63 protein-coding genes, 5 tRNA genes and 2 pseudogenes (1 of these 70 only partly in view) are annotated in these 54,669 nt (G+C 68.8%); 7 read left to right on the forward strand and 63 right to left on the reverse strand.

The window, feature by feature from the left end:
* Positions 1-914 (forward strand): hypothetical protein (locus EAD96_RS26550; RefSeq protein ID WP_233586183.1); only part of this gene is annotated, 914 nt, incomplete at its 5' end.
* A gap of 7 nt (positions 915-921) precedes the next feature.
* Here the strand turns inward: EAD96_RS26550 and truA are convergent.
* The 57 genes from truA to EAD96_RS31280 form a co-directional block, all read right to left on the reverse strand.
* A complete protein-coding gene (truA, locus tag EAD96_RS26555; RefSeq protein ID WP_120573093.1) occupies positions 922-1,755 on the reverse strand; it encodes a tRNA pseudouridine(38-40) synthase TruA in 834 nt (277 codons plus the stop codon).
* A 70-nt stretch (positions 1,756-1,825) separates the two neighbouring features.
* Positions 1,826-2,386 carry a 50S ribosomal protein L17 gene (rplQ, locus tag EAD96_RS26560; protein ID WP_013288611.1) on the reverse strand — a complete coding sequence of 187 codons (561 nt, stop codon included), beginning with the start codon at positions 2,384-2,386 and terminating at the stop codon, positions 1,826-1,828.
* Between the two features lie 34 nt (positions 2,387-2,420).
* Positions 2,421-3,443, reverse strand: coding sequence for a DNA-directed RNA polymerase subunit alpha (locus tag EAD96_RS26565; protein WP_007073009.1), 1,023 nt, complete (start codon positions 3,441-3,443; stop codon positions 2,421-2,423).
* A gap of 95 nt (positions 3,444-3,538) precedes the next feature.
* The gene (rpsD, locus tag EAD96_RS26570; protein ID WP_120573092.1) at positions 3,539-4,165 is read right to left on the reverse strand and encodes a 30S ribosomal protein S4; all 627 of its coding nucleotides are present in this window, start codon (positions 4,163-4,165) and stop codon (positions 3,539-3,541) included.
* A 14-nt stretch (positions 4,166-4,179) separates the two neighbouring features.
* Positions 4,180-4,587: a 30S ribosomal protein S11 gene (gene rpsK / locus EAD96_RS26575; RefSeq protein WP_013288613.1), complete on the reverse strand. Its 408-nt coding sequence runs from the start codon at positions 4,585-4,587 to the stop codon at positions 4,180-4,182.
* A gap of 18 nt (positions 4,588-4,605) precedes the next feature.
* On the reverse strand, positions 4,606-4,986 hold the full coding sequence (rpsM, locus tag EAD96_RS26580; protein ID WP_013288614.1) for a 30S ribosomal protein S13: 381 nt from the start codon (positions 4,984-4,986) through the stop codon (positions 4,606-4,608).
* A gap of 211 nt (positions 4,987-5,197) precedes the next feature.
* Entirely contained in the window at positions 5,198-5,311 is a 114-nt protein-coding gene (gene rpmJ, locus EAD96_RS26585) for a 50S ribosomal protein L36 (RefSeq protein ID WP_012184307.1), read from the reverse strand.
* A gap of 90 nt (positions 5,312-5,401) precedes the next feature.
* Positions 5,402-5,623: a translation initiation factor IF-1 gene (gene infA, locus EAD96_RS26590; protein ID WP_007073013.1), complete on the reverse strand. Its 222-nt coding sequence runs from the start codon at positions 5,621-5,623 to the stop codon at positions 5,402-5,404.
* Between the two features lie 232 nt (positions 5,624-5,855).
* Positions 5,856-6,380, reverse strand: a complete 525-nt coding sequence (locus EAD96_RS26595; RefSeq protein ID WP_121686185.1) for a DUF1707 domain-containing protein — start codon at positions 6,378-6,380, stop codon at positions 5,856-5,858.
* Positions 6,381-6,461: 81 nt separating this feature from the next.
* Entirely contained in the window at positions 6,462-7,316 is an 855-nt protein-coding gene (map, locus tag EAD96_RS26600) for a type I methionyl aminopeptidase (protein ID WP_121686186.1), read from the reverse strand.
* 96 nt (positions 7,317-7,412) lie between these two features.
* Positions 7,413-8,066, reverse strand: coding sequence for an adenylate kinase (locus tag EAD96_RS26605; protein ID WP_013288618.1), 654 nt, complete (start codon positions 8,064-8,066; stop codon positions 7,413-7,415).
* Positions 8,067-9,395: a preprotein translocase subunit SecY gene (gene secY / locus EAD96_RS26610; protein ID WP_120573088.1), complete on the reverse strand. Its 1,329-nt coding sequence runs from the start codon at positions 9,393-9,395 to the stop codon at positions 8,067-8,069.
* Positions 9,396-9,630: 235 nt separating this feature from the next.
* Positions 9,631-10,074, reverse strand: a complete 444-nt coding sequence (gene rplO, locus EAD96_RS26615; protein WP_091426377.1) for a 50S ribosomal protein L15 — start codon at positions 10,072-10,074, stop codon at positions 9,631-9,633.
* A complete protein-coding gene (rpmD, locus tag EAD96_RS26620; protein WP_013473693.1) occupies positions 10,074-10,256 on the reverse strand; it encodes a 50S ribosomal protein L30 in 183 nt (60 codons plus the stop codon). The genes rplO and rpmD overlap by 1 nt, the downstream gene beginning before the upstream one ends.
* Positions 10,256-10,870 (reverse strand): 30S ribosomal protein S5, encoded by a 615-nt coding sequence (gene rpsE / locus EAD96_RS26625; protein ID WP_013288621.1) that lies wholly within the window; start codon positions 10,868-10,870, stop codon positions 10,256-10,258. Before rpsE ends, rpmD begins: the two co-directional genes overlap by 1 nt.
* A 33-nt stretch (positions 10,871-10,903) precedes the next feature.
* The gene (gene rplR / locus EAD96_RS26630; RefSeq protein ID WP_030501605.1) at positions 10,904-11,293 is read right to left on the reverse strand and encodes a 50S ribosomal protein L18; all 390 of its coding nucleotides are present in this window, start codon (positions 11,291-11,293) and stop codon (positions 10,904-10,906) included.
* A complete protein-coding gene (gene rplF / locus EAD96_RS26635; RefSeq protein WP_073828942.1) occupies positions 11,290-11,832 on the reverse strand; it encodes a 50S ribosomal protein L6 in 543 nt (180 codons plus the stop codon). Before rplF ends, rplR begins: the two co-directional genes overlap by 4 nt.
* 16 nt (positions 11,833-11,848) lie before the next feature.
* Positions 11,849-12,256, reverse strand: coding sequence for a 30S ribosomal protein S8 (gene rpsH / locus EAD96_RS26640; protein ID WP_013288624.1), 408 nt, complete (start codon positions 12,254-12,256; stop codon positions 11,849-11,851).
* A gap of 98 nt (positions 12,257-12,354) precedes the next feature.
* A complete protein-coding gene (locus EAD96_RS26645) occupies positions 12,355-12,540 on the reverse strand; it encodes a type Z 30S ribosomal protein S14 (RefSeq protein WP_007073023.1) in 186 nt (61 codons plus the stop codon).
* A 1-nt stretch (position 12,541) separates the two neighbouring features.
* Positions 12,542-13,111, reverse strand: coding sequence for a 50S ribosomal protein L5 (rplE, locus tag EAD96_RS26650; RefSeq protein WP_018784556.1), 570 nt, complete (start codon positions 13,109-13,111; stop codon positions 12,542-12,544).
* A complete protein-coding gene (gene rplX, locus EAD96_RS26655) occupies positions 13,111-13,431 on the reverse strand; it encodes a 50S ribosomal protein L24 (RefSeq protein WP_013288626.1) in 321 nt (106 codons plus the stop codon). The genes rplE and rplX overlap by 1 nt, the downstream gene beginning before the upstream one ends.
* Positions 13,428-13,796, reverse strand: coding sequence for a 50S ribosomal protein L14 (gene rplN / locus EAD96_RS26660; protein ID WP_007073026.1), 369 nt, complete (start codon positions 13,794-13,796; stop codon positions 13,428-13,430). The genes rplX and rplN overlap by 4 nt, the downstream gene beginning before the upstream one ends.
* Before the next feature lie 98 nt (positions 13,797-13,894).
* Positions 13,895-14,170, reverse strand: coding sequence for a 30S ribosomal protein S17 (gene rpsQ / locus EAD96_RS26665; protein ID WP_013288627.1), 276 nt, complete (start codon positions 14,168-14,170; stop codon positions 13,895-13,897).
* Positions 14,167-14,403, reverse strand: coding sequence for a 50S ribosomal protein L29 (gene rpmC, locus EAD96_RS26670; RefSeq protein ID WP_013288628.1), 237 nt, complete (start codon positions 14,401-14,403; stop codon positions 14,167-14,169). The genes rpsQ and rpmC overlap by 4 nt, the downstream gene beginning before the upstream one ends.
* A complete protein-coding gene (rplP, locus tag EAD96_RS26675) occupies positions 14,403-14,828 on the reverse strand; it encodes a 50S ribosomal protein L16 (protein WP_007465292.1) in 426 nt (141 codons plus the stop codon). The genes rpmC and rplP overlap by 1 nt, the downstream gene beginning before the upstream one ends.
* 3 nt (positions 14,829-14,831) lie before the next feature.
* Positions 14,832-15,704 (reverse strand): 30S ribosomal protein S3, encoded by an 873-nt coding sequence (rpsC, locus tag EAD96_RS26680; protein ID WP_047891645.1) that lies wholly within the window; start codon positions 15,702-15,704, stop codon positions 14,832-14,834.
* Positions 15,704-16,153 (reverse strand): 50S ribosomal protein L22, encoded by a 450-nt coding sequence (rplV, locus tag EAD96_RS26685; protein WP_013288630.1) that lies wholly within the window; start codon positions 16,151-16,153, stop codon positions 15,704-15,706. Before rplV ends, rpsC begins: the two co-directional genes overlap by 1 nt.
* A gap of 40 nt (positions 16,154-16,193) precedes the next feature.
* Complete coding sequence (rpsS, locus tag EAD96_RS26690) at positions 16,194-16,475, reverse strand: 30S ribosomal protein S19 (RefSeq protein WP_007073032.1); 282 nt, start codon at positions 16,473-16,475, stop codon at positions 16,194-16,196.
* Positions 16,476-16,487: 12 nt separating this feature from the next.
* On the reverse strand, positions 16,488-17,327 hold the full coding sequence (gene rplB, locus EAD96_RS26695; RefSeq protein WP_013288631.1) for a 50S ribosomal protein L2: 840 nt from the start codon (positions 17,325-17,327) through the stop codon (positions 16,488-16,490).
* A 12-nt stretch (positions 17,328-17,339) separates the two neighbouring features.
* Positions 17,340-17,642: a 50S ribosomal protein L23 gene (gene rplW, locus EAD96_RS26700; RefSeq protein WP_013288632.1), complete on the reverse strand. Its 303-nt coding sequence runs from the start codon at positions 17,640-17,642 to the stop codon at positions 17,340-17,342.
* Positions 17,639-18,304 (reverse strand): 50S ribosomal protein L4, encoded by a 666-nt coding sequence (gene rplD / locus EAD96_RS26705; RefSeq protein ID WP_120573087.1) that lies wholly within the window; start codon positions 18,302-18,304, stop codon positions 17,639-17,641. Before rplD ends, rplW begins: the two co-directional genes overlap by 4 nt.
* Positions 18,301-18,966: a 50S ribosomal protein L3 gene (rplC, locus tag EAD96_RS26710; RefSeq protein ID WP_120573086.1), complete on the reverse strand. Its 666-nt coding sequence runs from the start codon at positions 18,964-18,966 to the stop codon at positions 18,301-18,303. Before rplC ends, rplD begins: the two co-directional genes overlap by 4 nt.
* Before the next feature lie 11 nt (positions 18,967-18,977).
* The gene (gene rpsJ, locus EAD96_RS26715; protein ID WP_007073037.1) at positions 18,978-19,286 is read right to left on the reverse strand and encodes a 30S ribosomal protein S10; all 309 of its coding nucleotides are present in this window, start codon (positions 19,284-19,286) and stop codon (positions 18,978-18,980) included.
* Between the two features lie 355 nt (positions 19,287-19,641).
* Positions 19,642-20,835 carry an elongation factor Tu gene (tuf, locus tag EAD96_RS26720; protein ID WP_013288635.1) on the reverse strand — a complete coding sequence of 398 codons (1,194 nt, stop codon included), beginning with the start codon at positions 20,833-20,835 and terminating at the stop codon, positions 19,642-19,644.
* A gap of 222 nt (positions 20,836-21,057) precedes the next feature.
* Entirely contained in the window at positions 21,058-23,154 is a 2,097-nt protein-coding gene (gene fusA, locus EAD96_RS26725; RefSeq protein WP_013288636.1) for an elongation factor G, read from the reverse strand.
* A 75-nt stretch (positions 23,155-23,229) separates the two neighbouring features.
* Positions 23,230-23,700, reverse strand: a complete 471-nt coding sequence (gene rpsG / locus EAD96_RS26730) for a 30S ribosomal protein S7 (RefSeq protein WP_013288637.1) — start codon at positions 23,698-23,700, stop codon at positions 23,230-23,232.
* A gap of 1 nt (position 23,701) precedes the next feature.
* Entirely contained in the window at positions 23,702-24,076 is a 375-nt protein-coding gene (gene rpsL, locus EAD96_RS26735) for a 30S ribosomal protein S12 (RefSeq protein WP_007465318.1), read from the reverse strand.
* Positions 24,077-24,575: 499 nt separating this feature from the next.
* A complete protein-coding gene (locus EAD96_RS31275) occupies positions 24,576-24,947 on the reverse strand; it encodes a hypothetical protein (protein ID WP_199733314.1) in 372 nt (123 codons plus the stop codon).
* A 350-nt stretch (positions 24,948-25,297) separates the two neighbouring features.
* Positions 25,298-25,666: a hypothetical protein gene (locus EAD96_RS26745; RefSeq protein WP_199733312.1), complete on the reverse strand. Its 369-nt coding sequence runs from the start codon at positions 25,664-25,666 to the stop codon at positions 25,298-25,300.
* 113 nt (positions 25,667-25,779) lie between these two features.
* On the reverse strand, positions 25,780-29,667 hold the full coding sequence (locus EAD96_RS26750) for a DNA-directed RNA polymerase subunit beta' (protein ID WP_120573084.1): 3,888 nt from the start codon (positions 29,665-29,667) through the stop codon (positions 25,780-25,782).
* 80 nt (positions 29,668-29,747) lie between these two features.
* On the reverse strand, positions 29,748-33,179 hold the full coding sequence (locus tag EAD96_RS26755) for a DNA-directed RNA polymerase subunit beta (RefSeq protein WP_120573083.1): 3,432 nt from the start codon (positions 33,177-33,179) through the stop codon (positions 29,748-29,750).
* A gap of 575 nt (positions 33,180-33,754) precedes the next feature.
* Positions 33,755-34,141 (reverse strand): 50S ribosomal protein L7/L12, encoded by a 387-nt coding sequence (rplL, locus tag EAD96_RS26760; protein WP_120573082.1) that lies wholly within the window; start codon positions 34,139-34,141, stop codon positions 33,755-33,757.
* A gap of 54 nt (positions 34,142-34,195) precedes the next feature.
* On the reverse strand, positions 34,196-34,744 hold the full coding sequence (rplJ, locus tag EAD96_RS26765; protein ID WP_120573081.1) for a 50S ribosomal protein L10: 549 nt from the start codon (positions 34,742-34,744) through the stop codon (positions 34,196-34,198).
* Positions 34,745-35,059: 315 nt separating this feature from the next.
* Positions 35,060-35,749 carry a hypothetical protein gene (locus EAD96_RS26770; protein WP_121686188.1) on the reverse strand — a complete coding sequence of 230 codons (690 nt, stop codon included), beginning with the start codon at positions 35,747-35,749 and terminating at the stop codon, positions 35,060-35,062.
* A complete protein-coding gene (locus tag EAD96_RS26775) occupies positions 35,746-36,633 on the reverse strand; it encodes an ATP-binding cassette domain-containing protein (protein WP_121686189.1) in 888 nt (295 codons plus the stop codon). Before EAD96_RS26775 ends, EAD96_RS26770 begins: the two co-directional genes overlap by 4 nt.
* Before the next feature lie 82 nt (positions 36,634-36,715).
* The gene (gene rplA, locus EAD96_RS26780) at positions 36,716-37,432 is read right to left on the reverse strand and encodes a 50S ribosomal protein L1 (RefSeq protein ID WP_013288646.1); all 717 of its coding nucleotides are present in this window, start codon (positions 37,430-37,432) and stop codon (positions 36,716-36,718) included.
* A gap of 83 nt (positions 37,433-37,515) precedes the next feature.
* The gene (gene rplK, locus EAD96_RS26785) at positions 37,516-37,947 is read right to left on the reverse strand and encodes a 50S ribosomal protein L11 (protein ID WP_018784542.1); all 432 of its coding nucleotides are present in this window, start codon (positions 37,945-37,947) and stop codon (positions 37,516-37,518) included.
* 187 nt (positions 37,948-38,134) lie between these two features.
* Positions 38,135-38,857: a transcription termination/antitermination protein NusG gene (gene nusG / locus EAD96_RS26790; protein ID WP_073828961.1), complete on the reverse strand. Its 723-nt coding sequence runs from the start codon at positions 38,855-38,857 to the stop codon at positions 38,135-38,137.
* A gap of 35 nt (positions 38,858-38,892) precedes the next feature.
* On the reverse strand, positions 38,893-39,285 hold the full coding sequence (gene secE, locus EAD96_RS26795; protein WP_120573078.1) for a preprotein translocase subunit SecE: 393 nt from the start codon (positions 39,283-39,285) through the stop codon (positions 38,893-38,895).
* 214 nt (positions 39,286-39,499) lie between these two features.
* A tRNA-Trp gene (locus EAD96_RS26800) sits at positions 39,500-39,572 on the reverse strand.
* Positions 39,573-39,699: 127 nt separating this feature from the next.
* Positions 39,700-40,092, reverse strand: a complete 393-nt coding sequence (locus EAD96_RS26805) for a MaoC family dehydratase (protein WP_030269317.1) — start codon at positions 40,090-40,092, stop codon at positions 39,700-39,702.
* Positions 40,093-40,096: 4 nt separating this feature from the next.
* Positions 40,097-40,543 carry a MaoC family dehydratase N-terminal domain-containing protein gene (locus tag EAD96_RS26810; RefSeq protein WP_120573077.1) on the reverse strand — a complete coding sequence of 149 codons (447 nt, stop codon included), beginning with the start codon at positions 40,541-40,543 and terminating at the stop codon, positions 40,097-40,099.
* A gap of 121 nt (positions 40,544-40,664) precedes the next feature.
* Positions 40,665-40,832 carry a 50S ribosomal protein L33 gene (gene rpmG, locus EAD96_RS26815; RefSeq protein WP_013288652.1) on the reverse strand — a complete coding sequence of 56 codons (168 nt, stop codon included), beginning with the start codon at positions 40,830-40,832 and terminating at the stop codon, positions 40,665-40,667.
* Positions 40,833-40,962: 130 nt separating this feature from the next.
* Positions 40,963-41,035 (reverse strand) — tRNA-Met (locus EAD96_RS26820).
* 25 nt (positions 41,036-41,060) lie between these two features.
* A tRNA-Thr gene (locus tag EAD96_RS26825) sits at positions 41,061-41,133 on the reverse strand.
* Between the two features lie 96 nt (positions 41,134-41,229).
* Positions 41,230-43,752, reverse strand: a complete 2,523-nt coding sequence (locus EAD96_RS26830; protein ID WP_121686190.1) for a bifunctional diguanylate cyclase/phosphodiesterase — start codon at positions 43,750-43,752, stop codon at positions 41,230-41,232.
* A 50-nt stretch (positions 43,753-43,802) separates the two neighbouring features.
* Entirely contained in the window at positions 43,803-43,940 is a 138-nt protein-coding gene (locus EAD96_RS31280; protein ID WP_175438858.1) for a hypothetical protein, read from the reverse strand.
* Positions 43,941-44,431: 491 nt separating this feature from the next.
* Here EAD96_RS31280 and EAD96_RS26835 point away from each other — a divergent pair, with 491 nt between their 5' ends.
* Positions 44,432-44,986 (forward strand): hypothetical protein, encoded by a 555-nt coding sequence (locus EAD96_RS26835; RefSeq protein WP_199733313.1) that lies wholly within the window; start codon positions 44,432-44,434, stop codon positions 44,984-44,986.
* Between the two features lie 326 nt (positions 44,987-45,312).
* On the opposite strand, the gene EAD96_RS30900 is transcribed toward EAD96_RS26835, so the two are convergent.
* Positions 45,313-47,073 carry a hypothetical protein gene (locus EAD96_RS30900; RefSeq protein ID WP_147457935.1) on the reverse strand — a complete coding sequence of 587 codons (1,761 nt, stop codon included), beginning with the start codon at positions 47,071-47,073 and terminating at the stop codon, positions 45,313-45,315.
* Between the two features lie 133 nt (positions 47,074-47,206).
* On the opposite strand from EAD96_RS30900, the pseudogene EAD96_RS26845 reads away from it, so the two are divergent.
* Positions 47,207-48,187, forward strand: a pseudogene (locus EAD96_RS26845) (tyrosine-type recombinase/integrase); the annotation flags it as partial.
* Here the strand turns inward: EAD96_RS26845 and EAD96_RS30905 are convergent.
* From EAD96_RS30905 to EAD96_RS26860, 5 genes and pseudogenes are all read right to left on the reverse strand, one after another.
* Positions 48,136-48,804: a hypothetical protein gene (locus EAD96_RS30905; protein WP_147457936.1), complete on the reverse strand. Its 669-nt coding sequence runs from the start codon at positions 48,802-48,804 to the stop codon at positions 48,136-48,138. The pseudogene EAD96_RS26845 and the gene EAD96_RS30905 sit on opposite strands and share 52 nt — an antisense overlap.
* Positions 48,805-48,959: 155 nt before the next feature.
* A tRNA-OTHER gene (locus EAD96_RS31070) sits at positions 48,960-49,088 on the reverse strand.
* A 29-nt stretch (positions 49,089-49,117) separates the two neighbouring features.
* Positions 49,118-50,467: a hypothetical protein gene (locus EAD96_RS26850; protein WP_233586184.1), complete on the reverse strand. Its 1,350-nt coding sequence runs from the start codon at positions 50,465-50,467 to the stop codon at positions 49,118-49,120.
* A 77-nt stretch (positions 50,468-50,544) separates the two neighbouring features.
* A pseudogene (locus tag EAD96_RS26855) lies at positions 50,545-50,760 on the reverse strand (site-specific integrase); the annotation flags it as partial.
* Positions 50,761-51,258: 498 nt separating this feature from the next.
* Positions 51,259-51,342: transfer RNA gene (locus EAD96_RS26860), tRNA-Tyr, on the reverse strand.
* Positions 51,343-51,489: 147 nt separating this feature from the next.
* Between EAD96_RS26860 and EAD96_RS26865 the strand changes: the two genes are divergently transcribed.
* The 4 genes from EAD96_RS26865 to EAD96_RS26880 form a co-directional block, all read left to right on the forward strand.
* Positions 51,490-51,984 carry a YajQ family cyclic di-GMP-binding protein gene (locus EAD96_RS26865; protein ID WP_121686212.1) on the forward strand — a complete coding sequence of 165 codons (495 nt, stop codon included), beginning with the start codon at positions 51,490-51,492 and terminating at the stop codon, positions 51,982-51,984.
* A gap of 233 nt (positions 51,985-52,217) precedes the next feature.
* Positions 52,218-52,661 carry a hypothetical protein gene (locus EAD96_RS26870; RefSeq protein ID WP_121686213.1) on the forward strand — a complete coding sequence of 148 codons (444 nt, stop codon included), beginning with the start codon at positions 52,218-52,220 and terminating at the stop codon, positions 52,659-52,661.
* A gap of 120 nt (positions 52,662-52,781) precedes the next feature.
* Entirely contained in the window at positions 52,782-54,143 is a 1,362-nt protein-coding gene (locus tag EAD96_RS26875) for an MFS transporter (RefSeq protein WP_121686193.1), read from the forward strand.
* A gap of 64 nt (positions 54,144-54,207) precedes the next feature.
* Positions 54,208-54,669, forward strand: partial view of a SigE family RNA polymerase sigma factor gene (locus EAD96_RS26880; protein WP_121686194.1) — the 5' portion only. The gene runs 45 nt beyond the window's last position; only the first 462 of its 507 coding nucleotides appear in the window; its start codon is at positions 54,208-54,210; its stop codon lies off the right edge, out of view.

Consider the following 54,669-nt stretch of genomic DNA (forward strand, 5'->3'; position numbering starts at 1 on the left):
CCCCCGTGCCGCAGCCCGCGCCGCCCGCGCCGGCACCCGTACCGGCGGTGGCGAACCGGCCGACGGTGCCGATCCCGGCCAGCCCGACCGCCCGCGCCGCCGACGTCTCCGAGCTGCCCCGGACCCGGCGCGCCGAGCGCCGCGGCGGCGGCCGGTTCTGGCAGACGCTCGTCGGCGGCGCCGCCGTACTGCTCCTGCTCTCGCTCACCGGCCTGGCCGTCGCGGCCCTGCTCGACGAACGCACCGCCACACCGCCGGCCGGCCAGGCGACGCCGCAGCCGACCGAGTCGAGCACCCCGTCCGTCGGCACCGACCTGGACTCCCGGGACACCGACCAGGCGGCGCTCACCGCCAAGGAGGTCTTCCCGGCCAAGGATCTCGTGATCACCGACGGGAAGCCGGCCTACCGGGTGCTCAAGACCCAGGCCAGCACGAAGTGCCAGGTCGCGGCCACCGGCGAGATCGCCGAGCTGCTGACCCGGCTCGGCTGCAACCAGGTCGTGCGGGGCACGCTCCGCTCCCCCGACGGCGACCACCTGATCACCGCCGGTCTGTTCAACCTCACCGACGTGGCCACCGCCCAGCGGGTACGCGACCGCATCCGGCCGCTGCTCGACGCGCGCCAGGGACGGTTCCGCGGCATGGCGGCGGGCGACGGCACCGAGTCGGTGGAGAAAGCCGCCGCCCGGGTCGCCTGGCAGGTACGCGGACACTACGTCGCCTTCTGCCTGGTCACCCGCGCCGACGGGGAACGCATCCCGAGCGACGACGCGACCGCCCGCGAGATCATGTACGACCTGGTCGAGCTGCACCTCAACCGGGGTGTGCTGGACCGTCGTGCGGCCGCCGGCACGGCCGGGCAGCCCGACGCGGACTCGGCCGGGGACAGCGCCGGTCAGCGGGGCACGGACTGAGCCGGGCTCAGCCCTCGGCCACCGGCACCCGCAACCGGCGGGTCTCCTCGGCGCGGCGGGCGTACTCGGCCGGGTCGGCCGGGTAGCCCACCTCGACCAGGGCGAGGCCGTGCGCGGGCGCCACTGTCACCTCGCTGGAGCGCTCGCGCCGGGTCAGCAGGCCGGCCGGCCACTGGACCGGACGCCGCCCGTCGCCCGCCACCAGCATCGCCCCGACCAGGCTGCGCACCATGTTCTGGCAGAACGCGTCGGCCTGCACGGTGGCGACCAGGATCCCGTCCGGGTCGCGCCGCCAGTCCAGCCGGGTCACCTCGCGCAGCGTGGTCGCGTTCTCCTTGCGCCGGCAGTACGCGGCGAAGTCGTGCTCGCCCACCAGTCCGGCGGCGGAGGCGTTGAGCGCCGCCAGATCCAGCGGCTTCGGCCAGGCCAGGGTGTCCCCGCGACGCAGCGGCTCGGCGCCCCACGGGGCGTCGGTGACCCGGTACTCGTAGCGCCGGAACGTGGCCGAGAAGCGGGCGTCGAAGTCGGCGGGCACCTCGGTCATCGCGCGGACCCGCACGTCCGGCGGCAGGAGCCGGGCCAGCCGCCGCAGCAACCGCCCCTCGTGCTCCCGCCACACCGCGGCGGGCAGGTCGAGGTGGCAGACCTGCCCGGTGGCGTGCACGCCGGCGTCGGTACGCCCGGCCACTGTCAGGCCGGTCGCCGTGCCCGCGCCGAGCACCAGGTCCAGCGTCTGCATGAGCACGCCGGCCACTGTGCGCCGGGTCGGCTGGGGCGCCCAGCCGGAGAAGTCGGTGCCGTCGTACGAGACGTCCAGCCGCAGCCGGGTCCGCTCGTCCACCTCGTACCTCCTGTCGACGGCGACGGGCCCGGCACCCCCGAGGGGATGCCGGGCCCGGTCGAGCCTGATCTCAGGCCTTGTCGTTCTCGGTGGCCTCGTCGCTGTCCTCACGGGCGGCGGCGGTGTCACCCGACGCGGAGACCGGCGCCTCGGCGTCCTGGTCACCGGCGCTGGAGCGCGGGGTCTCCTCGGCCGGGGCCAGGGCCTCGACCTTGTCCTGCTGGGCGGCCTTGCGGGCGGCGGTCTTCTTGTTCGCCTTCGGCTCGGCGACCTGAAGCTCCTCCACCAGCTCGATGATCGCCATCGGAGCGGCGTCACCCTTGCGCGGACCGGTCTTCACGATCCGGGTGTAGCCACCGTTGCGGTTGGCGTACCGGGGCGCGATCTGGTCGAACAGGGCGTAGACCACGTCCTTGTCCTTGACGACGCCCAGCACGCGGCGGCGCGAGGCGAGGTCGCCGCGCTTGGCCTTGGTGATGAGCTGCTCGGCCAGCGGACGCAGCCGCCGGGCCTTCGTCTCGGTGGTCTGGATCTTGCCGTGCTGGAACAGCGCAGTGGCCAGGTTGGCCAGCATCAGCCGCTCGTGCGCGGGGCTGCCGCCGAGGCGGGGGCCCTTGGTGGGCGTGGGCATGCTTGGTGCTCCTCAGGTGTGGCGGCAGCGCGGACTAGAGCTGCTCGGTCTCGCGGTAGTCGTCGGTGTCGTAGTCCGCCTCGCCGAAGGCGTCCACGACGTGCGCCGGGTCGAAGTTCGGAGCCGAGTCCTTCAGCCCCAGGCCCATCCCGGCGAGCTTCATCTTGACCTCGTCGATCGACTTCTGACCGAAGTTGCGGATGTCGAGGAGGTCGGCCTCGGTACGCCCGATGAGCTCACCAACGGAGTTGATGCCCTCGCGCTTGAGGCAGTTGTAGGAGCGGACGGTGAGGTCCAGCTCCTCGATCGGCAGGGCCAGGTCCGCCGCCAGCTGGGCGTCCTGCGGGGACGGCCCGATGTCGATGCCCTCGGCGGTCTCGTCCAGCTCCCGGGCGAGCCCGAACAGCTCCACCAGCGTCGAGCCGGCCGAGGCCAGCGCGGTACGCGGGCCCATCGACGGCTTGGTCTCGACGTCGATGATCAGCCGGTCGAAGTCGGTCCGCTGCTCGACGCGGGTCGCCTCGACCCGGTACGTCACCTTGAGCACCGGCGAGTAGATCGAGTCGACCGGGATCCGGCCGATCTCGGCGCCCGCCTGCTTGTTCTGCGCCGCCGTGACGTAGCCGCGACCCCGCTCGACGGTCAGCTCCATGTCGAGCCGGCCCTTGCCGTTGAGGGTGGCGAGCTTCAGGTCCGGGTTGTGCACCGAGACACCGGCCGGGGGCTGGATGTCACCGGCGGTCACGTCGCCCGGGCCCTGCTTGCGCAGGTACATGCTGACCGGCTCGTCGTGCTCGGAGCTGACGCACAGCTCCTTGATGTTCATGACGAGCTCGACCACGTCCTCCTTGACCCCGGGGATCGTGGTGAACTCGTGCAGCACACCGTCGATCTTGATCGAGGTGACCGCCGCACCCGGGATGGAGGACAGCAGCGTACGCCGGAGCGAGTTGCCCAGCGTGTAACCGAAGCCGGGCTCCAGCGGCTCGATGGTGAACCGGGAGCGGGTCTCGTTGATCGACTCTTCGGAGAGAGACGGTCGCTGGCTGATGAGCATCTTTTCTCTTCTCTTCCGGGGCGCCCGCTATTTGACGCCCACGACACAACTGTTCCGGTGGCCCGCCCGGAAGGACGGGCCACCGCAACGAGCCCTTACTTGGAGTAGAGCTCGACGATCAGCTGCTCCTGGACCTGGGTGTCGATCACCTGGCGGGCCGGGAGCGAGTGCACGAGGATCTTCATCTGGCTCGGGATGGCCTCCAGCCACGCCGGAACCGACCGCGAACCGGCCTGAGCCTGCGCCACCAGGAACGGGGTGAGCTCCTTGCTCTTGCCCCGGACCTCGATGATGTCGTGCTCCTTGACGCGGTACGACGGGATGTCGACCTTCTTGCCGTTCACCGTGAAGTGGCCGTGCTTGACCAGCTGGCGGGCCATGTCCCGGGAGCTGGCGTAGCCGGCCCGGTAGACCACGTTGTCCAGCCGCGACTCGAGGATCTGCAGCAGAACCTCGCCGGTCTTGGCCTCCTTGCTCACGGCCTCTTCGTAGTAGCCGCGGAACTGCTTCTCCAGCACGCCGTAGACACGACGGGCCTTCTGCTTCTCACGGAGCTGGAGCAGGTACTCCGTCTCCTTCGTGCGGCCGCGGCCGTGCTGCCCGGGCGGGAACGGCCGGGACTCGAACGGGCACTTCGGACCATCGCACTTGCTGCCCTTGAGGAACAGCTTCATCTTCTCCCGCCGGCAACGGCGGCAGTCAGCACCGGTGTAACGAGCCATCTCTCTCTAACCTCTCAGACCCGGCGACGCTTCGGCGGACGGCAGCCGTTGTGCGGCTGCGGCGTGACGTCGGAGATCTGCCCGACCTCGAGGCCCACTGCCTGCAGCGAACGGATGGCGGTCTCCCGGCCGGAGCCGGGGCCCTTGACGAACACGTCGACCTTGCGCATGCCGTGCTCCATCGCGCGGCGCGCGGCGGCCTCGGCGGCGAGCTGCGCGGCGAACGGAGTCGACTTGCGGGAGCCCTTGAAGCCGACCTGGCCGGAGGAGGCCCAGGAGATGACCGCACCGGTCGGGTCCGTGATGGACACGATGGTGTTGTTGAAGGTGCTCTTGATGTGCGCCTGCCCGTGGGCGACGTTCTTGCGTTCCTTGCGCCGGACCTTCTTGACGGCGGCTCCGGCACGAGCCTTCGGTGGCATAAGTCTGTGCGCTCCTAGTTACTTCTTGCCGGGCTTCTTCTTGCCGGCCACGGTCCGCTTCGGGCCCTTCCGGGTCCGCGCGTTGGTCTTGGTGCGCTGGCCACGCACGGGCAGACCGCGACGGTGCCGGATACCGGCGTAGCAGCCGATCTCGACCTTGCGGCGGATGTCAGCGGCGACCTCGCGGCGCAGGTCGCCTTCAACCTTGTAGTTGCCCTCGATGTGGTTCCGGAGCTCGACGAGCTCCTCGTCCGTGAGGTCCCGAACGCGCTTGTCCGGCGAGATGCCGGTCGCGGCGAGCGTCTCCAGGGCGCGGGTACGACCGACCCCGAAGATGTAGGTGAGCGCGATCTCCATCCGCTTCTCGCGGGGGAGATCCACGCCGACTAGACGTGCCATGTGCGGGCGTACTCCTCGTGATGTTGTGGCGGAGGTGTGGACCCGTCCCACCCCGCTACCGGCCGTCCCTGTCCTTCCGGCGTCAAGAACGCCGGCGACCGGGATCGGTCGCTGCCCGAGCGGGCCCCGGCCTCCGACCGGGGGTCAACCACGAGGGGGTACGCGCTGCGCACCCGACCGCGGCTGGGACGAGCTGGTGATGTGTGGGGCGTCAGCCCTGGCGCTGCTTGTGGCGCGGGTCGGTGCAGATGACCATGACCCGGCCGTGCCGGCGGATCACCCGGCACTTGTTGCAGATCCTCTTGACGCTCGGCTTGACCTTCACGGTTGCCTTACTTCCCATCTGGCCCGGAGCCGCGGCGGTGCGCGATCCGGACGTCGAAGACGGACACGGGTCTCCCGGCCGCCGTCAGGCTTACTTGTAGCGGTAGACGATGCGCCCGCGGGTCAGGTCGTACGGCGAGAGTTCGACGACGACCCGGTCCTCCGGCAGGATGCGGATGTAGTGCTGCCGCATCTTGCCGCTGATGTGAGCGAGCACCTTGTGGCCGTTCGCGAGCTCCACCCGGAACATGGCGTTCGGCAGGGGCTCGATGACCCGACCCTCGATCTCGATTGCTCCGTCTTTTTTCGGCATGTCCTCCGCTGTCCTGACGTCGGTTGCTCCGGACGGCTCACAACGTCTTACACGGGTGAACTGACCAAGATCAGGAAACCCGCGCCAGCCGCGGCTCCGACTCCCACCGAAGCGCTGGGTGGGCATGGCGGAGTGGACGCTGTGCGCCGATCCAAAAGTGTACGCCGACCCGTACGTGCTCGCCAAACCGACCGGCGCGACGGTCACCCGGACGGCCCGGATATGACGCAGGTCACGTCTCCGGCAGCTCCCGCTTCGCCCGCCGGCGGGCCTCCCGCTCGACCTGCTTGCGCCGCCGGCGCTCGGCGTCGTGCTCCGGCGCCCCGTGGGCCAGCCCCTGGATCGTCTGGTAGAGCACCACGGCGCCCCACGGGCCGAGCACCCAGATCGGCCAGTAGTCGTCGAACTCGAACTCACCCTCACCGAGCTGGGAGACGAACCAGATCGCGCTGAGGATCAGGGCCACCTTCAGCCAGGGGCCCCAGACCCCCAGCAGCCAGGCGTTACGCGCGCTGACGGCCGTCCGGCCCGGCTCGGCCACCCCGCTCTTCCCGGTCGCGCGCGGAGCCGGCAGGGAGTTCTCCGCCGGCCGGGGACCGGGCAGATCGGTCAACAACTCGTCCAGCTCGCCGTAGGTCTTGGCGCCGTACGCCTGCCGCAGCCGGTCGTCGTACTCGCCCAGGTCGAGCCGGCCTTCGGCCAGCGCCACCCGGAGTCGTTCCGCGGTGGCCTCCCGGTCCGCGTCGGCCGCCCGCATCCGGTTGCGCTCATCCATGGGGACAAGCATGGCACCCGATCGCCAAGGCGGCAGCACTCGACCGGGTACGGGGCAGCCCGCTCAGACCGCCGGAGAGTCGACGGACGTCTGCCGGGCGGTCACCAGGTCACCCAGACGGCCCCGTCCGCCGTCCTCGGCCGTGAGCACCCACACGCCGTCGTCCAGCAGCGCCATCGAGTGCTCCACGTGCACCGCCATCGACCCGTCCCGGGTCACCACGGTCCAGCCGTCGGACAGCTCGACGGTACGCGGCGAGCCCATGGTGATCATCGGCTCGATGGCGAGCGCCAGGCCGGGCACCAGGCGCGGGCCCTTGCCGGGGCGGCCGTGGTTGAGCACGTGCGGGTCCTGGTGCATCTCGGTGCCGATGCCGTGGCCGCCGTAGCCGTCGACGATGCCGTACCGGCCGCCCTTACGGACCGCGGTCTCGACCGCGTGGGAGATGTCGGTGAGCCGGCCCCTGCCGGAGGCGGCACCCCGCGCCGCCGCCGCGATCCCGGCCCACATGGCGTCCTCGGCCACCGCCGTCATCTTCAGCAGCGCCGGGTCGACCTCGCCGACCGGCACCGTGACGGCCGCGTCGCCGTGCCAGCCGTCCAGCACCGCGCCGCAGTCGATCGAGATCAGGTCGCCCTCGCGCAGCACCTGCGCGGGCGATGGGATGGCGTGCACCACCTGCTGGTTGACCGAGGAGCAGATCGACGCCGGGAAGCCGTGGTAGCCCTTGAACGACGGCACGGCGCCGGCCTCGCGGATGGTCGACTCGGCGATCGCGTCCAGGTCGGCCGTCGACACGCCCGGCGCCACCGCCTCGCGCATCCGGCGCAGGGCACGGGCGACGACCAGACCCGCGGCCCGCATCAGCTCGATCTGCTCGGGGGTCTTCAGCTGGATGTCCAGCTGGGGACGGCGCATGGTGGTGTTTACCTTTCGTTACGCGTACGCGGAGCAGCGGGGCACGTCGCACGTACCCCGCTGTTCGCACTCTATCCGCCGGGTGGCGGGGGGACCTCAGCCGCCGTACGAGCGCAGCGCGTCGATGGCGCGGACGGTGACGTCCTCCACCGGGCCGGTCGCGTCGATGCCCACCAGCTTGCCCTGGGCGCCGTAGTAGTCGACCAACGGCGCGGTCTTCTCGGCGTACTCCCGCAGCCGGGCGGCGATGGTCTCCGGCTTGTCGTCGTCCCGCTGGAACAGCTCCGCGCCGCAGCGGTCGCAGACGCCCTCCCGGCTCGGCGAGTCGAACTCGACGTGCCAGATCTTGCCGCAGCCGCGGCAGGTGCGCCGGCCGGACAGGCGCCGGATCACCTCGTCGTCGTCGACGACCAGCTCCAGCACCAGGTCCAGCGCGGTGCCGAGGTCGGCGAGGAGCTTGTCCAGCGCGGCGGCCTGCGGCGTGGTCCGCGGGAAGCCGTCGAGCAGGAAGCCCTCGCTCGCGTCCGGCTCGGCGAGCCGGTCCCGCACCATGTTGATGGTGACCTCGTCCGGGACCAGCTTGCCTGCGTCCATGTACCGCTTGGCCTCGACGCCCAGCGGCGTGCCCTGGGAGACGTTCGCCCGGAAGATGTCACCGGTCGAGATCTTCGGCACCGAGAGGTGCGCGGCGACGAACTCCGCCTGTGTGCCTTTGCCCGCGCCCGGCGGGCCAACCAGAACGAGTCGCATCTACCGCAGGAACCCTTCGTAGTTCCGCTGCATGAGTTGGCTCTCGATCTGCTTCACGGTCTCCAGACCGACGCCGACCATGATGAGCACAGCGGTGCCGCCGAACGGAAAGTTCTGGAACTGCTGGTTGTCGAGCCAGATGAAGAAGAAGTTCGGCAGGATCGCGACGATGCCCAGGTAGAGCGCGCCCGGCAGGGTGATCCGGCTGAGGATGAAGTCGAGGTACTCGGCGGTCGGCTTGCCGGGGCGGATGCCCGGCACGAAGCCGCCGTACTTCTTCATGTTGTCCGCGACCTCGGTCGGGTTGAACGTGATCGACACGTAGAAGTACGTGAAGAAGATGATCAGCAGGAAGTAGATCGCGATGTGCTCCGGCGCGCTCGCCTTCACGATGTGGTTCTGGATCCACGCCTGGACCTTGCCCGGGTCGTTCTGATCGAAGAACTGGAGCGCGAGCTGCGGCAGGTAGAGCAGCGACGAGGCGAAGATGACCGGGATGACACCCGCCTGGTTCACCTTCAGCGGGATGTAGGTCGACGTGCCGCCGTACATCCGCCGGCCGATCATGCGCTTGGCGTACTGCACCGGGATCCGGCGCTGCGCCTGCTCGATGAACGTGACAGCGGTGATGACCACCAGCACCAGAGCGATGACGAGGAGGAACATCCCCCAGCCCTTGGTGGTCTTGATCTTCCAGCCCTCGCTGGGGAGGCGGGCCGCGATCGAGGTGAAGATCAGCACGGACATGCCGTTGCCGACGCCCCGGTCGGTGATCAGCTCACCGAGCCACATCACCACGCCGGTGCCGGCGGTCATGGTCATGACCAGGATGCCCAGGGTCAGCCAGTTCGGGATGCCGGTGCCCTCGGGCACGATCGGGAACTGGTCGCACTGGTTGTTGAACAGCTGCCCGGAGCGGGCCAGCGCCACGAACGCCGACGCCTGGAGGACACCCAGGCCCAGCGTCAGGTAGCGGGTGTACTGCGTGATCTTGGCCTGCCCGGCCTGGCCCTCCTTGCGGAGCTGCTCCAGGCGCGGGATCACCACCGTCAGCAGCTGCAGGATGATCGACGCGGTGATGTAGGGCATGATGCCCAGCGCGAAGACCGAGAGCTGGAGCAGCGCGCCACCGGAGAACAGATCCAGCAGGTTGAGCACACCCGTGCTGCCACCCTGGATCGTGTCGAGGCACTTCTGCACGTTGCCGTACGAGACGCCCGGGCTGGGCAGCGTGGCGCCCAACCGGTAGACCGCGATGATGCCTACTGTGAACAGCAGCTTCTTGCGCAGGTCAGGCGTACGGAACGCACTGAGAAAGGCGGACAGCAACTTCTTCCTCCTGCGCGACGCGGGCCGCCGGTGACGAATCCTGGCGGGGCGGGGTGGTGCCGGGCGGCATGCCCGGTATCCATGGCTGGGAACGGACTCTAACAGTCCGATCCCGGTCCGGGCAGATGTGCCCGGCTACATAAAACGAATCCGATGTTACCCGGCGCACACGTGGCCGGTAGACCATGGCGCCCGCCCAGTTGCGAACAACTGAGCGGGCGCCGTGGACATCGCCTTACAGCTCGGTGACCGAGCCACCGGCGGCGGTGATCTTCTCCTTGGCCGACGCGCTGAACGCGTGCGCCGAGACCTGGAGAGACACGCCACCGAGGTCGCCGGTGCCGAGCACCTTGACCGGGTGACCCTTGCGGACCGCGCCGGCCTCGACCAGCTCGACCGGGCCGATCTGGCCGCCGTTCGGGAACAGCTCGGCCAGGCGGTCCAGGTTGACCACCTGGAACACGACCTTGAACTTGTTCTTGAAGCCCTTCATCTTCGGCAGGCGCATGTGGATGGGCATCTGCCCACCCTCGAACGCCGGCGAGATGTTCTTCCGGGCCTTCGAACCCTTGGTACCGCGACCGGCGGTCTTGCCCTTCGAGCCCTCACCGCGACCCACACGGGTCTTGTCGGTCTTGGCACCCGGAGCCGGACGCAGGTGGTGCACCTTGATCGTCATTACTCGACCTCCTCGACCTTCACGAGGTGGTTGACCGTGAAGATCATGCCGCGGATCTCCGGCCGGTCCTCCTTGACCACCACGTCGTTGATCCGCTTGAGACCGAGGGAACGCAGCGAGTCACGCTGGTTCTTCTTGGTCCCGATCTCGGACCGGACCTGGGTGACCTTCAGGCGTGCCATCAGGACGCCACCCCCGCCCGCGACGCCAGCATGGCGGCCGGCGCGACGTCCTCGACCGGCAGACCACGACGGGCCGCGACCTGCTCCGGGGACTCGAGCCCCTTCAGGGCCGCCACCGTGGCGTGCACGATGTTGATCGGGTTGGACGAGCCGAGGCTCTTGGAGAGCACGTCGTGGATGCCCGCGCACTCCAGCACGGCACGCACCGGACCACCGGCGATGACGCCCGTACCGGCGGAAGCCGGCTTGAGCAGCACCACACCGGCAGCGTCCTCGCCCGTGACCGGGTGCGGGATCGACTGACCGATCCGCGGCACCTTGAAGAAGTGCTTCTTGGCCTCCTCGACACCCTTGGCGATCGCCGCGGGCACCTCCTTGGCCTTTCCGTAGCCCACACCGACGGTGCCGTCGCCGTCGCCCACGATCACCAGGGCGGTGAAGCTGAAGCGACGACCACCCTTCACGACCTTGGCGACGCGGTTGATCGCGACGACCCGCTCGAGGTGCGGGGTCTTCTCGACGGGCGCGTTTCCGCGGCCGCCCTCACGGCGGTTGTCGCGGCGACCACCCTCGTTGCCACCGGACCCGCCGCCACGGCGCTGTTGACCTGGCATCAGCAGCCTTCCTTCTCTCTCGTGACGGGGTTTCTAGAACTCGAGCCCGGCTTCGCGGGCGGCGTCGGCAAGCGCGGCGACACGCCCCGCGTACCGGTTGCCACCGCGGTCGAAGACGACCTTCGAGACGCCGGCGGCCTTGGCACGCTCGGCGAGCAGGGCGCCGACCTTGCCGGCCAGGGCGCTCTTGTCGCCCTCGGCGCCGCGCAGCGAGGCGTCCATGGTCGAGGCCGACGCCAGGGTGTGACCCTTGGTGTCGTCCACGACCTGGGCCACCATGTGCCGCAGGGAGCGGGTGACGACGAGGCGGGGACGCTCGGCGGTGCCGCTGACGTTCTTGCGGACCCGGAAGTGCCGACGCGCACGCCCGACGGCACGCTTGGCGGCGACGCCGCGGCGGCGCTTGAGCAGCGTGGCGCTCACTTCTTACCTGCCTTTCCAGCCTTGCGGCGGATGACCTCGCCCTGGTACTTCACGCCCTTGCCCTTGTAGGGCTCCGGCGGACGGATCTTCCGGATGTTGGCGGCGACCTCGCCGACCTGCTGCTTGTCGATGCCGGCCACGTGGAACAGCGTCGGCTTCTCGACCGTGAAGGTGATGCCGTCCGGCGCCTGCACCAGGACCGGGTGCGAGAACCCGAGCGCGAACTCCAGGTCCTTGCCCTTGGCGGTCACGCGGTAACCGGTGCCGGCGATCTCCAGGCTCTTGCGGTAGCCCTCGGTGACACCGACGATCATGTTGGCCACCAGCGTACGGCTCAGGCCGTGCAGCTCCTTGGCCTTGCGCTCGTCGTTGGGCCGGTTGACGTGCAGCTCGCCGTCCTCGCCCCGCTCCGCCGTGATCGGCTCGGCCAGCACGTGGCTCAGTTCGCCCTTGGGGCCCTTGACCTTGACGGTCCGGCCGTCGATCGTGATGTCGACGCCGGCAGGCACCGGGATCGACTTACGTCCAATACGCGACATTTCTACCTGTCTCCCGTTACCAGACGAAGGCGAGGACTTCCCCGCCAACGCTCCGCTTGCGGGCCTGCCGGTCGGTGAGCAGCCCCTGGGACGTCGAAATGATCGCCACGCCCAGCCCGCCGAGCACCCGCGGGAGCCCGTCCGACTTGGCGTACACCCGGAGACCGGGCTTGGACACGCGCTTGATGCCGGCCAGGCTCCGCTCGCGGTTCTGGCCGTACTTCAGCTCGACGACCAGTCGCTTGCCGACGGCGCCCTCCTCGGGCTCCTCGACCGACCAGGTGGCGATGTAACCCTCGGCCTTGAGGACCTCGGCGATGTTCGCCTTGATCTTCGAGTAGGGCATCGTCACCCGGTCGTGGTACGCCTGGTTGGCGTTACGCAGACGCGTGAGCATGTCTGCGATCGGGTCGGTCATCGTCATGAAAACTCGTCAACCTTTCTCGCCGGGGTTCCCCGGGCCAGGCCCGGGGCCTACGGCGAAGAGACAGTTCAGCTGACGCGCCGGAGCGCGCCGGGCTATTACCAGGAAGCCTTGGACACGCCGGGCAGCTCACCGCGGTGGGCCATCTCCCGGATGCACACCCGGCAGAGACCGAACTTGCGGTAGACCGCCTTCGGACGCCCGCACCGCTGGCAGCGGGTGTACGCGCGAACCGAGAACTTCGGCTTCGCGGCCGCCTTGAGGATCAGCGCCTTCTTGGCCATCTCAGTTCTCCTTGAACGGGAAGCCCAGGAGCTTGAGCAGCGCCCGGCCCTCGTCGTCGGTCGTGGCGGTCGTGACCACCGTGATGTCCATGCCCCGCTGGCGATCGATCTTGTCCTGATCGATCTCGTGGAACACCGACTGCTCGGTCAGGCCGAACGTGTAGTTGCCGTGCCCGTCGAGCTTGCGCCCGTCCAGGCCGCGGAAGTCACGGATACGCGGCAGCGCGATCGAGAGCAGCCGGTCCAGGAACTCCCACATCCGGTCGCCGCGAAGGGTGACCTTCGCGCCGATCGGCATGCCCTCGCGGAGCTTGAACTGCGCGATGGACTTGGTGGCCCGCCGGACCTGCGGCTTCTGGCCGGTGATGGTGGCCAGGTCGCGGACGGCCCCGTCGATCAGCTTGGCGTCGCGAGCGGCCTCGCCGACACCCATGTTGACGACGATCTTGACCAGCCGCGGCACCTGCATCGGGTTGGCGAACTCGAACTGCTTCTGCAGCTCGGCCACCACCTCGTTGCGGTACCGCTCCTTGAGGCGCGGCAGGGTCTTGGTTTCGGTAGCCGTGGTCATCAGAGGTCCTTACCGGTGCTACGCGCGATGCGGACCTTCTGGCCGTTGTCGTCGATCCGGTAGCCGACGCGGGTCGGCTTGCCGTCGGAGTCCAGGACCATCACGTTCGAGACGTGGATCGGGGCCTCCTGGGTGACGATGCCACCGGTCTTGGCGCCACGCTGGGTGGTGCTGATACGGGTGTGCTTCTTGACCCGGTTCACGCCCTCGACCAGGACCTTGTCCTGCCGCGGGTAGGCCGCGATGACCTTGCCCTTGGCACCCTTGTCCTTGCCGGCGATGACGACGACCGTGTCGCCCTTCTTGACCTTCACGGTCACAACACCTCCGGCGCGAGAGAGATGATCTTCATGAACCGCTTGTCCCGCAGCTCCCGGCCCACCGGGCCGAAGATACGGGTACCGCGCGGGTCCCCACCGTCCTTGATGATGACGGCGGCGTTCTCGTCGAAGCGGATGTACGACCCGTCCGGCCGCCGCTTCTCCTTGGCGGTCCGAACGACGACGGCCTTGACGACGTCGCCCTTCTTCACACCGGCACCGGGGATCGCGTCCTTGACGGTCGCCACGATGACGTCGCCGATGCTCGCGTAGCGCCGACCGGAGCCGCCGAGCACCCGGATGCACAGGATCTCCCGGGCACCCGTGTTGTCGGCGACGCGCAGTCGCGACTCCTGCTGAATCACGTCTATCTCCTATGTCTGCCGGTTCTCCGGCCGCTCGGGGCGGCCGGAGCCTGGCGGAACCTGCGCCCGACCGAGACCCGGCCGAGCTCGAGCCTTCGCTACTTGGCCTTCTCGAGGATCTCCACGAGCCGCCAGCGCTTGGTGGCGGACAGCGGCCGGGTCTCCATGATCAGGACCCGGTCGCCGATGCCGGCCGAGTTCTGCTCGTCGTGCACCTTCAGCTTGCTCGTACGGCGCATGATCTTGCCGTACAGCGCGTGCTTGACGCGGTCCTCGACCTCGACCACGACGGTCTTGTCCATCTTGTCGCTGACCACGAGGCCCTCGCGGACCTTGCGGCGGGACCGCGCGGGGGCGGTGGTGTTCTCACTCATGATGCAGTCACCTCAGTCGGCGCGGCCGAGAGACCCAGCTCACGCTCACGCATGATCGTGTAGATCCGGGCGATCTCCCGACGGATGACCTGCAGCCGCCGGTTGTTGTCCAGCTGCCCGGTTGCGGCCTGCACGCGGAGGTTGAACAGCTCCGCCTTCGCCTCGCGCAACTTCGTGACCAGCTCCTCCTCGGAGAGCTCACGCAGCTCGGAGGGCTTGACGCCCGCTGCCATCAGGATTCACCCACTTCGCGCGTAACAATGCGGCACTTCATCGGGAGCTTGTGGATCGCGCGACGCATCGCCTCTCGCGCGATCTGCTCGTTGGGGAAGGACATCTCGAAGAGAACCCGCCCCGGCTTCACGTTGGCGACCCACCACTCGGGCGAACCCTTACCGGAACCCATCCGGGTCTCGGCCGGCTTCTTGGTGAGGGCCTGGTCCGGGAAGATCGTGATCCAGACCTTGCCGCCACGCTTGATGTGGCGGGTCATCGCGATACGCGCCGACTCGATCTGGCGGTTGGTCACGTACGCCGGCTCGAGAGCCTGGATCCCGAACTCGCCGAACACCACCCGGTTACCACCCTTGGACGCGCCACTGCGGTCCGGGTGGTGCGGCTTGCGGAAGCCCTTCGGGGGCTTGCGCGGCATCAGCATCTGTCAGCCCTCCTGCTGCGTTTCTGCCGGCTGGGTCGCGGCTGCGGCGACAGCGCTGCTGTCGACCGGCTCACCGGCCGGCGTCTCCGCCTGCTGCGCGATGGTGGTCGCGGCAGCCCGGCCGGCCTCGGTGCCACCGGCGGTCGTACCGGACGAGCCCGAGCGGCCACGGCGCGGCCGGTCCGGCCGGTCGCCACGGTCGCGGCGCGGGCCGCGCGACGGGGCGGCCTCGGCCGGGGCCTCGCGGCCCGGGACGGCGTCGCCCTTGTAGATCCAGACCTTCACGCCGATCCGGCCGAAGGTGGTACGGGCCTCGAAGAAGCCGTACTCGATGTTGGCCCGCAGCGTGTGCAGCGGAACCCGGCCCTCGCGGTAGAACTCGGTCCGGCTCATCTCGGCGCCGCCCAGACGGCCCGAGACCTGAACCCGGATGCCCTTGCAGGCGGGGTTCTTCATCGCGGACTGCATCGCCTTGCGCATGGCCCGACGGAAGCTGACCCGGCTGGACAGCTGCTCGGCGACGCCCTGGGCGACCAGCTGCGCGTCCGACTCGGGGTTCTTCACCTCGATGATGTTCAGCTGGACCTGCTTGCCGGTGAGCTTCTCCAGCTCGCCGCGGATCCGGTCGGCCTCCGCACCCTTACGGCCGATGACGATGCCCGGCCGGGCGGTGTGGATGTCGACGCGGACCCGGTCACGGGTGCGCTCGATGTCGACCTTGGAGATGCCGGCGCGCTCGAGGCCCTTGGACATCATCCGGCGGATCTTGACATCCTCGCCGATGTAGTCCTTGTAGAGCTTGTCCGCGAACCAGCGGGACTTCCAGTCGGTCGAGATGCCGAGCCGGAACCCGGTCGGGTGAACCTTCTGACCCATTACTCGGCACCCTCCGTCGTGCTCTGCTCCTCAGCGGCCGGCTTGGCCGGAGCGGCCTTCTTCGCCGACTTCTTCGGCGTGGCCGCCGCAACCGCCTCGACCGCCACGGTGATGTGGCAGGTGCGCTTGCGGATCCGGTACGCCCGGCCCTGCGCCCGCGGCCGGAACCGCTTCATGGTCGGGCCCTCGTCGACGAACGCCTCACTGACGAGCAGCGCGTCGGGGTCCAGCCGCTCGTTGTTCTCCGCGTTGGCGATCGCGCTCGCGAGCACCTTGTACACCTGCTCGCTCGCAGCCTGCGGCGCGAACTGCAGCACCGTGAGCGCCTCCTTCGCGGGCAGGCCGCGGACGAGGTTGACCACCCGGCGCGCCTTCATCGGCGAGATGCGCACGTGCCGCGCAACCGCCCGCGCGCCCGGAAGCACCGGAGCGTCGCCCTTTCCTGGCATCGCTGTAACCCCTTGTTCCTCTATCCGTATGCCCGCGGCGTCAGCGCCGGCGGCTCTTCCGGTCGTCCTTCTCGTGACCCTTGAACGTGCGGGTCAGCGCGAACTCGCCGAGCTTGTGCCCGACCATGGCCTCGGTCACGAAAACCGGGACGTGCTTGCGTCCGTCGTGCACGGCGATCGTGTGACCCAGCATCTCCGGGATGATCGTCGAGCGCCGCGACCAGGTCTTGATGACGTTCTTCGAGCCCTTGTCGTTCTGCGTCTCCACCTTCTTGAGCAGGTGGTCGTCGACGAACGGGCCCTTCTTCAGGCTGCGAGGCATGTCTTATCTCCCTCAGCCGCGCTTACGCGTGGCGTAGCGGCGGCGGACGATCAGCCGGTCGCTCGGCTGGCCCTTACGACGGGTGCGGCCCTCGGGCTTACCCTGCGGGTTGACCGGGTGGCGACCACCGGAGGTCTTACCCTCACCACCACCGTGCGGGTGGTCGACCGGGTTCATCGCGACACCACGGACGGTCGGGCGCTTGCCCTTCCACCGCATACGGCCGGCCTTACCCCAGTTGATGTTCGACTGGTCGGCGTTGCCGATCTCGCCGATGCTGGCGCGGCAGCGCACGTCCACACGCCGGATCTCACCGGACGGCATACGCAGGGTCGCGTACGCGCCCTCACGGCCGAGCAGCTGGATGCCGACGCCGGCCGAGCGGGCCAGCTTGGCGCCGCCGCCCGGACGCAGCTCCACGTTGTGGATGGTGGTACCGACCGGGATGTTGCGCAGCGGCAGGTTGTTGCCCGGCTTGATGTCGGCGCCCGGACCGGACTCGACGCGGTCGCCCTGCTTCAGGTCCTTCGGCGCGATGATGTAGCGCTTCTCGCCGTCGGCGTAGTGCAGCAGCGCGATGCGCGCGGTGCGGTTCGGGTCGTACTCGATGTGGGCGACCTTCGCCGGCACGCCGTCCTTGTCGACCCGCTTGAAGTCGATCAGACGGTACTGGCGCTTGTGGCCGCCACCGTGGTGCCGCGTGGTGATCCGGCCGTGGGCGTTGCGTCCGCCCTTCTTCGGCAGCGGAGCCAGCAGCGACTTCTCGGGCGTCGACCGGGTGATCTCGGCGAAGTCGGCAACGCTCGAGCCACGCCGGCCCGGCGTCGTCGGCTTGTACTTACGGATAGCCATTGTCTACACCCCTCAGCTGACCGGGCCGCCGAAGGCCTCGATACGGTCACCGTCAGCCAGCTTCACCATCGCGCGCTTGGTGTCCTTGCGCTTGCCGAACCCGGTACGGGTCCGCTTGCGCTTGCCCTCGCGGTTGAGCGTGTTGACCGTCAGGACGCGGACGTTGAAGATCTGCTGGATAGCGATCTTGATCTCGGTCTTGTTGGCGTCCGGGTGCACCAGGAAGGTGTACCAGTTGCGGTTCAGCTCGCTGTAGCTCTTCTCCGAGACGACCGGCGCGACGATGACGTCACGCGGATCGGCGATCGTGCTCACTTGCCATCCTCCTCGGTGGTCTCGGCGGGAACGCCCAGGAACTCGTCCAGGGCCTCCTTGGTGAAGACCACGTCGTCGGCCACCAGCACGTCGTAGGTGTTGAGCTGGCCGGCCTCGATCAGGTGCACCCGGCTGTCCTGCGTGTTGCGCAGGTTCCGCAGCGACACCCAGTTCAGCTCGTCGGTGCTGCTCAGCACGACCAGGACCCGACGGGCCTGGGTCAGCTTGGTCAGCGTGGCCAGGGCCGCCTTGGTGGACGGCTTCTCACCCGAGACGAACGCCTCGACGACGTGCACCTGGCCGGCGCGGGCCCGGTCGGAGAGGGCGCCACGCAGGGCGGCGGCCTTCATCTTCTTCGGGGTGCGCTGGCTGTAGTCGCGCGGCACCGGGCCGTGGACCACGCCACCGCCGGCGAACTGCGGCGCGCGGGTCGAGCCCTGGCGGGCACGACCGGTGCCCTTCTGCTTGTACGGCTTCTTGCCTCCACCGGAGACCTCGCCGCGGGTCTTCGTCTTGTGCGTACCCTGGCGGGCCGCCGCGAGCTGGGCCACCACGACCTGGTGCATCAGGGCGATGTTGGCCTGCGCGTCGAAGATGTCGGCCGGCAGCTCCACGGAGCCGCTCTTGGCGCCTTCGACGTTGATCACGTCAACGGTGGTCACTTGGCCGCACCGCCCTTCTTCACCTTCGCCTTGGCCGCAGTGCGGACCAGGACCAGCGCGCCCTTCGGGCCCGGGATGGCGCCGCGGACGAGCAGGAGGTTGTTCTCGGTGTCGACCGCCTGGACGGTCAGGTTCTGGACGGTGTAGCGCACGCCACCCATCCGGCCCGCCATCCGGGTGCCCTTGAAGACGCGACCCGGGGTCGCGCAGGCGCCGATCGAGCCGGGCGAGCGGTGCTTGCGCTCGACACCGTGGCTGGCACGCAGACCGTGGAAGCCGTGCCGCTTCATCGGGCCGGCGTAGCCCTTGCCCTTGGTCTTGCCGGTCACGTCGATCACGACGCCGGCCGGGAACTCCTCGACCGTGACCTCCTGGCCCGGCGCGTAGTCCGCGGCGTCGGAGGTGCGCAGCTCGACGATGTGCCGGCGCGGCGCGACGTCCGCCTTGGCGTAGTGGCCGGCTACCGGCTTCTTGACCTTGCGCGGGTCGATGACCCCGTACGCCAGCTGGACCGCGGAGTAGCCGTCCTTGTCGGCGCTACGAACCTGGCTCACGACGCACGGGCCGGCCTGAACCACGGTCACGGGCACAACCTTGTTGTTGTCCCAGACCTGGGTCATGCCGAGCTTGGCGCCCAGGATCCCCTTGACTTGCCTGTCCATTTGTCCGGTCCCTACAGCTTGATCTCGATGTCGACGCCAGCCGGCAGGTCGAGGCGCATGAGCGAGTCGACCGTCTTCGGGGTCGGGTCGATGATGTCGATCAGACGCTTGTGCGTACGCATCTCGAAGTGCTCGCGCGAGTCCTTGTACTTGTGCGGCGAGCGGATGACGCAGAAACGGTTGATCTCCGTGGGCAGCGGCACCGGGCCAGCGACCTGCGCCCCGGTACGCGTCACCGTCTCGACGATCTTCCGAGCCGAGGAGTCGACGACCTCGTGGTCATAGGCCTTGAGCCGGATGCGGATCTTCTGTCCCGCCATGGTGGCTTCTGTTCCTTCTCTCGATGCCGCTGTGTTGCGGGCGCCTGCACCGGCTGGCACAGGCCCACTTCCGCCGACCCCCGCGGTCGGGCGTGTCGCGCCCGTGGGCCAGGCTCCGCCCCGGGACTCCGGAGCGATTCTCTGACCACGCGGTGGGTCATGGCGCCGATCGCGGGGACCGCGACCTGGACGCCGCGCGAGGGTGGTTGACCGCCGATGGCGGCCAACCACCCTACGCGAGACAGTCTGACTCCCGGAGGTCCAGCGTCAACCGGACGCAGGTGACCGACTGTCGTTACGCAACCTGACTAGTATGCCGCACGACCGGCGGCAACGCTAATCGGGGTTACCCAGCTCACTTAATGATCTTGGTGACGCGACCCGCGCCGACCGTACGACCACCCTCGCGGATCGCGAACTTCAGGTTCTCCTCCATGGCGATGGGCTGGATCAGCTTCACCGTCATGGAGGTGTTGTCGCCCGGCATGACCATCTCGGTGCCCTCGGGCAGCGTGACGACGCCGGTGACGTCCGTGGTCCGGAAGTAGAACTGCGGGCGGTAGTTCTGGAAGAACGGGGTGTGCCGGCCGCCCTCCTCCTTGGAGAGGATGTAGACCGTCGCCTCGAACTCCGTGTGCGGGGTGGTGGTGCCCGGCTTGATGACGACCATGCCGCGCTCGACGTCCTCGCGCTTGATGCCGCGCAGCAGCAGACCGACGTTCTCACCCGCGCGGGCCTCGTCGAGCAGCTTGCGGAACATCTCGATGCCGGTGCAGGTGGTCTTCATCGACTTCTCACGGATGCCGACGATCTCCACCTCCTCGTTCGGCTTGAGGATGCCGCGCTCGGCGCGACCGGTGACCACGGTGCCGCGACCGGTGATGGTGAAGACGTCCTCGATGGGCATGAGGAACGGCTTCTCGGTCTCGCGCTCCGGCTGCGGGATCGCGGTGTCCACGGCGTTCATCAGGTCCAGGAGCTTCCCGGTCCACTCCGGGTCGCCCTCCAGGGCCTTCAGCGCCGAGACCCGGACGACCGGCAGGTCGTCACCCGGGTACTCCTGCGAGGAGAGCAGCTCACGGACCTCGAGCTCGACGAGCTCCAGGAGCTCCTCGTCGTCGACCATGTCGCTCTTGTTGAGCGCCACGACGATGTACGGCACACCGACCTGACGGGCCAGCAGCACGTGCTCGCGGGTCTGCGGCATCGGGCCGTCGGTCGCCGCCACCACCAGGATCGCGCCGTCCATCTGCGCGGCACCGGTGATCATGTTCTTGATGTAGTCGGCGTGACCGGGGCAGTCGACGTGCGCGTAGTGACGCGCCTCGGTCTGGTACTCGACGTGCGCGATGGAGATCGTGATGCCGCGGGCCTTCTCCTCCGGCGCCTTGTCGATCTCGTCGAACGGCGTGTACGGGTTCAGGTCCGGGTACTGGTCGTGCAGGACCTTGGTGATGGCCGCCGTCAGCGTCGTCTTACCGTGGTCGATGTGACCAATGGTGCCGATGTTGACGTGCGGCTTAGTCCGCTCGAACTTCGCCTTCGCCACTGGTGTCCTCCTGTGGACTTTCTTGGTTCGTTCGCCCGGCGCGCCGTGCGGCGCTTAGGACTCTGTCGACAGCCTTTCCGGCCGGAAGGCCGGAGAGCTTTTGTGGGTTCTGCGGCGATGAAGCCTACAGGCCCGGTCTCACGCAACCCGATCGAGGTGGCCGCGGGCGGGAGAACCCTCCCGCGACCGCCCTCGCGTCATCGGATCAGCCGAGGGTGAGTGTCACTCACCCGTCGCCTTGGCGATGATCTCCTTGGCCACCGAGTTCGGAACCTCGGCGTAGGAGTCGAACTGCATGCTGTAGCTAGCCCGGCCCTGGGTCTTCGACCGCAGGTCGCCGACGTAGCCGAACATCTCCGACAGCGGCACCAGGGCCCGGACGACGCGAGCGCCGCTGCGCTCCTCCATCGCCTGGATGATGCCACGCCGGGAGTTGAGGTCGCCGATGACGTCACCCATGTTCTCCTCAGGAGTGGTGACCTCAACGGCCATCATCGGCTCGAGGAGAGCGGGGTCGGCCTTGCGGGCCGCCTCCTTCATCGCCATCGAGCCGGCGATCTTGAACGCCATTTCCGACGAGTCGACCTCGTGGTACTGGCCGTCCACCAGGGTGAGCTTGACGCCCACCAGGGGGAAGCCGGCGAGGATGCCGTACTGCATGGCGTCCTGCGCGCCCGCGTCCACCGAGGGGATGAACTCCCGGGGGATGCGGCCACCGGTCACGGCGTTGGCGAACTCGTACGTCGGGGCGTCGTTGCCCAGCGGCAGCGGCTCCACGCTGATGATCACGCGGGCGTACTGGCCGGAACCACCGGTCTGCTTCTTGTGGGTGTACTCGACCTTCTCCACCTTGCGGCGGATGGTCTCGCGGTACGCCACCTGCGGCTTACCGATGTTCGCCTCGACGTTGAACTCGCGGCGCATCCGGTCGACCAGGATGTCCAGGTGCAGCTCGCCCATGCCGGAGATGACCGTCTGACCGGTCTGGTCGTCCAGCTTGACGCGGAAGGTCGGGTCCTCCTCGGCCAGCCGCTGGATGGCGGTGCTGAGCTTCTCCTGGTCGGCCTTGGTCTTCGGCTCGATGGCCACCTCGATGACCGGCTCCGGGAAGGTCATCGACTCCAGGATGACCGGGTTCGCCGGGTCGCACAGCGTGTCACCGGTGGTGGTCTGCTTCAGACCCTGCACCGCGATGATGTCGCCGGCCTGGGCGGAGCTGCGCTCCTCCCGCTTGTTGGCGTGCATCTGGTAGATCTTGCCGATCCGCTCCTTGCGGTCCTTGGTGGAGTTGATCACCTGAGAACCGGACTCGAGCGTGCCGGAGTAGATCCGGACGTACGTCAGCTTGCCGAGGTGCTTGTCGGTCTGGATCTTGAAGGCCAGGCCGGAGAACGGCTCGGAGACCGAGGGCTTCCGCTGCAGCGGGGTCTCGCCGTCGGTGGCCGTACCCTCGATCGCCGGGATGTCCAGCGGCGAGGGCAGGTACGCGACGACCGCGTCCAGCATCGGCTGGATGCCCTTGTTCTTGAAGGCGGTACCGGTGAGGACCGGGTTGGCCTTGCCGGCGATGGTGGACCGGCGGATGGCGGCCTTGATCTCGTCGACCGAGATCTCCTCGCCCTCGAGGTACTTCTCCATCACCGAGTCGTCGACGTCGGCGAGGGTCTCCATCAGCTTCTCGCGCCACTCGGCGGCCGAGTCGGCGAGGTCGGCCGGGATCTCCTCGACCGCGTAGTCCTCACCCTTCTGGGTCTCGCCGCGCCAGGTCAGCGCACGCATCTCGACCAGGTCGACCACGCCGATGAAGTCGGACTCGGCACCGATCGGGATCTGGAGGACCAGCGGGGTGGCGTTGAGCCGGTCGATCATCATCTGCACGCAGCGGAAGAAGTCGGCGCCGGTCCGGTCGAGCTTGTTGACGAAGCACATCCGGGGGACGTTGTACTTGTCCGCCTGCCGCCAGACGTTCTCCGTCTGGGGCTCCACGCCGGCCACGCCGTCGTAGACCGCGACCGCACCGTCCAGAACACGCAGCGACCGCTCGACCTCGACCGTGAAGTCGACGTGGCCGGGCGTGTCGATGATCTGGATCGTGTGGCCCTTCCACTCGCACTTGGTGGCGGCGGAAGTGATGGTGATACCGCGCTCCTGCTCCTGCTCCATCCAGTCCATGACGGCGGCGCCCTCGTGGACCTCACCGATCTTGTACGTGATGCCGGTGTAGAACAGGATTCGCTCGGTGGTAGTGGTCTTACCGGCATCGATGTGGGCCATGATGCCGATGTTGCGTACGTTGGCGAGCGCGTCTGCGGCGGCCACTTCAATCCCTACTTATCGTCGTCTCGACACAACTGGTGGCGGTTCCGGCGCCGGTGGGCGCCGGAACCTCAGGTGTTACCAGCGGTAGTGCGCGAAGGCCTTGTTGGACTCGGCCATCTTGTGCGTGTCCTCACGCCGCTTGACGGCGGCGCCGAGGCCGTTGCTCGCGTCCAGCAGCTCGTTCATCAGCCGCTCGACCATGGTCTTCTCACGCCGGGCCCGGGAGTAGGTCACCAGCCAGCGCAGACCGAGCGTGGTCGCACGGGACGGCCGGACCTCGACCGGAACCTGGTAGGTGGCGCCACCGACACGGCGGCTGCGCACCTCGAGGGTCGGCTTGACGTTGTCCATCGCGCGCTTGAGCGTGACGACGGGGTCGGTGCCGGACTTCTCGCGGCAGCCCTCCAGGGCGGCGTACACGATGCGCTCGGCGAGCTGACGCTTGCCGCGCAGCAGGATCTTGTTCACCAGCTGGGTGACCAGGGGCGAGTTGTACACCGGGTCAGCGACCAGCGGCTTCCGCGGAGCGGGTCCCTTACGCGGCATGTCAGCTCTTCTCCTTCTTCGCGCCGTAGCGGCTGCGAGCCTGCTTGCGGTTGCGGACACCCTGGGTGTCCAGCGAACCGCGCACGATCTTGTACCGCACGCCGGGGAGGTCCTTCACACGACCGCCGCGCACGAGCACGATCGAGTGCTCCTGGAGGTTGTGGCCGACGCCCGGGATGTAGGCGGTCACCTCGATCTGGCTGCTGAGCTTGACACGAGCGACCTTGCGCAGCGCCGAGTTCGGCTTCTTCGGGGTGGTGGTGTACACGCGGGTGCACACGCCGCGCCGCTGGGGAGACCCCTTGAGCGCCGGGGTCTTGGTCTTGGTCGTCTTGGCCTGACGGCCCTTTCGGACCAACTGCTGAATGGTGGGCACCGGGTTTCTCCGCTCCCTTCGGCCGCTGCGAGGCGACCGCGCCGTCTGCTCCAGCCGTCCGGATGGGCGGCTCTCTTACATTCCAACCAGGGCCGCCTGACGGCACCCCAGCACCCGCGGTCGGGCGTGTCGCCCGAGTCACGGTTCCGATGCCGGCCGCTGACGCGTCGTACCGGATGTTCTGGTCTTGGTGGTGCGACCGCGCGATCACCGGCTGACCGGTTCCAGCGCACGCACGCATTGCCCGGGCGGGCCCGGGCACAAGGGGAAAGAGTACCTACCACAGCCGCGCCGGTCAAAACGGATGGGTCGGGAAGGACCGCTCCGCGGTCCGCCGCCCGTCTCCGGGTCGCCGATGCGCCAACGATGGGCACCTACGGTGACAAGTGTACCGGCTCGTCCGCCGCGCGACCCGGCGGCCCCGACACCGCCCGGCCTTCGGACACCCGGACATACCGCTCAACCCAGGTCACCGGCCGCAGGCGTCGCGGCGAGGGGCTCAGGTGATCTGCACCACCAGGGCCAGAGCGAGCCCGATCAGGCCGAACAGCACCCCCACCGCGCCGCAGGAGATGCCCGCGACGGCCAGGCGGCCGCCGGTGAACCGGACCGCGGGCGGCGGCGCCGGCCGCCGGATCTGCCGCCGGGCGAGCAGCCCGGCCACCACCGCGCCGGCACCGATCAGCGCGCCCAGCACGGTGAACGCGCCGGCCGCCCAGGCTCCGCCGACGTTCCGGCCGGCGAGACCCACGCACAACACCAGCAGCGACACCAGGATCGCGGCGATGCCGGCGACGAGCGACCCGATGGCCAGGCCCGAGGTCACCGGCGGCACGTCGAGGTGGACCACACCGAACGGCGTACCCGGCACCGCGTCGACCCGCTTCGGCGGCCGCGGCGCCTCGGCCGGCGGCGGCGGGAACGCCGGGCCGGCGTGCGGACCCCAGCCGCCGTGGCCGGGCGCGCTCGCCGGCACCGGCCACCCGCCGCCGTGCGCCGGCGGATTCCCCGGGTACGACACGTACGGCCCCGCCTGGTGCGCCGGCGCGGACGCGGGACCCGGCGGGTACGGCCCGGGGCGGGTCGGGTCGCCTCCCGGCGGAGCCGGTTCCGTCACGGGGTCCTCCTGTCCACACGCGCCCGCCGCGCGACGGACACCGGCCAGGCTACCGTCGCCGATCACCCCCGGGTGGGCGGGCGCGGGCCCGCTCCCCCACCGGGTCAGTCGAAGTTCGGCGCGAAGTCGTGGCCGAACGAGGCGTCCGCGGCACGGACCACACCGATCACCACCGCCGCGACCACGGCGGCGGCGGTCAGCACCAGCCCGGTCCGCGCCATCTGCTCGCCGCGCCGCAGCCAGTCCGCGCCGGTGAGATAACCACCCGAGGCGTACGCCTCCCGGCGCGCCTGCCGGGCCAGCATGAGCGCGATCGTGGCCGGCACCGCGCCGCCGAGGAACAGACCGGTGAGCGCGCCGATCAGCCCGAGCGCGAAGACGGCGCGGGCCTTGGTGGAGCGGACCGGCTCCGGATCGTGCGGATGGCGGTACGCCTGCGGCACGACGGGCGCCTGCCCGGGCACGGTCGTCATGCCCTCCATCATGCCCCGACCCGGCCGTCCATCCCGACGGAAGGACCCGGTCCCGGCACTCCGGACGCGACGAGGCCCCCGGCGGATGCCGGGGGCCTCGTCGTTCCTACTGCTTAGCGGTACGACCCGAAGTCGAAGTCGTCCAGCGGAACCGCCTGGCCGCTGGCCGGCCCGAAGCCGTAGTCGGTCTCCGGGTAGCCGGTCATCGAGTAGACCTTGGCCTTCGCCTCCTCGGTCGGCTCGACCCGGACGTTGCGGTACTTGCTGATGCCCGTACCGGCCGGGATGAGCTTACCGATGATCACGTTCTCCTTGAGGCCGATCAGCGAGTCGCTGCGGGCGTGGATCGCCGCGTCCGTCAGCACCCGGGTGGTCTCCTGGAAGGAGGCCGCCGACAGCCAGGAGTCAGTGGCCAGCGAGGCCTTGGTGATACCCATCAGCACCGGGCGACCGGCGGCGGGCTCGCCACCCTCGCCGACGAGCCGGCGGTTCTCCGACTCGAACAGCGCCCGGTCGACGAGCACACCCGGCAGGAACTCGGTCGAGCCGGAGTCGATGACCGTCACCCGCTTGAGCATCTGGCGGATGATGATCTCGATGTGCTTGTCGTGGATGAGCACACCCTGCGAGCGGTAGACCTCCTGGACCTCCTGGGTCAGGTGGACCTGGACCGCGCGCGGGCCGAGGATGCGCAGCAGCTCGTGCGGGTCGATGGTGCCCTCGGTGAGCTTCTCGCCGACCTCGACGTGGTCGCCGTCGTGCGCCCGGAGCCGGACCCGCTTCGAGATCTTGTCGTAGACGATCTCGTCGCTGCCGTCGTCCGGGATGACCACGATCTTGCGGGACCGCTCGCCGTCCTCGATCCGGATGCGACCGGGGGTGTCGGCGATGGGCGCCTTACCCTTCGGCACCCGGGCCTCGAAGATCTCCTGGACACGGGGCAGACCCTGGGTGATGTCCTCACCCGCGACACCACCGGTGTGGAAGGTACGCATCGTCAGCTGCGTACCCGGCTCACCGATCGACTGGGCGGCGATGATGCCGACCGCCTCGCCGACGTCCACGGTCTTGCCGGTCGGCAGCGAACGGCCGTAGCACGCACCGCAGACGCCCAGCTTCGACTCGCAGGTGAGCACGCTGCGCACCCGCACCGTCTCGGTCCCGGCGGCGACGATCGCGTCCACCAGGATCGAGTTGATGTCCTGGCCACGGTGGGCCACCACGGTGCCGTCCGGACCCTTGATGTCGTCGGCGAGCGTCCGGGCGTGCACGCTGGTCTCGGCGTGCTCGTGCACGACCAGCTTGCCGTCGATCCGCTCCCCGATCTGCATCGGGATGGCACGGTCGGTGCCGCAGTCCTCCTCGCGGATGATGACGTCCTGCGAGACGTCCACCAGACGCCGGGTCAGGTAACCCGAGTCGGCGGTACGCAGGGCGGTGTCCGCGAGACCCTTACGGGCACCGTGCGTGGAGATGAAGTACTCCAGCACGGACAGACCCTCCCGGTACGAGGCCTTGATCGGCCGCGGGATGATCTCGCCCTTCGGGTTGGCCACCAGACCACGGATCGCCGCGATCTGCCGGAGCTGGAGCAGGTTACCGCGGGCACCCGAGTTGATCATCTTCCACAGCGGGTTCTCCTGCGGCAGCGCGGTGTCCATCTCCTTGGCGACCTCGTTGGTCGCCTTGGTCCAGATCTCGATGAGCTCGCCGCGGCGCTCCTCGGCGGTCATCAGACCACGCTGGTACTGCTTGTCGATCCGGTCGGCTTCCTTCTCGTACCGCTCCAGGATCTCCCGCTTGCGCGGCGGAGCGATGACGTCCTCCATGCCGATGGTGACGCCGGACCAGGTGGCCCAGTGGAAACCGGCCTCCTTGAGCCCGTCCAGGGTGGCCGCCAGGGCCACCTTCGGGAAGCGCTCGGCGAGGTCGTTGACGATCGCGGAGAGCTGGCCCTTGCGGATCTCGTAGTTCACGAAGCGGTAGCCCGGGGGCAGCGTCTCGTTGAACAGGACCCGGCCCAGCGTGGTCTCCACCGTCACCGGCTCGCCCTCGGTCCACCCCTCGGCGGGGGTCCAGGGCTCGGCGCCGGCGCCGTTGTCCACACCGACGACGTCGCGCAGCCGGATCCGGACCGGTGCCTGCAGGTGCAGCTCACCGTTGTCGTACGCCATCCGCGCCTCGGCGTCCGAGCTGAACGCCCGGCCCTCGCCCTTGCCCCCCGGAGTGAGGTGGGTGAGGTGGTACAGACCGATGACCATGTCCTGGGTCGGCATGGTGACCGGCTTGCCGTCGGCCGGCTTGAGGATGTTGTTCGACGACAGCATCAGGATCCGCGCCTCGGCCTGGGCCTCGGCGGACAGCGGCACGTGGACCGCCATCTGGTCACCGTCGAAGTCGGCGTTGAACGCGGTGCAGACCAGCGGGTGGATCTGGATGGCCTTGCCCTCGACCAGCTGCGGCTCGAAGGCCTGGATGCCCAGACGGTGCAGGGTCGGCGCGCGGTTCAGCAGAACCGGGTGCTCGCCGATGACCTCTTCCAGCACGTCCCACACGACCGGCCGCTGCCGCTCGACCATCCGCTTGGCGGACTTGATGTTCTGCGCGTGGTTGAGGTCGACCAGCCGCTTCATCACGAACGGCTTGAACAGCTCCAGCGCCATCTGCTTGGGCAGGCCGCACTGGTGCAGCTTGAGCTTCGGGCCGACCACGATGACCGAACGGCCGGAGTAGTCGACGCGCTTGCCGAGCAGGTTCTGACGGAACCGGCCCTGCTTGCCCTTGAGCATGTCGGACAGCGACTTCAGCGGCCGGTTACCCGGGCCGGTGACCGGACGACCGCGACGGCCGTTGTCGAACAGCGCGTCGACGGCCTCCTGGAGCATCCGCTTCTCGTTGTTGACGATGATCTCGGGCGCGCCGAGGTCGATCAGCCGCTTGAGGCGGTTGTTCCGGTTGATCACACGCCGGTACAGGTCGTTCAGGTCCGAGGTCGCGAAGCGGCCACCGTCGAGCTGCACCATCGGGCGCAGGTCCGGCGGGATGACCGGGACGCAGTCCAGCACCATGCCGAGCGGCGAGTTGCGGGTGTTCTGGAACGCCGCGACGACCTTGAGCCGCTTGAGCGCCCGGATCTTCCGCTGACCCTTGCCGGAGCGGATGGTCTCGCGGAGGTTCTCCGCCTCGGCCTCCAGGTCCATGTTCTGGACCAGGGCCTTGATCGCCTCGGCGCCCATGCTGCCGGTGAAGTACTCACCGAAGCGGTCGCGCAGCTCGCGGTAGAGCAGCTCGTCGGTGACCAGCTGCTTCGGCTCCAGCTTGCGGAAGGTGTCGAGGACCTCGTCGAGGCGGTCGATCTCGCGCTGGGCCCGGTCGCGGATCTGGCGCATCTCGCGCTCTCCGCCCTCCTTGACCTTGCGCCGGACGTCCGCCTTCGCGCCCTCGGCCTCCAGCTCGGCCAGGTCGGCCTCCAGCTTGGCGGCCCGCTTCTCGATCTCCGAGTCGCGGCTGTTCTCGGCCTGCCGCTTCTCGGCCAGGATCTCGTTCTCGATGGTCGAGAGGTCGCGGTGACGCGCTTCGGCGTCCACGCTCGTCACGACGTACGAGGCGAAGTAGATGATCTTTTCGAGATCCTTCGGGGCGAGGTCCAGCAGGTAGCCCAGCCGGCTCGGCACGCCCTTGAAGTACCAGATGTGGGTCACCGGAGCGGCCAGCTCGATGTGACCCATCCGCTCCCGGCGAACCTTGGAGCGGGTCACCTCGACGCCGCAGCGCTCGCAGATGATGCCCTTGAAGCGGACCCGCTTGTACTTACCGCAGTAGCACTCCCAGTCCCGCTGCGGACCGAAGATCTTCTCGCAGAAGAGCCCGTCCTTCTCCGGCTTGAGGGTGCGGTAGTTGATGGTCTCGGGCTTCTTGACCTCGCCGTGGGACCACTGACGGATGTCGTCAGCGGTGGCGAGGCCGATGCGCAGCTCGTCGAAGAAGTTGACGTCGAGCACTATGTCCCCTATGTCGTCGTCTGTACTGCTAGCTAACGAGTGGGATCCGGGGCAGGGTGACCCTGCCCCGGATCACCACCTCAGACCTCTTCGACCGAGCTCGGCTCGCGCCGGGACAGGTCGATGCCCAGCTCCTCCGCCGCCCGGAACACCTCGTCGTCGGTCTCGCGCATCTCCAGGGCCACACCGTCGCTGGAGAGCACCTCGACGTTGAGGCACAGCGACTGCAGCTCCTTGAGCAGCACCTTGAACGACTCCGGGATGCCCGGCTCGGGGATGTTCTCGCCCTTGACGATCGCCTCGTAGACCTTGACCCGGCCCAGGACGTCGTCGGACTTGATGGTCAGCAGCTCCTGCAGGGCGTAGGCGGCGCCGTACGCCTGCATGGCCCAGCACTCCATCTCACCGAAGCGCTGGCCACCGAACTGCGCCTTACCACCCAGCGGCTGCTGCGTGATCATCGAGTACGGGCCGGTCGACCGGGCGTGGATCTTGTCGTCGACCAGGTGGTTGAGCTTCAGGATGTAGACGTAGCCGACCGCGATCGGGTCCGGCAGCGGCTCGCCGGAGCGACCGTCGAACAGCTGCGCCTTACCCGTGCGGCCGATCAGCTGCTTGCCGTCCCGGTTGGGCAGGGTCGACGCCAGCAGACCGGAGATCTCCTCCTCGCGGGCACCGTCGAAGACCGGAGTGGCCACGTTGGTGTCCGGCTCGGACTCGTGCGCCTCGATCGAGCGGAGCTGACGCTTCCACTCCTCGTCGTCGCCGTCCACGCTCCAGCCGGTCTTGGCCACCCACCCGAGGTGGGTCTCCAGGACCTGGCCGATGTTCATCCGGGACGGCACACCGAGCGGGTTCAGCACGATGTCGACCGGGGTGCCGTCCTCCAGGAACGGCATGTCCTCGATCGGCAGGATCTTGGAGATGACGCCCTTGTTGCCGTGGCGGCCCGCGAGCTTGTCACCGTCCTGGATCTTGCGCTTCTGGGCCACGTAGACCCGCACCAGCTCGTTGACGCCCGGGGGCAGCTCGTCGCCGTCCTCGCGGGAGAAGGTACGCACACCGATGACCGTGCCGGTCTCGCCGTGCGGCACCTTCAGCGAGGTGTCACGGACCTCGCGCGCCTTCTCACCGAAGATCGCGCGGAGCAGCCGCTCCTCGGGGGTCAGCTCGGTCTCGCCCTTCGGCGTGACCTTCCCGACCAGGATGTCGCCGGGGACGACCTCGGCGCCGATCCGGATGATGCCGCGCTCGTCGAGGTCGGCGAGCATCTCCTCGCTGACGTTCGGGATGTCGCGGGTGATCTCCTCCGGGCCCAGCTTGGTGTCCCGGGCGTCGACCTCGTGCTCCTCGATGTGGATCGAGGTGAGCACGTCCTGCTGCACGAGGCGCTGCGACAGGATGATCGCGTCCTCGTAGTTGTGGCCCTCCCAGCACATGAACGCCACCAGCAGGTTGCGTCCGAGCGCCATCTCGCCCTCGTCGGTACACGGACCGTCGGCGATGACCTGGCCGGCCTCGACGCGGTCGCCCTCGAAGACGACCGGCTTCTGGTTGACGCAGGAGCCGGCGTTGGAGCGGCGGAACTTGTGCAGCAGGTACGTCCGGCGGTGACCGTCGTCCTGGTGGACCGTGATGTAGTCCGCGCAGAGGTCCTCGACCACACCGCCGACCTCGGCGACGACCACGTCGCCGGCGTCCACCGCAGCGCGGTACTCCATGCCCGTACCGACCAGCGGGGCCTCGGCCTTGACCAGCGGCACCGCCTGACGCTGCATGTTCGCGCCCATGAGCGCGCGGTTCGCGTCGTCGTGCTCCAGGAACGGGATCATCGCGGTGGCGACCGAGGTCATCTGCCGCGGAGACACGTCCATGTAGTCCACCGCGCCCGGCGCGACGTCCTCGGTCTCGCCGCCCTTACGGCGGACCAGGACGCGGTCCTCGGCGAAGGTGCCGTCCGACTTCAGCGGGGCGTTGGCCTGCGCCTTGACGAACCGGTCCTCCTCGTCCGCGGTCAGGTAGTCGATCTGGTCGGTGACCCGGCCGTCGATGACCTTCCGGTACGGCGTCTCGATGAAGCCGAACGGGTTGACCCGGGCGAACGTGGACAGCGCGCCGATCAGGCCGATGTTCGGGCCTTCCGGCGTCTCGATCGGGCACATCCGGCCGTAGTGGGACGGGTGCACGTCCCGGACCTCGAAGCCGGCCCGCTCGCGGGACAGACCACCCGGGCCGAGCGCGCTCAGCCGGCGCCGGTGGGTCAGACCCGCCAGCGGGTTGGTCTGGTCCATGAACTGGGACAGCTGCGACGTACCGAAGAACTCCTTGATCGCCGCCACCACCGGGCGGATGTTGATCAGGGTCTGCGGCGTGATCGCCTCGACGTCCTGGGTGGTCATCCGCTCGCGGACGACCCGCTCCATCCGGGAGAGACCCACCCGGACCTGGTTCTGGATCAGCTCGCCCACGGTACGCAGGCGACGGTTGCCGAAGTGGTCGATGTCGTCGGCCTCGTAGCCCTCCTCACCGGCGTGCAGCCGGCAGAGGTACTCCACGGTCGCGACGATGTCGTCCTCGGTGAGCGTGCCGGTGGTGATCGGCACGTCCAGCTCGAGCTTCTTGTTGAACTTGTAGCGCCCGACCTTGGCGACGTCGTACCGCTTCGGGTTGAAGAAGAGGTTGTCGAGCAGGGTCTGGGCGTTCTCACGGGTCGGCGGCTCGCCAGGGCGGAGCTTCCGGTAGATGTCGAGCAGGGCCTCGTCCTGGCCGGCGATGTGGTCCTTCTCGAGCGTGGTCATCATGAGCTCGGACCAGCCGAACTTCTCACGGATGCGCTCGGCGGACCACCCGATGGCCTTGAGCAGGACGGTGACGGCCTGGCGGCGCTTGCGGTCGATGCGAACGCCGACCGTGTCGCGCTTGTCGATGTCGAACTCCAGCCAGGCACCCCGGCTCGGGATGACCTTGACGCTGGAGAGGTCGCGGTCGGAGGTCTTGTCCGGCTGCTTGTCGAAGTACACGCCCGGCGAGCGGACGAGCTGGCTGACCACGACGCGCTCGGTGCCGTTGATGATGAAGGTGCCCTTCGGCGTCATCATCGGGAAGTCACCCATGAACACCGTCTGGCTCTTGATCTCGCCAGTGGTGTTGTTGGTGAACTCCGCGGTCACGAACAGCGGCGCGCAGTAGGTCAGGTCCTTCTCCTTGCACTCCTCGATCGAGGCCTTGACCTCGTCGAAGCGCGGAGCCGAGAAGGAGAGCGACATGGTGCCGGAGAAGTCCTCAATGGGACTGATCTCGTCGAGGATCTCCGCGAGACCCGAGCGTGCGTGCGGGTCGTCCGCCGACCGGCCCTGCCAAGCCTCGTTGCCGACGAGCCAGTCGAAGGACTCGTTCTGAATGGCGAGGAGGTTGGGGACCTCGAGGTGTTCGGTGATCCGACCGAAAGAAACTCGGCGGGGCGCGAATGCGCTCGACGTACGACTGGTCTTCGCAGGGCGGGAAGCTGCCAAGATGCGTCCTTCCGAGGACCGGTGCTGCAGAACGGCTGGTACGCGTGCACTCCAATGACCCCACCAGAAATATCCACAATCGGACATTTCCGAGCAGGGGTCAAGTCGGAAGGCAGCGCAAACTAGCAGTGTAGCCGAGAGGCTAACCGCTGTCCAGCCCACCCCGCAGGTCGTCGCGGAACAAGCCCTGGGACCTCGGAAAACCGGGTCGACCGGGCCGCTCGGAACGCGACGCTCCTGCCGGTCCGCTCGGGTGCCGCGGCGGTGGTGCTGCCGTTGCCTTTACCCGAGAGGCGGCCGTTGCAAGCGCGGAAGGTCTTGCTGATGTTCAGCGTGCCTGGCAGGCCCGTGCCGCGTCAAGGCCCGGTTACCGCTCGGGGTGTCTTTCCCACCGACGGGCTACCGACAGACGTCGCTGACCGGCCGATGAGAGGACGCTGTACGCCCTGCTCACGCCGTCCGCCGGCGGGTGGCACCAACACGGCGGGCGGCGACCCGGTCCCCCGGATCGCCGCCCGCCGCGACGCGGTGTGCCCCGGCTCACGTGAGCCGGACGCGCGTCAGGTGGAGCAAGGTCACTTCATGGTGACCTTGGCGCCCTCACCCTCGAGCTTGGCCTTGGCCTTCTCGGCGGTCTCCTTGTTGACCTTCTCCAGGACGGCCTTCGGCGCGGCCTCGACCAGGTCCTTGGCCTCCTTGAGGCCCAGGCCGGTCAGCTCACGCACGACCTTGATGACCTGGATCTTCTTGCCACCGTCGGCGTCGAGGACGACGTCGAACTCGTCCTTCTCCGGCTCGGCCTCGGCGGCCGGGGCACCCGGGCCGGCCGGGCCGGCGACGGCGACCGGAGCGGCGGCGGTGACCTCGAAGGTCTCCTCGAACTGCTTCACGAACTCAGAGAGCTCGATCAGCGTCATCTCCTTGAACGCGTCGAGCAGCTCGTCGGTGCTGAGCTTCGCCATGTCTGGCGTCCTTTCTCGCAATGAAAACTAAGAACGTGGTGCGCCGGGAGGGCCTCAGGCCGCCTCGGCGCCCTCCTGCTCGCGCTTCTTGTCCGCCAGGGCGGCCGCCGCGCGGGCGGCCTTGGAGAGCGGCGCCTGGAACAGGGCCGCGGCCTTGCTCAGGTTGCCCTTCATCGCGCCGGCCAGCTTGGCCAGCAGCACCTCGCGGGACTCCAGGTCGGCGAGCTTCGTGACCTCGGCCGCGGAAATGGCCTTGCCCTCGAAGACACCGCCCTTGATGACGAGCTTCGGGTTGGCCTTCGCGAAGTCGCGAAGCCCCTTCGCCGCCTCGACGACGTCGCCCGAAACGAAAGTCAGCGCGGTAGGACCGGAGAACAGCTCGTCGAGGCCGGAGATGCCCGCATCGGTCGCGGCACGCTTCGCCAGCGTGTTCTTCGCGACCGTGTAGCTGGTCTCCTTGCCGAGCGAGCGCCGCAGCTGGGTGAGCTGCGAAACCGTGAGCCCGCGGTACTCGGTCAGCACGGTCGCTCCCGCGTTGCGGAAGCTCTCGGTCAGCTCGGCGACGGCCGTGGCCTTGTCGGCCCGGATCGGCTTGTCCGCCATGTCCCTCCTCTCTCGTTACTCGGAGCTGGTACGCCGGCGGCGAGCCGAGGCTCGACGACGGCGGCGGAGGCATCACGACAACGAAAAAGCCCCGGCGCAGGGCGCACGGGGCGAGGGCCGGGACACTGGCACAGTCGGCGGACCATGCGTGACACCGAGTTTCGCTTACCGCCCTGCGCGGGTCGCCCGTCGTCGCGGGACCTTCGACCGTGCCGGAGCACGGTGACCAGCGGTCTCTGGGTGGAACTACCGCACCAGGTTACGCGACGTGCGCCGCAGCACCAAATCGCCGGTTGTGCTCCCGGTCACCCGGGTTCACGCCCGGCTGCGCCGCGCCCAGGCGTAGCCGGTCAGCGCCACCGCCGTCCAGGCCACCGCCCAGCCGGTGAGCAGCAGACCGGCCCCGGCCGCGACCGGCCCGGTGAGCGCCCGCGCGGTCGCCATGACCGGCGGGACCACCCACGGCGCGACCGAGCCGGAGAGCCCGAGCACCACGACCCCGACCGCGCCGGTCACCAGCACCGCCACCCCGTAGCCGGCGCTGCGGGTCACGGCCCGGCTCGCCAGTGCGCCCAGCGCCACCGCCGCGGGCAGGGCCAGCAGGTGGGCCCAGAGCCCGAGCGCCACCCCCACCAGCACCGGCCGATCCCCCGGCCCGACTGTCGCGGTGACCCCGCCGAGCGGCCACGGCAGCGCCAGCGCGACGAGCACCACGGCGAGCCCGGCCACCAGCGCCGCGAGCAGCCCGGCCGCCCGTTCCCGGCCCGGCCCGACCACCACCCGGGCCATCCGGCGCTGCACGTCCGGTTCCACGTCAAGCAGGATCTTGGTCTGCCAGGCCAGCACCGGGAACAGCACCACGGCGGAGACGCCGTAGGCCTCCGCCGGCCGGGCCCGGCCACCGCCGTAGAGGACGCCGAGGACGAGCAGGCCGGCCAGCACCGGTGCCAGCGCCCGTCCGGTACGCAGGAAGCCGGTCAGCCGCAGGCGGACCAGCGCGATCACCGGGCCACCTCCGGCGCCGGCCCGGGTCGGCCGGAGTCCCCGGCCCCGGCGTCGGCCCGGTCCGGGGAACCAGCGGCGGACGCGCCGCCCGACCCGCCGGTGCCCGACGGGCCGGCGGAGGCCGGCACCGGGTGCGTGGCCGGGGGCGGGACGGCGTGTTCGCGTACCCGAAGGATCTGGTGGCCGTCGGCGCGCAGGCGGGCGACGGCGGCGGCCAGCCCGGCGGCCGGCACCGCCAGCTCGACCACGGCGACGGCCGCGCCGCCCGACGACGCCTCCTCGGTCACCGTGCCGTCGGTGACCGACAGGTGCCGGGCGCCGGGGAGCCGGACCGTCTCGCCCCGGTGGTCGCTGACCAACACCGTGCCGCCGTCGGCCAGCACCTCGCCGATGATCTCGGGGACCGACTCGCGGGCGGTGGCGTCCAGCCCCTCCCACGGCTCGTCGAGCACCAGCAGGCCGGGCGGGCGCAGCAGCGCCTGCGCCAGGCCGACCTTCTGCGCGGTGCCCTTGGACAGCCGCGGCAGGCGGACGTCGTGGAAGCGGGTCAGGCCCAGCCGCTCCGCCCAGTGGCGCACCGCCCGGTCGGCGGCGGGGCCGGGCAGGCCGGCGACGCGGCCCATGGCGGACAGGTAGGCCCCGACGGTGAACGGCTGGTCGGCGGGGAAACGCTCCGGCACCCAGCCGACGACCGGCGGCCGGTCGGCCACCCGGCCCCGGCTCGGGCGCAGCACCCCGGCGGCGAGCTGGAGCAGAGTGGACTTGCCGGCGCCGTTGCGGCCGAGCACGACCGCGACCTCACCGGGACCGATCGCGACATCGACCTGTCGCAGCACCCACGGGCCCTGCCTGTGGTAGCGGAGCCAGACGCCGTCGAGCCGCATGCGCCCGAGCGTGCCACACCGGACGAACGAACGGGGCCCCGCCACGACGTGGTGGCGGGGCCCCGTTCGGGAGTACGCGTGCTCAGCCCTCGGCCGAGCCCTCCTGGAAGTTCTTCACGACCTTCGGGTCGACCGGGACGCCCGGGCCCATGGTGGTGGTGAGGGTGACCTTCTTGAGGTACGTGCCCTTGGCCGCGGACGGCTTGGCCCGCAGCACCTCGTCCAGCACCGCGGCGTAGTTGTCCACCAGCTGGTTCTCCGAGAAGGAGGCCTTGCCGATGATCAGGTGCAGGTTGGAGTGCTTGTCCACCCGGAAGGTGATCTTACCGCCCTTGATGTCCGAGACGGCCTTGGTGACGTCCATGGTCACGGTGCCGGTCTTCGGGTTCGGCATCAGACCGCGCGGGCCCAGGATCCGCGCGATCCGGCCGATCTTGGCCATCTGGTCGGGCGTGGCGATCGCCGCGTCGAAGTCCAGCCAACCGCCCTGGATACGGGCGACCAGCTCGTCGGTGCCCACCTCGTCCGCACCCGCGGCGACGGCCTCCTCGGCCTTCGCGCCGGCGGCGAAGACGATCACGCGGGCGGTCTTACCGGTGCCGTGCGGCAGGTTGACCGTGCCGCGGACCATCTGGTCCGCCTTGCGGGGGTCGACGCCGAGGCGCATCGCGACCTCGACCGTGGCGTCGAACTTGACGTTGGTGGTCTCCTTGGCCAGCTTGACGGCCTCGACCGGGGTGTAGAGCTTCGACCGGTCGATGACGTCCGCGGCCTTGCGGTAGCTCTTGCTGCGCTGCATTTCTGGTGACTCCTGTGGTCTCTGGCGGGCGCGCGTCACTCGCGGCCCTCCCACGAACAGATCGGGTGGAGCGGGTACCGAGGTCAGTCGGCGACGGTCAGGCCCATCGACCGGGCGGTGCCGGCGATGATCTTCTCGGCCTGGTCGATGTCGTTGGCGTTGAGGTCCGCCATCTTCTTCTCGGCGATCTCACGCAGCTGGGCGCGGGTGACCGAGCCGACCTTCTCCTTGTGCGGGACGCCCGAGCCCTTCGGCACGCCGGCGGCCTTGATCAGCAGCCGGGCGGCGGGCGGGGTCTTCAGCACGAAGGTGAACGTGCGGTCCTCGTAGACGCTGATCTCGGCGGGGACGATGTCGCCCCGCTGGGACTCGGTCTGCGCGTTGTAGGACTTGCAGAACTCCATGATGTTCACGCCGTGCTGGCCGAGCGCGGGGCCGACCGGCGGCGCCGGGGTGGCCTGGCCCGCCGGCAGCTGAAGCGTGAACGTCTTGACGAGCTTCTTCTTCGGAGGCATGTCTCTTCCTGGGGCTTGGAACTGGGATTCTCGCCGGTCCGCGGGCGCGCACGGTCAGCACGGTGCGGACAGCCGACGTTCTAGGGTAGCGCAGCCGTCGGCCACCCTCCGCGCCGAGGTCGGCGGATGGCGAAACGGCGCACCGGCGGCCACCCCGGAAGGGGCGGGCCGCCGGTGCCGACGTACGTCAGATCTTGGCGACCTGGTTGAAGTTCAGCTCGACCGGGGTCTCCCGGCCGAAGATCGACACCAGCACCTTGAGCTTCTGCTGATCGGCGTTGATCTCGCTGATCGTCGCCGGCAGCGACGCGAACGCGCCGTCGGTGACGGTGACCGAGTCGCCGACCTCGAAGTCGAGGACCTTGACCTCGGGCTTGGCCTTCTTCTGCTCGGTCTCGACCGCCGGTGCCAGCCACTTGAGCACCTCGTCGAGGCTGAGCGGCGCCGGCCGGTCGGCCCGGTCGGTCGCGCCGACGAAGCCGGTGACCCCCGGGGTGTTCCGGACGCAGGAGTAGGACTCGGCGGTCAGCTCCATCCGGACCAGGATGTAGCCCGGGAAGACCTTCGCCTGGACCTGCGACCGCTTGCCGTTCTTGACCTCGACCTCTTCCCGGGTCGGCACCTCGACCTGGTAGATGAAGTCCTCCATGTCGAGGGAGGTGATCCGGGTCTCGAGGTTGGTCTTGACCTTGTTCTCGTAGCCGGCGTACGAGTGCACCACGTACCAGTCGCCGGGCGCGTAGCGCAGCTTCTGGCGCAGCTCGGCGACCGGGTCGAAGTCCTCGTCCGGGGCCGGCTCGGTGGTCGGGAACTCCGGCTCGCTGGCGGCCTCGACCGACTCGTTGTTGGCCGCCGTCGCCACCGTGGACTGCTCGTCCGGGGTTCCGGCGGTCTCGTCGTACTCAGGCACGCTCGCTCACTTCCGTCAGTATCGCTGTCCGCAGGTCAGCTGGACTCGCCGAAGACCCACAGCACCGCCTTGGCGAAGCCGTAGTCCAGGCCGGCCACGATCGCCAGCATCACCGCGACGAAGGTGACCACCACGGCCGTGTAGGTCAGCAACTCCTTGCGGGTCGGCCAGATGACCTTACGCAGCTCGGCCACGACCTCGCGGAAGAACCGCGCGATGCGGGCGAACAGCCCGATCCGCTCGGTGTCCTTGCGGGTCTTCCGGCCCTCGGCCGGCTCGGCCTGCGCCCGCTTACGGGTCGCGGTGCCACCCCGGGAGACCGGCTCGTCCGCGTCGGTGGCGTCGTCGTCGGCCACGTCGTCGACGGTCGCGTCGTCGTTCAGACGCTCGTCGCCGTCGTCCTCGCCGCGGCGCTTGCTCTCGGCCACTTCGCCCTCCGTGCGGGATATGGGGTCGCACGCCGGGCGGCGTGCGCGGCGTGTTGGTCACGCCGGCCGGACCAACCGTCCCGCGACGGGCCGCGGCCGGCGGACCGGCCGGGAGGGCCCGAACGCCTCGGAACCACCCCACCGGTGCCACCACCACGGGCCGGACGCCACCGGTGAGGGCGGCGCGACCCACGGAACGGTCAGGCCTGAGGCGCAGGGGTGACAGGACTTGAACCTGCAGCCTGCGGTTTTGGAGACCGCTGCTCTGCCAATTGAGCTACACCCCTGTGCGGCAACTCACCTCCGCCCGGACACGTTGTGCCGAGCGGGGGTCACTTGCCCCACGGCGGACCAGTGTACGGGTAGTCGTGCGACTTTCCCAACCGGTCTGCCCCTCGCGCGTCGGGCGGACCCTCAGCGCGTCGTGCGGATCAGCGCCCGAGCCTGCGACAGCACCTTCTCACCCTGACAGGTGGCGGTGATGTCGAGCCTGGTCAGGCCCTCTTCGGTGACCTCCTTGACGACCGCTGACACCTCGATCTCGGTGCCCTCGTCGGTGTCCGGGACGACCACCGGGCGGGTGAACCGGACGCCGAAGTCGACCACCGCGTCCGGCGCGCCGGCCCAGCCGGCCACCGCCCGGCCGACCAGGGCCATGGTGAACATGCCGTGGGCGATGACGCCCGGCAGCCCGACGCCGGTGGCGGTGCGGTCGCTCCAGTGGATCGGGTTGAAGTCGCCCGAGGCGCCCGCGTAGCGGACCAGGTCCGCGCGGGTCACCCGGTACGTCTGGGTGGGCAGCTCCATGTCCTCAGGCCTCCCCGCGTACGACGATCTTGGACCAGACGGCGACCACCGGCTCACCGTCCACCGTGCTCACGTCCGTGCGGGTGGTCAGGAAGCCGTGCCCGCCCCGGCTGGTGACCTCCTCGATGGTGCTCACGCACACCAGCTCGTCCCCGGCCACCACCGGCCGGGTGTACGCGAACCGCTGGTCGCCGTGCACCACACGGCTGTAGTCGACGCCGAGCGCCGGGTCCTCGACGATCTGCCGGCTCGCCGCCATGGTGACGACCACCGGGAACGTCGGCGGCGCCACCACGTCGGCGTGGCCGAGCGACCGGGCCGCCTCCGGATCGTGGTGGGCCGGGTCGGTCGCGCCGACTGCGGCGGCGAACTCGCGGATCTTTTCTCGGCCCACCTGATAGGGGGCGGTCGGCGGGTACGTCCGGCCGACGAAGGACGGGTCCAGGGACATGCCGCCGAACCTACACGGAAAACACGAACGCCGATCCGCCCGGTCGGGCGACCCGGAGGCCACCCGTCAGGGCGAATCGGCGTTCGAGAAAGCTGCTGCGAGCCGGCTGCGCCGGCCGCGATCAGCGGGTCTCGCGGTGGACGGTGTGCTTGCCGTCCCGGGGGCAGAACTTCTTCAGCTCGATGCGGTCCGGGTCGTTACGGCGGTTCTTGCGCGTGATGTAGTTGCGCTCCTTGCACTCCACACACGCCAAAGTGATCTTCGGCCGAACATCGGTCGCCTTCGCCACGGCGGAGTGCCTTCCTCGCTCACGGAACAACTACAGCGCGTCAGCCTACGCGCTGACGACGCGGACATGCAAAGTGGGCGCCTGTGGCGCCCGTCCCACCGGCCACCGGGCTGGGCCCGGAGGACGAGAGTAGCGGTGGCCGGACTTGAACCGGCGACACAGCGATTATGAGCCGCTTGCTCTGCCATCTGAGCTACACCGCCGTGGCGGGTCCAGCCGGACCCTCTGAGCCCCCTTACGGAATCGAACCGTAGACCTTCTCCTTACCATGGAGACGCTCTGCCGACTGAGCTAAGGGGGCCTGCTCGATCACCCCGGGGGGTGTCGCGCAGAGGAAACAGTACACGACCGCGTCGCGCAGGTGAAATCGGATCCCCCAGGTGCATGTCCGCCCTGGTCAGGGCACCACTCGCAGGCGCGGCAGCTCCCCCGCGACCACCGTCTCCGGGTCGACCTGGGCGCCGAACCAGGCCTCCAGCCGCTCGTACGGCAGAGGGCGGCTGAACAGGAAGCCCTGGCCGATCTCGCAGCCGATGTCCTGGAGCAGCTCCAGCGTCAGCTCGCTCTCCACGCCCTCGGCGACCACCGCCAAGCCGAACTGCTGGGACAGCGTCACCACCGCGTTGACGATCGCCAGGTCGCCCGGATCGGTGGCCATGCCCTGCACGAACGACCGGTCCACCTTCACCTCGTGCACCGGCAGCCGGCGCAGCTGCGCCAACGACGAGTTACCGGTGCCGAAGTCGTCGACCGAGAGGCGGACACCGAGGTCACGCAGGCTGCGCAGGGTCGGTATGGGACGTTCGGTGCCGTCCAGGACACCCGCCTCGGTGACCTCCAGCGTCAGCCGCTGCGGCGGTACGCCGTACTCGGCCAGCAGATCGCGTACGAGCGCCGGGAAGTGCTGGTCGGTGAGCGTACGCGCGGCGAGGTTGACCGCGACGGACAGCGGCTGTTCGCCGTGGCTCCAGTCGCGGCTGCGCCGCAGGCTCTCCCGGAGCACGAACTCGGTGAGCCGGCCGAGCTGGCCGGTGTGCTCGGCCACCGCCACGAAGTCGTCCGGGGCGACGCTGCCGTGCGCCGGGTGCTCCCACCGGGCCAGGCACTCCACGCCCACCAGGCGGCGGTCCCGCAGCGTGACCTTGGGCTGGAAGTAGACCTCCAGCTCGCCCTCGTCCAGCGCCCGTTGCAGGTCGCCGGCGAGACCGAGCCGGCGCAGCGACCGGGACTCCAGCGCCGGGCTGTAGAGCTGCACGCTGCCCGGTACCGACTTGGCCGCGGTGGCCGCCAGGTCGACGCGTTGCAGCAGCGCCACCGCGTCGCTGCCGTGGTCCGGGTGGACGGCCACCCCGACGACCGTGTCCACGTCCAGGGTGAGCGCGTCGAAGACCATCTCGTCGCGGATCTGCTCCCGCAGCTGGGCCGCCAGCTCCAGGGCCGCCTCGGTGCTCTCCAGCCGGAGCGTCACCAGGAACTCGTCCCCACCGGCCCGGCCGACGAGCGCCGAGGAGGGCGCGCAGGAGCGCAGCCGCTCGGCCACCTCCATGAGCACCTTGTCGCCGGCGGCGTGGCCCAGCGACTCGTTCACCTGGCGCAACCGGTCCACGTCGAAGAGCAGCAGCGCCACCACCTCGCCCGGCGCGCGGATCTTGACCGCCTCCGCCACCGACGAGGTGAGACGCCGCCGGTTCGGCAGCCCGGTGAGCGCGTCGTGGTCGGCGTCGTGCCGCAGCCGGTCGACCAGGCGCGAGTTCTCCAGCGCCACCGCGGCGTGCGCGGCGACCGTCTCGAAGACGGGGATGTCGCCGGGAGCGAAGTGGCCGATGTCGCTGAGCCGGTTGGTCACCTCCAGCGTGCCGATCACGGCCTGGCCGGACCGCAGCGGCACCACGATGGCGTCCTTGACCCGCTCCTCCCCCGCGGCCTGCCGCAACGCCGGATCTCCGCCGAGCCAGCGGCCGATCGAGAGGGTACGACCCTTCTTGTGCACCTGCTGGCGCAGGCTCGCCGGGGTGGGCGCCAGGTCCAGCAGGCCGGGCGTGTCCACCCGGGCGGTGAGCAGCACCTCGGGATGCCGCCCCTGGGCGGGCAGCCAGAGCGTCGCGTACTCGGCCTGCATCAGCGCGCGCACCCGGTCGAGCAGGATGTCGGCGAGCGACCGCTCGGTGCCGGAGGCGAGAAGACGGGTGAGCTCGTACATCCCGGCCAGCGTCCGGTGCTGCCGGAAGAACTGGGAGTAGGAGCGGTAGACCAGGACCAGGCCGCTGAAGAGGGCGGCGAGCAGCAACGCCGACCACCACGTCGTCTTCAGGGCGATCAGGACGAGCAGGCCGATCGCCACGTTGATGGCGGCGGTGAGCAGAGCCGTCGGCATGCTGCGCAGCGCGTCCCGCCCGGCCTGCCAACCCTGGAGCAGCACGTGCACACCGACCACGCTCACGAGGCTGACCAGCGTGACCACGCAGACGGCGAGGAACAGGGAACCCCACGTCCCCGGTCCGACACCGCGCAGCGGCGGCAGCGCCAGGAGTACGAGGCTGGCCAGCGAGGTGGCGGCGGCGGCCTTGGCGACGTTGAACCAGAGCTTCGCCGCACCGAAGCGGTGCGAGGCGCTCCAGATCAGCACCGAGAGCGTGTAGATCAGTACGACACTCAACGGGGGCAGGAAGTAGAGCGCCACGATGAGTGGCACCTCGGTGAGCGTCACGCCCACCGACTGGCGCCGGACGTAGACGTTCAGCACCGCGAAGCTGATCCCCGCCATGACGACGAAGAACACGAAGGCGAGCGGCCACTTGCCGAACGGGTGGTCCGCCACCAGGGCGATGCACGTGCTGAAGACCACCGCCAGCAGAGCCAGAGGGGCAGTGACGAGCCAGGCACGTTCCGTCGACCTTCGAGGTCGGCCCTGGCCTACCATGCCCCTCCTACCCGAGACGTCGCCTGCCGGCTAGCAGGCGACTCGATGATTCAGCGCGGGGTGTCCATCGTCCAGACGATGTCGGCGAGTTGCACGGCACCGGTACCGGGGAGGATGCCGAAGGCGCCTGCGACGGCGGCGAGCACGAGGAGCGAGCCAAGCAGCCGGCCCAGCGTTCGACCAGACATGATTGCTCCTGTCGGGAGATTGCCACAGGGATGGTGAAGGTTTCCCGATCGTGCCACAAGCCTGAGGGGCAGAAAAGCGGAGAGGGCCCGCCCAGCCCGAGTAGCTGTCAGGTTCCGCCGTTCGGCCCGGCCGAGCACGACACGCAGCCAGGTCATGGGGGTGAAGGGACGTCGGCCGCTTCGTCCATTGCGGATTCCCACCTTCACCCACGAAGGGGATCAAGTCACGCGAAACCCCACACCACCAACCCTGGGTCGCCCGGCCGGCTCGACCTGGCCGATCCGTCCGGTGGGTTGCCACCGGACCCGCGGGCATTGACCACCATACCTGCCCCTGTCATGAACGCCAGAGGATGATTCCCTCATTCACGCCGGAACAGCTCAGGGTGCACCAGGTGGCCGTCGAGGCCCCGGGCCAGGGTTGTCGCCGGACGGCAGGCGGTGGCGGATATCGGGATGACCGGTCGGCTCCGGTGGCGGACCATGTGCCGATGCCCGTCGAGGACCCGCTCACTCGCCTCCAGGACGCCACCGCCCTCTGGAGCATCCGCCAGTGCACGGCGGCCGAGGTGATCGAGGCCGCCTGTGACTGCCTCGTGGCAGGCGTCGACAGCCCGTCGCTGCGAATCCTGGCCGGCGTCTCGCCCTCCGCCGGCAGTCAGGAACTGATCCAGTGGCTCGAACCAGCCCTCGACGAACTCGGCCTGACCTACTTCCCCCAGGGCAGCCAGGTAGGCGAGGACGCTGCCGTACGCGTAATGGCAAGCAGACTTCTCGCGGGCGCCCTCACTCCGCGTGAGCTGGCGCGGTGGGCCCACTCGGTGATCGGACACGACGGCACGCCGCTCGCGGAAGAGCTGGTCCTGCTCGACGACGACTACGACACGCTGGAGTTCGGCGAGGAGACCGAGACAGACATCGATGCACGCGTTCTCGCCGAGGCGCGGCGCGTGACCGCTGCTGAGGACCATCGCCGCCGTTCACAACCTCAGCAGAGCAGTCAGACCACAAGATCAGCCGCCCCACTCTCCGGCGGTCACAGCTAGCTGCCGGCGGCTGGGCCCACCGGATCAACGACAACGGCCCCCGATCAGCATCTCTGCTGGTCCGGGGCCCGCATCTGCACCTGGTGGCGGGTTGAGGATTCGAACCTCTGCAGCTTTCGCGACGGATTTACAGTGCGCCACAAGCAGGCCGCTGACCAGCAGAAACGGGTGTCAACCAGGACACGGCGACACACATGCAACATGTGGAGGGCTTCAAGCCACTCGGCAGGGGCGCAACGGTCGCACAGGCTGGGGAGCGGGAGCTACAGAGTGGACGGACAACGCCGTGTACGCCGGTCCGAACGTCCTCGCGCTACGGCTGGTACTCAGCGAGCCTCAAGAACCCGCGCCAACCATAGAAGTACCGCGCTAAGTACGTTCTGATCCTTCACCTCGGCCAACAGGAGCGTGACCACCGCAATAGCCAAAGATGCTATTGCGGCCCAAAGAGCCACCCGGCTGATTTTGTAGGTGTCAGCCGACGCACCGAGCGCCGCAACCGTCGATAAGAGATCGCGATAGTCACGATCGGCCTCAATCAGCTTGTCGAACCACTTCTGCTGCCGTTCGCGAAGCTCGTTGTTCATAATAATTGGCTCGACCCGTTCACGCCCCAACGCCTGATCCTCCTGATTGATCCAAGGAGCCCGGTCGACAACGAACTCTATATCATGGGCGTCTCGCCAGTTGCGCTTCCAGAAATCCTGAACGTCCCGAGCAACGCTCGTGAGGTCCAGACTAAGCGTCAGAAGGCTTCGCCGCAGATAGTTCAGTCGATTCGCCTTGAAAGTGTGATGTCGCGCTCGCGCACTGTCGCGCAGCTTCGCGTACTCCGATTCAGCGATCTCCAGAAAACCAGAAATGGCAAGGAGTACCGAAAAGCTACGGATACGACCGTCAGTAAAGTGAGCAATCGCACGATCAACGTCATCACCGCGCCCCTCTAGGTATCCAGGGATTGCGGCTATGACTTTGCGATTCCCCCAGAGCCCCCATGTCCGCTTCCCCTCAAGGGTGCGGCACAGCTGACCGTCGACGGGCGAGAGAAGGATGCCGGGTAGATCTGATGAGGTGATGTGGAGAAGATCACCAGTAAAGCCAATCGCCCTTAGCGCATCGGCAAGCTCTGGGTCTACACGCTCCCCCTTGGCCGGGTCGGACTCATTCATCAGGAGCAGATCGAGCAAAGGCTGAGGTTCGCTGTAGGACGCAAAGTAGCCGGGGCAGCGCTCCGCCATCCATCCACGGGCGGCATCGTGCAAAGCGCGCCGCGCTTTCTGCGTGAGCCTGAACGACGCCCATTGTCGATCCTCAGCCCTCGGCAGGCCCTTGCCGAGCACGAGCCTCGGCTCATGCTTCTCGTGCCACACGCGGTCGAGACGATGAGCAGCAGTATCAGTCAACCGGAAGAAGGCCACAACCGCCGTCAACCCTGCACCAATTTGGACGGCTTTTAGCTGCACACTCTCGAAAGCTTCTGGCAAGTCCTCTCTAGTCGCATCTGGGAACCAAATCTTGCTACCCTTCTGAGCGATCTCCGCTAGGCGCCACCAAGACCACCCTTTACCCGACCGAGAAAGCTCCAGGTACCGCCGGTTATCTCGGTCGTCGTTAATCCACCTCCGACGTCGGTCCCAATCGCTCTTCCGAATAGCCTGCTCAAGCGAAGCGAATTGACTCGGAGGGAAGAGTTCAACCACCCAGACGCCGGGCACGTAAACGTGCTCTTGAGGAGGAATTCTCACATTATGCAGGGGATCATCGAGATCCCACTTCTTATTCCGCTCATGATCATTGAAGACTGCTAGGTAGGTCGAAAGGTAAGCCAGGCGCTCCCGAAGTTTTTGCGGCCGGATCACGCTTCGCATCCGCGAGGAAAGGAGCCAACTTACAACTCGGTACGGCAAGTCGTACCAGCGGCGACCTTCGCCAATCTCCGCGACTCTGCGATAGTTGTCCTGGAAGCGCTCCGCCGAGAACTCGGCACCCGGCCTTCCCCGCCCAGAAGACGACAGCTCATCGCCACCCCCTGCATCCTCGGACAGTTCATCACTGACTGGCGCGTCCTTTGACGATTCGTCTGGCATCGTTAAATCTCCGCTAGCGTGGACAGGCAACCAGAGCGTACCAAGTCCGCGAAAGCATCCTGGCGGACGACATTTGAGCGAAAGCATCGATAGGGGATTCACGGACCACCCTCTTATTCGCCTATCAGGTCAACAAAACCGCCGTGACCTCGGAGAGCCGCCGGAACACCTCGCACCCACCGTGCGTTGGCTCAGGGCCAACACCGTCGACCTGGCCGCGCTCGCCGACGCCGCGTTGATCCGCAAAGCGCTCGACACGCTTGCCCTCCGGATGGACGGCGCTCCCGCGTCGCCCAGCACCATCGCCCGGAAGCGGGCCGTCTTCTCCGGCGCTCTCAAGTACGCAGTTGAGCTGCGACTACTCGACGCACATCCCATGTCGCTGGTGAGCTGGACCGCTCCGAAGACGGCCGATGAGGTGGACCGCCGGGCAGTGGTTAACCCCGATCAGGCTCGGGCGCTGCTCGCCGAGGTGGGGCGCAGCGTGCCCGAGCTGGAAGCGTTCTTCGGGTGCATGTACTACGCCGCGCTGCGGCCCGAGGAAGTGCTTCACCTGCGGGAAGAAGAGTACGAGCGGCCCGCCCAGCGTGGGGGGTGGGGCGTGCTGCACCTGACCGGCTCGACGGTGGCCGTAGGTCGGAACTGGGGCGACGGAGAGGACACCGCCGAGGACCGAGGACTCAAGCACCGAGCAAGGGCAGCGACCCGAGACGTACCCGTGCCGCCGCCGCTCGTGCGCATGCTCGATCGTCACGTCACGGAGTACCCACCGGGCGCGAACCGCAAGCTATTCGTCACCCGACGCGGCCCCGGAGGGCGATACGTGCCGACTGCTGGCCAGCCAATCCCGAACAACACTTACGGGAAGGCCTGGCGCGACGCGCGGGCAAAGGTACTCACTCCGGCCCAGCAGCGATCGCCCCTGGCTCGACGTCCATACGACCTGCGCCATGCGGCCGTTTCGCTCTGGCTCAACGCCGGAGTACCCGCCACTCAGGTGGCCGAGTGGGCCGGGCATAGCGTACACGTGTTGATGCGGGTGTACGCGAAATGCATTTACGGTCAGGAAGAGTCCGCCAAGCGTCGGATTGAGGCCGCTTTATCACCCCAATGACCATCCGGGTAACTGGCGGCAAGCCGCTCAGCAGCCTCGGCCGCCTTACCCATATCAAGCACCTTGAACCAAGGCCTAACTCGCTCCTCCATCGCAGATTCGAGAAGCTCCCCATCCGGGTTAACGCTCTCGTGCATTAGGGCGATCAGCTCGGTCTGAGCTGGCAATATAGCCTCACGAGGACTCTCACCACGTGCAAACTGGAAAGCGAGCATCATGACCACGCTCGCCATCGAACCAATCCAGTGTCCGCCCAAGATCATCAGCTCCGGCAACATGCGCCGGATGCGATCGAAGGACTCAGCACATTCGTGCTGCGCCTTATCCAACCTAGATTCGAGTTCCCTACCAGCCGCCTTACTGGTAGCTTCACGGCGCATGCGATCGAGAAGGGTAACCTCGGCAGCCTTATCAACAGCTTCATCCACCGCACGCAAATACCCGGCGTAGAAGGATCGCTTTTCTGCGATCAGCGCCTGACGCGCCCCTCCACTCGCCTGAGCCTTGGCCAGCTCAACTTGAGCACTCCGACCCTGCCTACTGACATAGACAGTCCCGGCGACACCAGCCACGCCAGCAAACGCCGTAGCAACCGGCGCCAACCACTCCCACGGCATCCGCCCATGCTGCCGCTACCCAGACCGTCCGGCTCTGCTTGCGACACGTATACGACACAACCAGCTAGACCCTGCCGCACCCAGTGAGACCGAGCAGGACCTACGCGAACGGCCCCTGACCAGTATTCCTGCTGGTCAGGGGCCGTTTCTGCACCTGGTGGCGGGTAGAGGATTCGAACCTCTGTAGCTTTCGCGACGGATTTACAGGGCGTCTGCGATCTTGACAGAGTCAGCGCCTCCGAGCTGGCATTTCTCCCTGCCAGGTCGGCGCTGGCCCACCCGCCGCCCACCATATGCCCACGCCCACAGATACTCACGCTCGTGGCAGGAGAAGACCATCCGGAGGGTGCTCGCCAGCCCAGCCGTCGAACGTGGGCGGGAATTCGAACGTTGCCGAGCCGAAGGAAACCTCCCCACCGCTGAACGTTGTCCTCACGAAAGAAGTGTTCCCCTTGAAGGTCGCCCCGGCGGAGAACACCCTGCCGCCACTGAACGTCGCCTCGTCGAAGAAGACTCCCCGGTCGACTGTCACACCGTCGAGGAACACCTGCCCTTCGCTGAACGTCGCTCCCACGAAGGACGCACCCTCACTGAACGTCGCCCCGCTGAAGGAAACCCACCCACCACTGAACGCCACCCGGATGAAGAATACTGGTCCACCGGTGAACGTTGCCTCGTCGAAAAACACCCGCCCGCCACTGAACCTGGCGTCGTCGAAGTAGACCGCCCCACCGCTGAACTTCGCCCCGTCGAAGAACACCTTCCCGGCAACGAACGTCGCTCCGACGAAAGACACTTCCCCACCACTGAACTTCGCCTCGGAGAAGTTCCCGCCGTCGAAGACCACGCCCGTGAAGTCGAAGTCGTAGCTGCACCATGACGTGGCATCGTCTTCGGCAAGACGTAGGTGTCTGCCGATGAGGCGCATAACCGTATGACGCACCTCCCGCTCCTCGCGAGCGGCCTGGGCCGTGTCCGCATCCATTGGCAACTGGTCGTCGGCCTGCGCCGGCGCTTCGTCCGAAGCCTCGGCGGGCGGGGTGTAGGGCATGCGGAGGTAGGCGCACAAGACATCGATGCAGGTCTGCCGCCCTTCACGCCAGTCATCGGCAAGTCCGGCCATGGCGTAAACACCCGCCAGGCGTACGGCCGCTTTCTCCGACCCGAGTTGCTCGGATGCGTTGGCGAAGCGTTCGTTGAACAGCCGGACACCGTTGCGGTCAGTCTCGATCTTTGCCCGTTCGTCGGCCGCCTCAGCGAGCGCCTTGGTGACTTCGGCACGAAGGTCAGCAGCATGCGCCAGTTGGTGCGCGAATTCCGCCAGCGCGTTCGTGTGCTCCGCTACCCGCTGCCGCCGGTAGGCAACCACCAATGCGGCAACACCGCCGATGCCCGCCACAACCGCGAAGACGAGCTTCAAGAGGTCGAACAGCGTCGCCGCGGTGACGGTTGCACCCCGCTCAAGGCCAGGCCAACCGGCGAAGCCGAGAGCCGTAACAATCAGACCCACGACTAGCAGCAACGCAGTCGCGACAGCCAAAGCGATTGACCGACGGATACCCCAGAGGCGCAGCTCTGGCACCCGGCCATCGCTGGCTGGAATCGAACCAACCGTTACACGAACCTCGGGCGGGGTTGAATCTTGCGACGCGGGCAAATCCACCCCCTCCTTCTAGCGCACCTCGTCCACATCAACGCTCAATAGGACGTCCACGAACATCGCACAGGCCGGCAGCAACGTCATCCGAGCGCGTCGCCGATCTTGTCGTTCATGGTGTCGTCTCCGCCGTCGATGCAGTTGGCGTAGACCCTGAGCAGGACGGCGACGCCGTGGCCCAGGCGCCGGGCGACCTCGGTCGGCGGGACGCCGGCATTCAGCCAGAGCGAGGCCGCCGCGTGCCGCAGGTCGTAGGGCCGGCGGACGAGCGGCGAGGCGACCTGCGATTCGGTCAAGGCGCCGCGCGGCGCGGCGCGGGGCGCGGCGCGGGGCGCGGCGCGGGGCGGAGGCCAGCCGCCCCGGCCGCCTTCGGCGCCGGGGCGGAGAGCCACCGACTGCCGCCGGACCGCCGCCCCGAGTCAGTTGATCCGGCCGGCGGCACAATCACGGCCAGGCGGTACGGAAGCCGAGCCAGTCGACCTCGTCGACGGTCAGGGCTTCCGACTGCCGCGCCAGTCCAACCCCAGGACTGGCTTGCCACCGATCCCTCTCCCGCAGCCGGCGACACCTCACCGCGGACCCCTCAGCCGACCGCTACACGCGCGGACTCCGCCGGGCCGGACACAGGCCCCGATCCCAGCGTTCACAGCCTCAGAGGAGCTCACAGCGGGCAAGATCGACCTGCCCACCATCTGCCCACAACCAGTCGTAGACGGCTGGACCCAGCCGGACTCGGCCAGACGAACGAGAACGGCCCCCGATCAGCATCTCTGCTGGTCAGGGGCCGCTTCTGCACCTGGTGGCGGGTAGAGGATTCGAACCTCTGTAGCTTTCGCGACGGATTTACAGTCCGCTCCCATTGGCCGCTCGGGCAACCCGCCAGGGCACACCACCGCGTCGCAACGCGGCGGCGGAAGCAAGGATAGCGGTTGCCCCCGGCACTGCCGCAACCGGGTACCGTCAGGAGGTCCCACGCTGGTCAGCGCGGGACGGACCAGGACAGACCGCCGGACAGCAGGAGCATGAGCATGGCAGCGAACCCGTCGTTCGACATCGTGAGCAAGGTCGACCGGCAGGAGGTCGACAACGCCGTCCGCCAGTCGGAGAAGGAGCTCTCGACGCGGTTCGACTTCCGCGGCACCGGCGCCGAGATCACCTGGTCGGGAGAGGAGGCGATCAGCCTCCAGGCGGAGACCGAGGAGCGGGTCCGAGCCGCGCTGGACGTCTTCAAGGAGAAGCTGGTCAAGCGGAACATCTCGCTGAAGTCGCTCGACGCAGGTGAGCCCCGTCAGTCGGGCAAGATCTTCAAGATCGATGCCAAGGTGGTGCAGGGCATCGACTCGGACAAGGCGAAGGCGATCAGCAAGAAGATCCGCGACGAGGGCCCGAAGGGCGTGCAGGCGCAAATCCAGGGCGACCAGCTCCGCGTCACCGGCAAGAAGAAGGACGACCTCCAGGCCGTCATCGCTCTGCTCAAGGGCGAGGACTTCGGGCTGGCGCTCCAGTTCACCAACTACCGGTAAGGCTCGACCGCCCGGGCAGGTCAGGGCATCGGTCACGCCATCTGGCCTCGCGGGTCTCGTCGCCACTGGTCGTCGTTCGTCACTACTGTGTGGCGACCGACGGCCGGGCGGCGACCCCGCACCACCCGCTCAGGTAACCATGAATAAAGCCGCCGCCCGGCACCACTTGATGAGCGCCCGCTGGCGGGGATGTTCCTTGACTCTCGACCCGGTCGATGGCCGACCCTTCCTGGATGACGCCTCAAGAGCCCGCCCAACGATCAGTCCCTCTCGCGATCGACCTGGAGATGCTGCGGCCGGTACTGCGCAGCGGCTGGGGAGCGGACACCTGCGACCCACACGATGTGCAGGATTGGCACGCCGGCAACCCGGCCCGTGGTCAATGCGGAGTGACCGCCTTGATCATCCAGGACCTGCTCGGCGGAGAGCTGATCCTGGGCGAGGTCCTCTCCGGAGACGCCAAGATCGGTTACCACTACTGGAATCGATTGGCCGACGGTCGCGAGGTCGACCTGACAGCTGACCAGTTCCAGCCGCCGGAAGTCGTCGTCGGGGGTCAGGTCCAGCCACGTCCGCCGGGCCCACCTCGGCGATGCCGCCGGCAGTACGAGATCCTGCGGCACCGCGTCTTCACAGCCCTCTACGGCGGCGAACCGACCCGGCCCACTCGACCGTGACGGCGACGTCGCGGCAGACCGCGGTCCAGCCACGGCCGGCGGGCCGGAACGCCACGGCCCTCTTCTGCCGTCAGGCAACTTCCTTGGGGTACGGGCCGGGCGTGCGGTCGGGTGGGAGCCATGACCCCCGCGATGCTCCTCCCCTATCGCCCGGTGTTCGGTCAACCGGTACTGCGCCGGTTGCTGCCCGGGCTCGCGACCTCCGCTCTCGGTGACGGGCTCGCCCTTGTTGCGGTGACCTGGCTGGCCCTGCAACTCGCACCCGACGGGCAGCGGGGCACCTGGACCGCGTTCGCGGTGGCGGCGTACACGCTGCCGGGTGCGGCCGGCACGGTGCTGCTCGGGCGGTGGCTGGGTGGACGGAGCGGGGCGCAGCTCGCCGGCTGGGACGCGACGGTGCGAGCCGCCGCGTTGGGGGCGATCCCCGTTGCCCACCTCGCCGGGGTGCTGGACGTCGGTCTGTACGTCGCCCTGCTCGCGGTGTCCTCGCTGCTGCACCCGTGGGGCTCGGCCGGCCGGTTCACGCTCGTGGCCGAGCTGCTGCCGCAGCGGCACCACCTGGCCGCGAACGCGCTGCTCGGGGTCTTCGGCCAGGCCGCGACGATCGTCGGCCCGCCGCTGGCCGGCCTGCTCATCGCCTGGGTGGGCGCGGTGTGGGTGATCGCCGTCGACGCCGCCAGCTTCGCCGTGCTGGCCGCGAGCTACCGCCTGGTCGTCCGCGATCGAAAAGCCGCGGCCGTCCGTGACCGAGCCGCCCCGGCCGGGGCGGGGCCGTCGCGTACGTCGGGATTTCGGATCATCGCGCGGGACCGGTCGCTGCTCGGCCTGCTGTCGCTGTCCTTCGCGTTCTTCTTCCTCTTCGGACCGTTCTACGTGGCCATGCCGGTGCACGTCACCGACGACCTGCGCGCCTCCGCCGGGACGCTCGCGGCCTACTACACCGCGTTCGGCGTCGGCTCGCTGCTCGGTGGACTGCTCACCGGCCACCTGCGCGGATGGCCGCTGCGGACCACGCTCGCCGGCATCGTCGCGCTGTTCGGCGCCGCGCTGCTCCCGCTCGGCCTGGGCGCGCCGGTCGTCCTGTCGCTGCCCGCGTTCGCGCTCGCCGGCCTGGTCTGGGCGCCCTACCAGCCGACCGCGACGGCGCTGTTCCAGCGCCGCGCCGGCACCGTGGACCTCCCCCGCGTGCTGGCGGCCAACGGGGCGCTCACCGTGCTGGCGGTACCGCTGGGCACGATGCTCGGCGGTCCGGCGACCGCACTGCTCGGGGCACGCCCCACGCTCCTGGCGTGCGCGGTGACGATCCTCGCGCTGGGTCTGGCCGCCGCGACGGCCGCCGCACGCCCGGGCCCCGCAGCGCGGAACACAGAGCGGACCGGGCCGGCGGGCCCGCACGACCCGCAGACGACAGACCAGCTCGGACCGCACGACCCGCCCGCCCGGGTGGACGTGCCGGACCGGGTACGACCCGGAGCGACCTGATCCGCCTGCAACCGCCGGAGCCGCATCGGGGTGTCGTGTGGTGAGAGCGGACACGGGAGGTGGCATGGACGGCCCCGAGGACTTCGACGCCTTCTACACGGCGACCGCGCGGCGGGTCGTGCACCACGTCTACGCGCTCTGCGGCGACCTGGCCGAGGCCCAGGACGTGACGCAGGAGGCGTACGCGCGGGCCTGGCAGCGCTGGTCGCGCGTCGGGGCGTACGAGGACCCGGAGGGCTGGGTCCGGACGGTGGCCTGGCGGTTGACCGCCAACCGGTGGCGCGGCCTGCGGCGCTGGTTTGCCGCGCGGGCCCGGTTGGGCCGGGAGGCTCCGGCGCCCGGGCCCAACCCGGACCGGGTGGCGTTGCTGGCGGCGTTGCGGCGACTGCCCGAGGCGCAGCGGCTGGTCGTCGTCCTGCACCACCTCCACGATCTGCTGGTGGCGGAGATCGCCCGGACCACCGGCATGCCCGAGGGGACTGTCAAGTCGTACCTGTCCCGGGGCCGTGCCGCGCTCGCCGTCCTA

The sequence above is a fragment of the Micromonospora sp. BL1 genome (assembly GCF_003667485.1).
In the GTDB taxonomy this organism is placed as follows: Bacteria; Actinomycetota; Actinomycetes; order Mycobacteriales; family Micromonosporaceae; genus Micromonospora; species Micromonospora tulbaghiae.

What these genes read in the sequence shown, in the direction of transcription:
- rplQ (WP_013288611.1), bottom strand. Translation starts at nt 2,386, where the DNA reads ATGCCCACGCCCACCAAGGGCCCCCGCCTCGGCGGCAGCCCCGCGCAC.
- EAD96_RS26565 (WP_007073009.1), bottom strand. Translation starts at nt 3,443, where the DNA reads ATGCTCATCAGCCAGCGACCGTCTCTCTCCGAAGAGTCGATCAACGAG.
- rpsD (WP_120573092.1), bottom strand. Translation starts at nt 4,165, where the DNA reads ATGGCTCGTTACACCGGTGCTGACTGCCGCCGTTGCCGGCGGGAGAAG.
- rpsK (WP_013288613.1), bottom strand. Translation starts at nt 4,587, where the DNA reads ATGCCACCGAAGGCTCGTGCCGGAGCCGCCGTCAAGAAGGTCCGGCGC.
- rpsM (WP_013288614.1), bottom strand. Translation starts at nt 4,986, where the DNA reads ATGGCACGTCTAGTCGGCGTGGATCTCCCCCGCGAGAAGCGGATGGAG.
- infA (WP_007073013.1), bottom strand. Translation starts at nt 5,623, where the DNA reads ATGCCGAAAAAAGACGGAGCAATCGAGATCGAGGGTCGGGTCATCGAG.
- EAD96_RS26595 (WP_121686185.1), bottom strand. Translation starts at nt 6,380, where the DNA reads ATGCGGGCGGCCGACGCGGACCGGGAGGCCACCGCGGAACGACTCCGG.
- map (WP_121686186.1), bottom strand. Translation starts at nt 7,316, where the DNA reads ATGCGCCGTCCCCAGCTGGACATCCAGCTGAAGACCCCCGAGCAGATC.
- EAD96_RS26605 (WP_013288618.1), bottom strand. Translation starts at nt 8,066, where the DNA reads ATGCGACTCGTTCTGGTTGGCCCGCCGGGCGCGGGCAAAGGCACACAG.
- rplO (WP_091426377.1), bottom strand. Translation starts at nt 10,074, where the DNA reads ATGACGATCAAGGTGCACCACCTGCGTCCGGCTCCGGGTGCCAAGACC.
- rpmD (WP_013473693.1), bottom strand. Translation starts at nt 10,256, where the DNA reads ATGGCACGCCTGAAGGTCACCCAGGTCCGGTCCGAGATCGGGACCAAG.
- rpsE (WP_013288621.1), bottom strand. Translation starts at nt 10,870, where the DNA reads ATGCCAGGTCAACAGCGCCGTGGCGGCGGGTCCGGTGGCAACGAGGGT.
- rplF (WP_073828942.1), bottom strand. Translation starts at nt 11,832, where the DNA reads ATGTCGCGTATTGGACGTAAGTCGATCCCGGTGCCTGCCGGCGTCGAC.
- rpsH (WP_013288624.1), bottom strand. Translation starts at nt 12,256, where the DNA reads ATGACGATGACCGACCCGATCGCAGACATGCTCACGCGTCTGCGTAAC.
- EAD96_RS26645 (WP_007073023.1), bottom strand. Translation starts at nt 12,540, where the DNA reads ATGGCCAAGAAGGCGCTGATCCTCAAGGCGGCCGCGAAGCCGAAGTTC.
- rplE (WP_018784556.1), bottom strand. Translation starts at nt 13,111, where the DNA reads ATGACCACGGCTACCGAAACCAAGACCCTGCCGCGCCTCAAGGAGCGG.
- rpsQ (WP_013288627.1), bottom strand. Translation starts at nt 14,170, where the DNA reads ATGAGTGAGAACACCACCGCCCCCGCGCGGTCCCGCCGCAAGGTCCGC.
- rpmC (WP_013288628.1), bottom strand. Translation starts at nt 14,403, where the DNA reads ATGGCAGCGGGCGTCAAGCCCTCCGAGCTGCGTGAGCTCTCCGAGGAG.
- rplP (WP_007465292.1), bottom strand. Translation starts at nt 14,828, where the DNA reads ATGCTGATGCCGCGCAAGCCCCCGAAGGGCTTCCGCAAGCCGCACCAC.
- rpsC (WP_047891645.1), bottom strand. Translation starts at nt 15,704, where the DNA reads ATGGGTCAGAAGGTTCACCCGACCGGGTTCCGGCTCGGCATCTCGACC.
- rplV (WP_013288630.1), bottom strand. Translation starts at nt 16,153, where the DNA reads ATGCCAGGAAAGGGCGACGCTCCGGTGCTTCCGGGCGCGCGGGCGGTT.
- rpsS (WP_007073032.1), bottom strand. Translation starts at nt 16,475, where the DNA reads ATGCCTCGCAGCCTGAAGAAGGGCCCGTTCGTCGACGACCACCTGCTC.
- rplB (WP_013288631.1), bottom strand. Translation starts at nt 17,327, where the DNA reads ATGGCTATCCGTAAGTACAAGCCGACGACGCCGGGCCGGCGTGGCTCG.
- rplC (WP_120573086.1), bottom strand. Translation starts at nt 18,966, where the DNA reads ATGGACAGGCAAGTCAAGGGGATCCTGGGCGCCAAGCTCGGCATGACC.
- rpsJ (WP_007073037.1), bottom strand. Translation starts at nt 19,286, where the DNA reads ATGGCGGGACAGAAGATCCGCATCCGGCTCAAGGCCTATGACCACGAG.
- rpsG (WP_013288637.1), bottom strand. Translation starts at nt 23,700, where the DNA reads ATGCCGCGTAAGGGACCCGCTCCGCGGAAGCCGCTGGTCGCTGACCCG.
- EAD96_RS26745 (WP_199733312.1), bottom strand. Translation starts at nt 25,666, where the DNA reads ATGACGACCGTGCCCGGGCAGGCGCCCGTCGTGCCGCAGGCGTACCGC.
- rplL (WP_120573082.1), bottom strand. Translation starts at nt 34,141, where the DNA reads ATGGCGAAGCTCAGCACCGACGAGCTGCTCGACGCGTTCAAGGAGATG.
- rplJ (WP_120573081.1), bottom strand. Translation starts at nt 34,744, where the DNA reads ATGGCGGACAAGCCGATCCGGGCCGACAAGGCCACGGCCGTCGCCGAG.
- EAD96_RS26775 (WP_121686189.1), bottom strand. Translation starts at nt 36,633, where the DNA reads ATGCGGCTCGACGGCGTCTGGCTCCGCTACCACAGGCAGGGCCCGTGG.
- rplA (WP_013288646.1), bottom strand. Translation starts at nt 37,432, where the DNA reads ATGCAGCGCAGCAAGAGCTACCGCAAGGCCGCGGACGTCATCGACCGG.
- rplK (WP_018784542.1), bottom strand. Translation starts at nt 37,947, where the DNA reads ATGCCTCCGAAGAAGAAGCTCGTCAAGACGTTCACGCTTCAGCTGCCG.
- EAD96_RS26805 (WP_030269317.1), bottom strand. Translation starts at nt 40,092, where the DNA reads ATGGAGCTGCCCACCCAGACGTACCGGGTGACCCGCGCGGACCTGGTC.
- EAD96_RS26810 (WP_120573077.1), bottom strand. Translation starts at nt 40,543, where the DNA reads ATGTCCCTGGACCCGTCCTTCGTCGGCCGGACGTACCCGCCGACCGCC.
- EAD96_RS26830 (WP_121686190.1), bottom strand. Translation starts at nt 43,752, where the DNA reads ATGGTAGGCCAGGGCCGACCTCGAAGGTCGACGGAACGTGCCTGGCTC.
- EAD96_RS31280 (WP_175438858.1), bottom strand. Translation starts at nt 43,940, where the DNA reads ATGTCTGGTCGAACGCTGGGCCGGCTGCTTGGCTCGCTCCTCGTGCTC.
- EAD96_RS26835 (WP_199733313.1), top strand. Translation starts at nt 44,432, where the DNA reads ATGCCCGTCGAGGACCCGCTCACTCGCCTCCAGGACGCCACCGCCCTC.
- EAD96_RS30900 (WP_147457935.1), bottom strand. Translation starts at nt 47,073, where the DNA reads ATGCCAGACGAATCGTCAAAGGACGCGCCAGTCAGTGATGAACTGTCC.
- EAD96_RS30905 (WP_147457936.1), bottom strand. Translation starts at nt 48,804, where the DNA reads ATGCCGTGGGAGTGGTTGGCGCCGGTTGCTACGGCGTTTGCTGGCGTG.
- EAD96_RS26865 (WP_121686212.1), top strand. Translation starts at nt 51,490, where the DNA reads ATGGCAGCGAACCCGTCGTTCGACATCGTGAGCAAGGTCGACCGGCAG.
- EAD96_RS26870 (WP_121686213.1), top strand. Translation starts at nt 52,218, where the DNA reads ATGACGCCTCAAGAGCCCGCCCAACGATCAGTCCCTCTCGCGATCGAC.
- EAD96_RS26875 (WP_121686193.1), top strand. Translation starts at nt 52,782, where the DNA reads ATGACCCCCGCGATGCTCCTCCCCTATCGCCCGGTGTTCGGTCAACCG.